Source organism: Pseudomonas sp. (genome assembly GCF_035554175.1).
Lineage (GTDB): Bacteria > Pseudomonadota > Gammaproteobacteria > Pseudomonadales > Pseudomonadaceae > Aquipseudomonas.
The window spans coordinates 57,672-114,079 of record NZ_DATMIV010000001.1 but is presented as its reverse complement, the minus strand read 5'-3'; the positions used below and the strand labels follow the sequence as shown (position 1 = coordinate 114,079).

General features: G+C 58.9%; 58 protein-coding genes, 1 tRNA gene and 1 pseudogene (2 of these 60 cut by a window edge). 26 read left to right on the top strand and 34 right to left on the bottom strand.

The window, feature by feature from the left end:
* Positions 1–200, bottom strand: the beginning of a protein-coding gene (gene prpB, locus VNV36_RS00545) for a methylisocitrate lyase (protein WP_325715225.1). The gene continues 694 nt to the left of window position 1, outside the view; 200 of the gene's 894 nt are visible here — the first part of the coding sequence; its start codon is at positions 198–200; the stop codon falls past the left edge of the window.
* On the bottom strand, positions 197–919 hold the full coding sequence (locus VNV36_RS00540; RefSeq protein ID WP_325715342.1) for a GntR family transcriptional regulator: 723 nt from the start codon (positions 917–919) through the stop codon (positions 197–199). Before VNV36_RS00540 ends, prpB begins: the two co-directional genes overlap by 4 nt.
* A gap of 357 nt (positions 920–1,276) precedes the next feature.
* On the opposite strand from VNV36_RS00540, the gene rloA reads away from it, so the two are divergent.
* The 4 genes from rloA (at position 1,277) to pabB (ending at position 5,832) form a co-directional block, all read left to right on the top strand.
* A complete protein-coding gene (rloA, locus tag VNV36_RS00535) occupies positions 1,277–1,813 on the top strand; it encodes a retropepsin-like aspartic peptidase RloA (protein ID WP_016773819.1) in 537 nt (178 codons plus the stop codon).
* A gap of 5 nt (positions 1,814–1,818) precedes the next feature.
* Entirely contained in the window at positions 1,819–3,354 is a 1,536-nt protein-coding gene (rloB, locus tag VNV36_RS00530; protein WP_325715223.1) for an osmotic stress tolerance membrane protein RloB, read from the top strand.
* Positions 3,354–4,340 carry an alpha-L-glutamate ligase-like protein gene (locus VNV36_RS00525; RefSeq protein WP_056784132.1) on the top strand — a complete coding sequence of 329 codons (987 nt, stop codon included), beginning with the start codon at positions 3,354–3,356 and terminating at the stop codon, positions 4,338–4,340. Before rloB ends, VNV36_RS00525 begins: the two co-directional genes overlap by 1 nt.
* Before the next feature lie 148 nt (positions 4,341–4,488).
* Positions 4,489–5,832 (top strand): aminodeoxychorismate synthase component I, encoded by a 1,344-nt coding sequence (gene pabB, locus VNV36_RS00520; protein WP_325715219.1) that lies wholly within the window; start codon positions 4,489–4,491, stop codon positions 5,830–5,832.
* A 93-nt stretch (positions 5,833–5,925) separates the two neighbouring features.
* Here pabB and thrH read toward each other — a convergent pair whose 3' ends face one another.
* The gene (gene thrH / locus VNV36_RS00515; protein WP_325715217.1) at positions 5,926–6,543 is read right to left on the bottom strand and encodes a bifunctional phosphoserine phosphatase/homoserine phosphotransferase ThrH; all 618 of its coding nucleotides are present in this window, start codon (positions 6,541–6,543) and stop codon (positions 5,926–5,928) included.
* A gap of 164 nt (positions 6,544–6,707) precedes the next feature.
* Here thrH and VNV36_RS00510 point away from each other — a divergent pair, with 164 nt between their 5' ends.
* From VNV36_RS00510 to VNV36_RS00500, 3 genes are all read left to right on the top strand, one after another.
* Positions 6,708–7,448 (top strand): phosphoadenylyl-sulfate reductase, encoded by a 741-nt coding sequence (locus VNV36_RS00510; RefSeq protein ID WP_325715215.1) that lies wholly within the window; start codon positions 6,708–6,710, stop codon positions 7,446–7,448.
* Positions 7,449–8,018: 570 nt separating this feature from the next.
* On the top strand, positions 8,019–9,557 hold the full coding sequence (locus VNV36_RS00505; RefSeq protein WP_325715213.1) for an NCS1 family nucleobase:cation symporter-1: 1,539 nt from the start codon (positions 8,019–8,021) through the stop codon (positions 9,555–9,557).
* A 54-nt stretch (positions 9,558–9,611) separates the two neighbouring features.
* Positions 9,612–10,340, top strand: coding sequence for an aspartate/glutamate racemase family protein (locus VNV36_RS00500; RefSeq protein WP_325715212.1), 729 nt, complete (start codon positions 9,612–9,614; stop codon positions 10,338–10,340).
* Between the two features lie 121 nt (positions 10,341–10,461).
* Here the strand turns inward: VNV36_RS00500 and VNV36_RS00495 are convergent, their stop codons facing one another.
* Positions 10,462–11,385: a LysR family transcriptional regulator gene (locus VNV36_RS00495; RefSeq protein ID WP_325715210.1), complete on the bottom strand. Its 924-nt coding sequence runs from the start codon at positions 11,383–11,385 to the stop codon at positions 10,462–10,464.
* A gap of 126 nt (positions 11,386–11,511) precedes the next feature.
* On the opposite strand from VNV36_RS00495, the gene VNV36_RS00490 reads away from it, so the two are divergent.
* A complete protein-coding gene (locus VNV36_RS00490; RefSeq protein WP_325715208.1) occupies positions 11,512–12,258 on the top strand; it encodes a 3-oxoacyl-ACP reductase family protein in 747 nt (248 codons plus the stop codon).
* Between the two features lie 63 nt (positions 12,259–12,321).
* Here VNV36_RS00490 and VNV36_RS00485 read toward each other — a convergent pair whose 3' ends face one another.
* Positions 12,322–13,017, bottom strand: coding sequence for an HAD-IA family hydrolase (locus VNV36_RS00485; RefSeq protein WP_325715206.1), 696 nt, complete (start codon positions 13,015–13,017; stop codon positions 12,322–12,324).
* Between the two features lie 247 nt (positions 13,018–13,264).
* Here VNV36_RS00485 and VNV36_RS00480 point away from each other — a divergent pair, with 247 nt between their 5' ends.
* A complete protein-coding gene (locus VNV36_RS00480) occupies positions 13,265–13,450 on the top strand; it encodes a UCP019853 family protein (protein ID WP_325715204.1) in 186 nt (61 codons plus the stop codon).
* Positions 13,451–13,519: 69 nt separating this feature from the next.
* On the opposite strand, the gene VNV36_RS00475 is transcribed toward VNV36_RS00480, so the two are convergent.
* From VNV36_RS00475 to VNV36_RS00440, 8 genes are all read right to left on the bottom strand, one after another.
* Positions 13,520–13,687: a hypothetical protein gene (locus VNV36_RS00475; RefSeq protein ID WP_325715202.1), complete on the bottom strand. Its 168-nt coding sequence runs from the start codon at positions 13,685–13,687 to the stop codon at positions 13,520–13,522.
* Positions 13,688–13,805: 118 nt separating this feature from the next.
* Complete coding sequence (locus VNV36_RS00470) at positions 13,806–14,225, bottom strand: glycine zipper domain-containing protein (protein ID WP_325715200.1); 420 nt, start codon at positions 14,223–14,225, stop codon at positions 13,806–13,808.
* A 135-nt stretch (positions 14,226–14,360) separates the two neighbouring features.
* A complete protein-coding gene (locus tag VNV36_RS00465) occupies positions 14,361–14,732 on the bottom strand; it encodes a hypothetical protein (RefSeq protein WP_016773803.1) in 372 nt (123 codons plus the stop codon).
* Between the two features lie 311 nt (positions 14,733–15,043).
* Entirely contained in the window at positions 15,044–15,232 is a 189-nt protein-coding gene (locus VNV36_RS00460; RefSeq protein ID WP_325715197.1) for a hypothetical protein, read from the bottom strand.
* A gap of 179 nt (positions 15,233–15,411) precedes the next feature.
* Positions 15,412–15,732, bottom strand: coding sequence for a YbjQ family protein (locus VNV36_RS00455; RefSeq protein ID WP_125918571.1), 321 nt, complete (start codon positions 15,730–15,732; stop codon positions 15,412–15,414).
* A gap of 71 nt (positions 15,733–15,803) precedes the next feature.
* On the bottom strand, positions 15,804–17,084 hold the full coding sequence (locus VNV36_RS00450; RefSeq protein WP_325715195.1) for a Y-family DNA polymerase: 1,281 nt from the start codon (positions 17,082–17,084) through the stop codon (positions 15,804–15,806).
* Positions 17,071–17,502, bottom strand: a complete 432-nt coding sequence (locus tag VNV36_RS00445) for a LexA family protein (RefSeq protein WP_325715194.1) — start codon at positions 17,500–17,502, stop codon at positions 17,071–17,073. Before VNV36_RS00445 ends, VNV36_RS00450 begins: the two co-directional genes overlap by 14 nt.
* A gap of 250 nt (positions 17,503–17,752) precedes the next feature.
* A tRNA-Ser gene (locus tag VNV36_RS00440) sits at positions 17,753–17,842 on the bottom strand.
* Between the two features lie 296 nt (positions 17,843–18,138).
* Between VNV36_RS00440 and VNV36_RS00435 the strand changes: the two genes are divergently transcribed.
* From VNV36_RS00435 to VNV36_RS00425, 3 genes are all read left to right on the top strand, one after another.
* The gene (locus tag VNV36_RS00435) at positions 18,139–18,828 is read left to right on the top strand and encodes a crotonase/enoyl-CoA hydratase family protein (RefSeq protein ID WP_325715192.1); all 690 of its coding nucleotides are present in this window, start codon (positions 18,139–18,141) and stop codon (positions 18,826–18,828) included.
* 218 nt (positions 18,829–19,046) lie between these two features.
* Entirely contained in the window at positions 19,047–19,769 is a 723-nt protein-coding gene (locus VNV36_RS00430; RefSeq protein WP_325715190.1) for a lysophospholipid acyltransferase family protein, read from the top strand.
* Positions 19,770–19,903: 134 nt separating this feature from the next.
* Positions 19,904–20,875, top strand: coding sequence for a magnesium and cobalt transport protein CorA (locus VNV36_RS00425; protein ID WP_325715188.1), 972 nt, complete (start codon positions 19,904–19,906; stop codon positions 20,873–20,875).
* Between the two features lie 87 nt (positions 20,876–20,962).
* Here VNV36_RS00425 and VNV36_RS00420 read toward each other — a convergent pair whose 3' ends face one another.
* The 4 genes from VNV36_RS00420 to VNV36_RS00405 all read right to left on the bottom strand — a co-directional run bounded on the left by VNV36_RS00420 (position 20,963) and on the right by VNV36_RS00405 (position 25,740).
* Positions 20,963–21,685, bottom strand: coding sequence for an amidotransferase (locus VNV36_RS00420; RefSeq protein WP_325715186.1), 723 nt, complete (start codon positions 21,683–21,685; stop codon positions 20,963–20,965).
* 92 nt (positions 21,686–21,777) lie between these two features.
* Positions 21,778–23,922 (bottom strand): 3-hydroxyacyl-CoA dehydrogenase NAD-binding domain-containing protein, encoded by a 2,145-nt coding sequence (locus VNV36_RS00415; RefSeq protein ID WP_325715184.1) that lies wholly within the window; start codon positions 23,920–23,922, stop codon positions 21,778–21,780.
* A 24-nt stretch (positions 23,923–23,946) separates the two neighbouring features.
* On the bottom strand, positions 23,947–25,152 hold the full coding sequence (locus tag VNV36_RS00410) for an acetyl-CoA C-acetyltransferase (RefSeq protein WP_325715182.1): 1,206 nt from the start codon (positions 25,150–25,152) through the stop codon (positions 23,947–23,949).
* Between the two features lie 405 nt (positions 25,153–25,557).
* Entirely contained in the window at positions 25,558–25,740 is a 183-nt protein-coding gene (locus VNV36_RS00405; RefSeq protein WP_325715346.1) for a hypothetical protein, read from the bottom strand.
* Here VNV36_RS00405 and VNV36_RS00400 point away from each other — a divergent pair, their 5' ends adjacent.
* Positions 25,741–26,547: a c-type cytochrome gene (locus VNV36_RS00400; protein ID WP_325715180.1), complete on the top strand. Its 807-nt coding sequence runs from the start codon at positions 25,741–25,743 to the stop codon at positions 26,545–26,547.
* A gap of 121 nt (positions 26,548–26,668) precedes the next feature.
* On the opposite strand, the gene VNV36_RS00395 is transcribed toward VNV36_RS00400, so the two are convergent.
* From VNV36_RS00395 to VNV36_RS00350, 10 genes are all read right to left on the bottom strand, one after another.
* Positions 26,669–27,472: a transglutaminase family protein gene (locus VNV36_RS00395; RefSeq protein WP_325715178.1), complete on the bottom strand. Its 804-nt coding sequence runs from the start codon at positions 27,470–27,472 to the stop codon at positions 26,669–26,671.
* Entirely contained in the window at positions 27,469–28,419 is a 951-nt protein-coding gene (locus VNV36_RS00390) for an alpha-E domain-containing protein (protein ID WP_325715176.1), read from the bottom strand. Before VNV36_RS00390 ends, VNV36_RS00395 begins: the two co-directional genes overlap by 4 nt.
* 12 nt (positions 28,420–28,431) lie before the next feature.
* On the bottom strand, positions 28,432–29,841 hold the full coding sequence (locus VNV36_RS00385; protein WP_325715174.1) for a circularly permuted type 2 ATP-grasp protein: 1,410 nt from the start codon (positions 29,839–29,841) through the stop codon (positions 28,432–28,434).
* 536 nt (positions 29,842–30,377) lie between these two features.
* Complete coding sequence (locus VNV36_RS00380; protein ID WP_003223226.1) at positions 30,378–30,725, bottom strand: ribonuclease E inhibitor RraB; 348 nt, start codon at positions 30,723–30,725, stop codon at positions 30,378–30,380.
* A 209-nt stretch (positions 30,726–30,934) separates the two neighbouring features.
* Positions 30,935–31,168: a hypothetical protein gene (locus VNV36_RS00375; RefSeq protein ID WP_325715172.1), complete on the bottom strand. Its 234-nt coding sequence runs from the start codon at positions 31,166–31,168 to the stop codon at positions 30,935–30,937.
* Between the two features lie 206 nt (positions 31,169–31,374).
* Complete coding sequence (speE, locus tag VNV36_RS00370) at positions 31,375–32,250, bottom strand: polyamine aminopropyltransferase (RefSeq protein WP_325715170.1); 876 nt, start codon at positions 32,248–32,250, stop codon at positions 31,375–31,377.
* A gap of 215 nt (positions 32,251–32,465) precedes the next feature.
* The gene (locus VNV36_RS00365) at positions 32,466–32,657 is read right to left on the bottom strand and encodes a PLDc N-terminal domain-containing protein (protein ID WP_028622263.1); all 192 of its coding nucleotides are present in this window, start codon (positions 32,655–32,657) and stop codon (positions 32,466–32,468) included.
* Positions 32,658–32,728: 71 nt separating this feature from the next.
* Positions 32,729–33,259: a hypothetical protein gene (locus VNV36_RS00360; RefSeq protein ID WP_325715167.1), complete on the bottom strand. Its 531-nt coding sequence runs from the start codon at positions 33,257–33,259 to the stop codon at positions 32,729–32,731.
* A gap of 158 nt (positions 33,260–33,417) precedes the next feature.
* The gene (locus tag VNV36_RS00355) at positions 33,418–33,936 is read right to left on the bottom strand and encodes an ankyrin repeat domain-containing protein (RefSeq protein ID WP_039763836.1); all 519 of its coding nucleotides are present in this window, start codon (positions 33,934–33,936) and stop codon (positions 33,418–33,420) included.
* 95 nt (positions 33,937–34,031) lie between these two features.
* Positions 34,032–35,870 carry a long-chain-acyl-CoA synthetase gene (locus tag VNV36_RS00350; RefSeq protein ID WP_325715163.1) on the bottom strand — a complete coding sequence of 613 codons (1,839 nt, stop codon included), beginning with the start codon at positions 35,868–35,870 and terminating at the stop codon, positions 34,032–34,034.
* Positions 35,871–36,255: 385 nt separating this feature from the next.
* Here VNV36_RS00350 and VNV36_RS00345 point away from each other — a divergent pair, with 385 nt between their 5' ends.
* Positions 36,256–36,534 carry a DUF3509 domain-containing protein gene (locus tag VNV36_RS00345; protein ID WP_016773780.1) on the top strand — a complete coding sequence of 93 codons (279 nt, stop codon included), beginning with the start codon at positions 36,256–36,258 and terminating at the stop codon, positions 36,532–36,534.
* Between the two features lie 177 nt (positions 36,535–36,711).
* Here VNV36_RS00345 and mtnC read toward each other — a convergent pair whose 3' ends face one another.
* The 5 genes from mtnC to aroC all read right to left on the bottom strand — a co-directional run bounded on the left by mtnC (position 36,712) and on the right by aroC (position 40,931).
* Positions 36,712–37,395: an acireductone synthase gene (mtnC, locus tag VNV36_RS00340; RefSeq protein ID WP_325715161.1), complete on the bottom strand. Its 684-nt coding sequence runs from the start codon at positions 37,393–37,395 to the stop codon at positions 36,712–36,714.
* 4 nt (positions 37,396–37,399) lie between these two features.
* Entirely contained in the window at positions 37,400–37,945 is a 546-nt protein-coding gene (locus VNV36_RS00335) for a 1,2-dihydroxy-3-keto-5-methylthiopentene dioxygenase (RefSeq protein ID WP_325715159.1), read from the bottom strand.
* A 91-nt stretch (positions 37,946–38,036) separates the two neighbouring features.
* A complete protein-coding gene (locus tag VNV36_RS00330; RefSeq protein WP_325715157.1) occupies positions 38,037–38,663 on the bottom strand; it encodes a methylthioribulose 1-phosphate dehydratase in 627 nt (208 codons plus the stop codon).
* Complete coding sequence (locus VNV36_RS00325) at positions 38,660–39,805, bottom strand: MFS transporter (RefSeq protein WP_325715155.1); 1,146 nt, start codon at positions 39,803–39,805, stop codon at positions 38,660–38,662. Before VNV36_RS00325 ends, VNV36_RS00330 begins: the two co-directional genes overlap by 4 nt.
* 34 nt (positions 39,806–39,839) lie before the next feature.
* Complete coding sequence (gene aroC / locus VNV36_RS00320; RefSeq protein ID WP_325715153.1) at positions 39,840–40,931, bottom strand: chorismate synthase; 1,092 nt, start codon at positions 40,929–40,931, stop codon at positions 39,840–39,842.
* A 130-nt stretch (positions 40,932–41,061) separates the two neighbouring features.
* Here aroC and VNV36_RS00315 point away from each other — a divergent pair, with 130 nt between their 5' ends.
* Positions 41,062–42,015, top strand: a complete 954-nt coding sequence (locus tag VNV36_RS00315) for an alpha/beta hydrolase (RefSeq protein WP_325715340.1) — start codon at positions 41,062–41,064, stop codon at positions 42,013–42,015.
* A gap of 99 nt (positions 42,016–42,114) precedes the next feature.
* The gene (locus VNV36_RS00310) at positions 42,115–42,906 is read left to right on the top strand and encodes a hypothetical protein (RefSeq protein ID WP_325715151.1); all 792 of its coding nucleotides are present in this window, start codon (positions 42,115–42,117) and stop codon (positions 42,904–42,906) included.
* A 92-nt stretch (positions 42,907–42,998) separates the two neighbouring features.
* Here the strand turns inward: VNV36_RS00310 and prmB are convergent, their stop codons facing one another.
* Positions 42,999–43,907, bottom strand: a complete 909-nt coding sequence (gene prmB / locus VNV36_RS00305; protein ID WP_325715149.1) for a 50S ribosomal protein L3 N(5)-glutamine methyltransferase — start codon at positions 43,905–43,907, stop codon at positions 42,999–43,001.
* Between the two features lie 239 nt (positions 43,908–44,146).
* On the opposite strand from prmB, the gene VNV36_RS00300 reads away from it, so the two are divergent.
* The 3 genes from VNV36_RS00300 to VNV36_RS00290 all read left to right on the top strand — a co-directional run bounded on the left by VNV36_RS00300 (position 44,147) and on the right by VNV36_RS00290 (position 45,820).
* Complete coding sequence (locus tag VNV36_RS00300; protein WP_016773772.1) at positions 44,147–44,737, top strand: cysteine hydrolase family protein; 591 nt, start codon at positions 44,147–44,149, stop codon at positions 44,735–44,737.
* A gap of 130 nt (positions 44,738–44,867) precedes the next feature.
* Positions 44,868–45,188 (top strand): hypothetical protein, encoded by a 321-nt coding sequence (locus VNV36_RS00295; RefSeq protein WP_016773771.1) that lies wholly within the window; start codon positions 44,868–44,870, stop codon positions 45,186–45,188.
* 74 nt (positions 45,189–45,262) lie between these two features.
* Positions 45,263–45,820 (top strand): Smr/MutS family protein, encoded by a 558-nt coding sequence (locus tag VNV36_RS00290; RefSeq protein WP_325715145.1) that lies wholly within the window; start codon positions 45,263–45,265, stop codon positions 45,818–45,820.
* 82 nt (positions 45,821–45,902) lie between these two features.
* Here VNV36_RS00290 and VNV36_RS00285 read toward each other — a convergent pair whose 3' ends face one another.
* Positions 45,903–49,259 carry a GAF domain-containing protein gene (locus tag VNV36_RS00285; RefSeq protein ID WP_414705488.1) on the bottom strand — a complete coding sequence of 1,119 codons (3,357 nt, stop codon included), beginning with the start codon at positions 49,257–49,259 and terminating at the stop codon, positions 45,903–45,905.
* Positions 49,260–49,611: 352 nt separating this feature from the next.
* On the opposite strand from VNV36_RS00285, the gene VNV36_RS00280 reads away from it, so the two are divergent.
* From VNV36_RS00280 to VNV36_RS00250, 7 genes and pseudogenes are all read left to right on the top strand, one after another.
* Positions 49,612–50,742, top strand: a complete 1,131-nt coding sequence (locus tag VNV36_RS00280; protein WP_325715141.1) for an ATP-binding protein — start codon at positions 49,612–49,614, stop codon at positions 50,740–50,742.
* 83 nt (positions 50,743–50,825) lie between these two features.
* Positions 50,826–51,251 carry a low affinity iron permease family protein gene (locus tag VNV36_RS00275; protein ID WP_325715338.1) on the top strand — a complete coding sequence of 142 codons (426 nt, stop codon included), beginning with the start codon at positions 50,826–50,828 and terminating at the stop codon, positions 51,249–51,251.
* A gap of 104 nt (positions 51,252–51,355) precedes the next feature.
* On the top strand, positions 51,356–52,108 hold the full coding sequence (locus tag VNV36_RS00270) for a class I SAM-dependent methyltransferase (protein ID WP_325715140.1): 753 nt from the start codon (positions 51,356–51,358) through the stop codon (positions 52,106–52,108).
* Positions 52,109–52,168: 60 nt separating this feature from the next.
* Positions 52,169–52,261 (top strand): annotated as a pseudogene (locus VNV36_RS00265) (site-specific integrase); the annotation flags it as partial.
* 58 nt (positions 52,262–52,319) lie between these two features.
* Positions 52,320–52,865, top strand: coding sequence for a GTP cyclohydrolase I FolE (folE, locus tag VNV36_RS00260; protein ID WP_076953056.1), 546 nt, complete (start codon positions 52,320–52,322; stop codon positions 52,863–52,865).
* Between the two features lie 105 nt (positions 52,866–52,970).
* Complete coding sequence (locus VNV36_RS00255; protein ID WP_325715138.1) at positions 52,971–53,342, top strand: glutaredoxin family protein; 372 nt, start codon at positions 52,971–52,973, stop codon at positions 53,340–53,342.
* Between the two features lie 516 nt (positions 53,343–53,858).
* Positions 53,859–56,408 carry the 5' portion of a calcium-binding protein gene (locus VNV36_RS00250; RefSeq protein WP_325715137.1) on the top strand. The gene runs 996 nt beyond the window's last position, so only the first 2,550 of its 3,546 coding nucleotides appear in the window; the start codon lies at positions 53,859–53,861; its stop codon lies off the right edge, out of view.

Sequence of the window (56,408 nt, the reverse complement as noted above, 5' to 3'; positions counted from 1 at the left end):
TCCAGCCCGGTGATGCCCAGGTCCGGCACGCCCAGAGAACCTGCGGCCACACCGCCACCGGACAGGTAGATCGCCTTGAAACCGGCGCGTTTGGCCAGCAGCGCGTGGTTGGCGTTGATCGCGCCGACCACTTGCAAAGGATGCTCGCTGGCGACCGCGTCGCGGAAGCGCTGGCCCGGCGTGTTCAGGTTGGAACTCATGAGTCACCTCGTTCAGTGGCTGTCTGGTGGTGGTCGCCGTCTTCGTAGTGACGGGCGATGTTGCGTTTGGAGGCGCCGATATGGCGGCGCATCAACAGTTCCGCGAGTTCGCCGTCACGGTCGGCGATGGCATCGAGAATACGGTGGTGTTCGGCGAAGGCCTGGTGCGGGCGATTCGGCGTGGTGGAAAACTGGATGCGGTACATGCGCACCAGTTGATACAGCTCGCCGCAGAGCATTTGCGTCAGCGTGCGATTGCCGCTGCCCTGGATAATCCGGTAATGGAAGTCGAAGTCGCCCTCCTGCTGGTAGTAACCGACACCGGCCTGAAACGCCGCATCGCGCTCGTGGGTTTCCAGAACCCGGCGCAATTCGTCGATTTCCTCGACGCTCATGCGCTCGGCCGCGAGGCGGCAGGCCATGCCTTCGAGGGATTCACGGATTTCGTAGAGCTCGATCAGCTCGGCATGGCTGAGCGAAACCACCCGCGCACCGACGTGCGGCACGCGCACCAACAGGCGCTGACCTTCCAGACGGTGAATCGCCTCACGCAATGGCCCCCGGCTAATGCCATAGGTGCGCGCCAGCTCCGGCTCGGAAATCTTGCTGCCGGGGGCGATTTCACCCTTGACGATCGCGGCCTGAATGCGCCGAAAGACGTTTTCCGACAGCGTCTCGGAGTCGTCGCCGCTGATGACCGGGGGATCGAGTTGATCCAGCATGATTGTCGACACCTTGAAATCCAATGCGGCAAAAACTAGCCAATTAGCGTGCACCAGTCAAAGGATAAATAGGTATTGTCGACAATCGTCTAATAACCTAAAAAGATCGCAGCCTTCGGCGGCTCCTACAGAATGTACGCCGATCGCGTGTGGGAGCTGCCGAAGGCTGCGATCTTTTGATCTTGCTACAGGCTGCCCCAAGCGCTGGCGCCATAAAACCACCGTGCTAGAATGCCGCCCGCATTTGCGGGTCTTTGTACGGCTTGCCATAAAAAGCTGCCAGGCACACGCAGGGGCTCGCGCACGGTCGTGCGGGCACCTGAACCGATAACGGAACGCTGCGCACCAGGATTTATGAGACTCAAGCCTTTCCCCACGTTTTTCGCCTTGTTTTGCCTGCCCGGCCTCGCCGCCGCGGGGGAAAAAACCGTGTACGGCCTCAACGAATACGCTTCGCTTGACGGTATCAATCTCGAAGTCGCAGCCAAGCTCGACACCGGGGCGAAAACCGCCTCGCTGAGTGCCCGCGACATCAAACGCTTCAAACGCAACGGTGAATCCTGGGTACGTTTCTACCTGGCGATCGATACCGCGCACTCACACCCGATCGAACGTCCGCTGGCCCGGGTCAGCAAGATCAAGCGCCGCGCCGGCGACTACGATCCGGAGGAAGGCAAGCAATACACCGCCCGTCCGGTAATCGAGCTGGATATCTGCATGGGTTCGGCCATGCGCAGCATCGAAGTGAACCTGACCGACCGAAGTGCGTTCCAATACCCGCTCTTGATCGGCTCCGAGGCGCTGAAACGCTTCGACGCGCTGGTCGACCCCAGTCTTAAATACGCTGCCGGCAAACCTGCCTGCACCATCGCCGCTCATACCGCCGAGTAATTTCCATGCGTTCTCTAACCTTCCACCTGAAAATCCTGATCGCCGTGCTGGTGCTGCTGGGCGTTTCGATTACGGCCTATCAGATTTTCGTACTCGGTATTCCGGTGACCGAAGACGCCACCGACGACCTGTGGAACATCGACGCCAAAGTCGAGTTCGTCGCCAGTACCAAGGATCCGGTGAAGATCCAGATGTTCGTGCCGCCGTTGAGCCGCGATTACGTCAGCCTCAACGAGAGCTTCATCTCCAATAACTACGGCGTGGCGGTAAACCGCGTCGACGGCAACCGCAAGGTGACCTGGTCGGCCCGTCGCGCCAAAGGCAACCAGACGCTGTATTACCGCCTGGTGCTGACCAAGCGCTACACCGCTGAGAAATCCAAGGTCAAAGGCCCGACCTTCCGTGACAGCATGGTCATCGAAGGCCCGGAAAAAATCGCTGCCGAAGCCCTGCTCGCGCCGATCCGCCAACACTCGGCCGACGTCGAAACCTTCATTGGCGAGGCGATCAAGCGGGTCAACAACGTCAACGACGACAACGTAAAGCTGCTGCTGGCCGGCGATCCGTCGACTTCGCACAAAGCCAAAATTGTTGAATTGCTGCTGTCCATCGCCCACGTCCCGGTAGAAAAAGTCCACACCATCCGCCTCGTCGCCGATCAGCCGCAAATGCCGGAACTGTGGCTGCGCAGCTTCAATGGCAACGACTGGCTGTACTTCAACCCGGAAACCGGCGAACAAGGCCTGCCGACCGACCGCCTGCTGTGGTGGACCGGCGATGAAAACCTGATCACCGTCGACGGCGGCAAGAAAGCCAACGTGACCTTCAGCCTGAACAACAGCGAAATGAACGCGATTCGTCTGGCCAAGCTGACCGACGAAAACACCGACGCCAATTTCCTCGAATACTCGCTGTACGGCTTGCCGCTGCAGACCCAGCAGACCTTCATGATCATGGTGATGATCCCGATCGGCGTACTGGTGATCCTGATCCTGCGCAACCTGATCGGCCTGCAGACCCTGGGCACGTTCACCCCGGTGCTGATCGCCCTTGCCTTCCGCGAAACGCAACTGGGCTTCGGCATTCTGCTGTTCACGGTGATCACTGCGCTGGGCCTGTCACTGCGTTCCTATCTGGAACACCTGAAACTGCAAATGCTGCCGCGCCTGTCAGTGGTGCTGACCTTTGTGGTGGTGTTGATCGCAGCGATCAGCCTGTTCAGCCACAAGCTCGGGCTCGAGCGCGGCTTGTCGGTGGCGCTGTTCCCGATGGTGATTCTGACCATGACCATCGAACGCCTGTCGATCACCTGGGAAGAACGCGGCGCCAACCATGCGCTGAAAGTCGCGATCGGTACGCTGTTCGCCGCCTCCCTGGCGCACCTGATCATGACCGTGCCGGAGCTTGTGTACTTCGTCTTTACCTTCCCGGCGATCCTGCTGATTCTGGTCGGCTTCATGCTCGCGATGGGTCGCTATCGCGGCTACCGCCTGACCGAACTGGTGCGCTTCAAGGCCTTCCTGAAGAAGGCTGACGCCTGATGTTCGGTTTCTGGAAGACCTGGAAGGCCCTCGAGGCGCGCGGCATCATGGGCATCAACCGCCGAAACGCGGACTACGTGCTCAAGTACAACAAGCGCAGCCTGTACCCGATCGTCGATGACAAGATCCTCACCAAGGAACGCGCCATCGCCGCCGGCATTCATGTGCCGGAGCTGTACGGGGTGATCTCCACCGAGAAGGAAATCGACAAGCTCGACGAGATCATCGGCGGGCGCAGTGACTTCGTGATCAAACCGGCCCAGGGCGCCGGCGGCGATGGCATCATCGTCATCGCCGACCGATTCGAAGGCCGTTATCGCACGGTGTCGGGCAAGATCCTCGCCCACGAAGAACTTGAGCATCACATCTCGAGCATCCTCACCGGCCTGTATTCGCTGGGCGGCCACCGTGACCGGGCATTGATCGAATACCGCGTAACCCCGGACCAGATCTTCAAAAGCATCAGCTACGAAGGTGTGCCGGATATCCGCATCATCGTGCTGATGGGCTACCCGGTGATGGCGATGCTGCGCTTGCCGACCCGCCAGTCCGGCGGCAAGGCCAACCTGCACCAGGGCGCCATCGGCGTCGGTGTGGATCTGGCGACCGGCTTGACTCTGCGCGGCACCTGGCTGAACAACATCATTACCAAACACCCCGACACCACCAACGCGGTGGACGGCGTGCAACTGCCCTACTGGGACGGTTTCATGAAGCTCGCCGCCGGCTGTTACGAGCTGTGCGGGCTGGGTTATATCGGCGTGGACATGGTGCTCGATCAGGAAAAAGGCCCGCTGATTCTCGAACTGAATGCCCGGCCGGGGCTGAACATCCAGATCGCGAATGACTGTGGACTGACCTTGCGTACCCACGCGGTTGAAGCGCGGCTGGAAGAGCTGAAGGCGCGTGGCGTGACGGAGTCGGTGGAAGAGCGGGTAGCGTTTACCCAGGAGATGTTTGGGCATATTCCTGCGGTCGAGGGCTGATCAGATTTGTGGCGAGGGAGCTTGCTCCCTCGCCACAGGTTGCTCGCCCGCCGCTGCTGATCTGCCAATCCCCGACATCCCCTCTAGGAGCAATTCCCGCAGAGGACTACAATCCCCACCCCGCCTCAACGGCCGATCTGCCCCGCCCATGCTGACCTGCTCCGTATACCCACTGCCCTACCGCGCCAATCCCGCCGCCTATTTCGCGGCCATTCACAACGCCCCTGGCGCCGTGCTGCTCGACAGCGGCCGACCAAGCGCGGAACGCGGCCGTTATGACTTGCTCAGCGCTTGGCCGCTGGAGCAGCTGGCGGTGTTGCCGGACGAAAGCGGTGCGCATTTCCTCCAGCGCCTGCGTGACAACCTCAGCCGCCTGGGCGAAGCGCAATTGCCTGCCGGGTACGAATTGCCGTTCGCCGGCGGACTGATTGGTTATTTGAGCTACGACTTTGGCCGGCATCTGGAAAATCTGCCAAGCCAGGCGCGGGATGATCTGCAATTGCCTGATGCGCGCTTTGGCCTGTACGACTGGGCGCTGATCAGCGATCACCAGGCGCAAACCAGCCAGTTGGTCTTTCACCCCTCGCTTGTCGACACTGAGCAGCAGCGCCTGATCGCATTGTTCACCCAGCCGACCGCTGAACCGCTCACCCCGTTCAAAATCAACCAGCCAATGGCCGCCGACCTCTCGGCTGACGATTACCGTCAGGCGTTCGAGCGCATTCAGCACTACATCCAGGCCGGCGACTGCTATCAGGTCAACTTCGCACAACGCTTTCGCGCTTCCTGTCAGGGCGACCCGTGGCTGGCCTATTGCGCCCTGCGCCAGGCCTGTCCGACGCCGTTCTCCGGTTTCCAGAGCCTGCCCGACGGCGGCGCAGTGCTGAGCCTGTCACCGGAACGCTTCGTCAAAGTCAGCCGGCGTCAGGTCGAAACCCGTCCGATCAAGGGCACCCGCCCTCGCGGCCTGACCCCGGCCGAAGACGCGGCCAACGCCGCCGAGCTGCTGGCCAGCCCCAAGGACCGCGCGGAAAACCTGATGATCGTCGACCTGTTGCGCAACGATCTCGGGCGCAGCTGCCGGATCGGCTCGGTACGGGTTCCGGAGTTGTTCAGTCTGGAAAGCTATCCCAACGTGCATCACCTGGTCAGCAGCGTGACCGGTGAACTGGGGCCTGACCGTGATGCGCTGGATCTGATCGCCGGCAGCTTCCCCGGTGGTTCGATCACCGGCGCACCAAAGATTCGCGCGATGCAGATCATCGATGAGCTGGAGCCGACCCGGCGTGGTCTGTATTGCGGGTCATTGCTGTACCTGGACGTGCGCGGCGAGATGGACAGCTCCATCGCCATTCGCAGTCTGTTGGTCAAGGACGGGCAAGTGTGCTGCTGGGGCGGCGGCGGCATCGTCGCCGATTCGGACTGGCAGGCGGAGTATCAGGAGTCAATGACCAAAGTGCGGATCCTGCTCGATACCCTGCAGAACCTCTGAATGACACACCCCCTGTAGGAGCTGCCGAAGGCTGCGATCTTTTGATTTTCAAAAGCAAAGATCGCAGCCTTCGGCAGCTCCTACAGGGACGGTTTACAGACTCAAGTCCCGGTTTGAGGCTTTGAGGAATTCCCGCTTCAGCTCTTCAAACGTATGCACCGCCGGAAACTGCGGAAACTCGCGAATCACATTATCCGGCGCATGGAACAGAATCCCCGCGTCCGCCTCGCCGAGCATGGTCGTGTCGTTGTACGAATCCCCCGCTGCAATCACCCGGTAATACAGGCTCTTGAACGCGAGCACCGACTGCCGCTTCGGATCCTTCTGACGCAGTTGATAGCCCGTCACCCGCCCGCTTTCGTTGGTGACCAACCGATGGCAGAGCAATGTCGGAAAGCCCAGTTGGCGCATCAACGGCTGCGAAAATTCGTAGAAAGTGTCCGAGAGAATCACCACCTGAAAGCGTTCGCGCAGCCAGTTGACGAATTCTGCCGCACCGTCCAGCGGCTTCAGAATGGCGATCACTTGCTGAATGTCCGCGAGCTTCAAGCCGTGCTCATCGAGGATGCGCAGGCGCTGCTGCATCAGCACGTCGTAATCGGGAATATCCCGGGTGGTGGCCTTGAGGGATTCGATTCCGGTTTTTTCGGCGAAGGCGATCCAGATTTCCGGTACCAGTACCCCTTCAAGATCCAGGCAAGCAATTTCCACAAGACACTCCCGTTTGTAGTGATTATCGAGTCGAGCGACGCCAGACTCTAGCGGCTGCACCTGAGGTGCGCAACGCAGAGGACGCCCCGGGCGCGGCAGCTTTTTGTTACCATCGGCCCCCTATAGAGCGCCCGAGCGCCACTGACCTGTAGGAAGCCGCCCTGATGAGCCCAACGTTCGACGTCGTGGAACTCGCCACGACCTATGCCAGCAAATCCGCCCAGGACATCCTCAAACTCGCCTTTGCCGAGTTCGGCGATGATTTGTGGATATCTTTCAGTGGCGCGGAAGACGTGGTGTTGGTGGACATGGCGTGGAAGCTGAACAAGAACGTCAAAGTGTTCAGCCTCGACACTGGCCGCCTGCACCCGGAGACCTACCGCTTCATCGAGCAGGTGCGCGACCATTACAAGATCGATATTGAAATCGTCTCGCCGGACTACACGAGACTTGAACCGTTCGTGAAGGAAAAAGGCCTGTTCAGTTTCTACAAGGATGGTCACGGTGAATGCTGCGGCATCCGCAAGATCGAACCGCTGCGGCGCAAACTGTCCGGCGTCAGAGCCTGGGCCACTGGCCAGCGCCGTGACCAGAGCCCGGGCACCCGCAGTGCCGTGGCGGTGCTGGAGATCGACACTGCTTTCTCGACACCGGAACGCACCCTGTACAAGTTCAACCCGCTGGCGCAGATGACCAGCGAAGAGATCTGGGGTTACATCCGCATGCTTGAGCTGCCGTACAACAGCCTGCACGAGCGCGGCTTCATCAGCATCGGTTGCGAACCCTGCACCCGGCCGGTCCTGCCGAACCAGCATGAGCGCGAAGGCCGCTGGTGGTGGGAGGAAGCCACGCAGAAAGAATGCGGGTTGCATGCGGGGAATATCATCAGCAAGAGCAAGGTTTGATCGCCTGCTGAATGAAATCCCTGTGGGAGCGAGCCTGCTCGCGAAGGCGTAGTTCCAGTCTGCGTTTTAGTTGCCTGATCCACCGCATTCGCGAGCAGGCTCGCTCCCACATTGAAATATGCCAGGCGCGCAAGGTGTACACAGGAATGTCACCATCGGTGCCATTTATGTGTGCACTTTCCATTTCCACGCCCTGAAAAGTTACATAACCCACCAAAATCCCCGCGTACTCGCACCTCCGCACAATCCCTGCGCTGAAAAAATACCTGTCCGACCGATCAATCTATATCGCCTTTTTTTCAGTCACTTATGACGTATCGATGGCTTTCCGAAATCAGCCCTGCCATCCCTGGATTCGCAACTGGCACAAATCTGGCTTTAGTGCATACATGTTTTGTATACAAAAATGCAAAACATGCACACTTTCGATCCGCAAGCCTGAAGCGCCCTATCCCGTACAGGCTGCAGATGCCCCGTAACCAGTGATGTTTCATTGCCGCGACGAAGATTTGTCGAGCCTGATCGCTCATGTACAGTCATCGCGGCCCTGAACATCAGGAGCCTGCCGGAATGCGTACAAGTCTTTCGAATAACATCGCGCTGAATCTGCCTTCCTCCACGCTTGATCAACCGTCGCCCCATGACGGACTGAGCGAGCCGCTGCAACTGAGCCCGCGTCTGCACAACAGCGATCTGGCGCCAACCAAAGCCGAAGGCCGGCGCTGGGGTCAGTACAGCATCTTTGCCCTGTGGACGAACGACGTACACAACATCGCCAACTACTCGTTCGCCATCGGCCTGTACGCCCTGGGCCTGGGCGGCTGGCAGATTCTGCTGTCGTTGGGGATCGGTGCGGCGCTGGTGTACTTCTTCATGAACCTGTCCGGCTACATGGGGCAGAAAACCGGGGTGCCGTTTCCAGTGATCAGCCGGATCAGTTTCGGCATCCACGGTGCGCAAATTCCTGCATTGATCAGGGCGGTTATCGCCATCGCCTGGTTCGGTATTCAGACGTACCTGGCCTCGGTGGTTTTCCGCGTGTTGCTGACCGCTGTGCATCCCGGCTTCGCGGCCTACGATCACAACTCGATTCTGGGCCTGTCGAGCCTGGGCTGGGTGTGCTTCGTGGTGATCTGGCTGGTGCAACTGGCGATCCTCGCCTACGGCATGGAAATGGTTCGCCGCTACGAAGCCTTTGCCGGACCGGTGATTCTGCTGACCGTTGCCGCCCTCGCCGGATGGATGTACTCCCAGGCCAACGCGACCATCGCCTGGTCGGTCCGCGATCCGCTCACCGGTGGCGAGATGTGGCGCAACATCTTTGCCGGTGGCGCGTTGTGGCTGGCGATCTACGGCACGCTGATTCTCAACTTCTGCGACTTCGCCCGTTCCTCGCCGTGCCGCAAGACCATCAAGGTAGGAAACTTCTGGGGTTTGCCGGTGAACATTCTGGTGTTCGCTGCGATTACCGTGCTGCTGTGCGGCGCACAGTTCCAAATCAACGGGCGCATCATTGAGAGCCCGACCGAAATCATCGCCTCGATCCCCAATACATTCTTCCTGGTGCTCGGCTGCCTGGCCTTCCTGATCGTGACGGTCGCCGTGAACATCATGGCCAACTTCGTCGCCCCGGCATTTGTCCTGAGTAACCTGGCGCCGAAGTACCTGACCTTCCGCCGCGCCGGGCTGATCAGCGCAACCATCGCGGTGTTGATCCTGCCGTGGAATCTCTACAACAGCCCGTTGGTGATCGTCTACTTCCTGTCGGGCCTCGGCGCCCTGCTCGGCCCGCTGTACGGCGTGATCATGGTCGACTACTGGCTGCTGCGCAAAGGCCGGATCAACGTGCCGCAGCTCTACAGCGAAGATCCCGCCGGCGCTTATTACTACAGCCGCGGCGTCAATTTCCGCGCGGTGGCGGCGTTTATTCCTGCAGCGCTGATCGCCATCGTCCTGGCGTTGGTGCCCGGGTTCCACAGCGTTTCGCCGTTCTCCTGGCTGATCGGTGCCGGAATCGCCGGCATGCTTTACCTGATCATTGCCAAACGCCAGCCGCACTACGCCGACGTCAGCGGCGAATGCATCGCTGTGGATAACGTCAGCCATTAATCCCTTCGCGGCCCGGTTTTCGGGCCGCACCACTGCCTGCAATAAGGATTTTCCATGCGTATTCTCGTGGTCAACGTCAACACCACCGAGTCCATCACCGACGCCATCGCCCGCTCGGCCCAGACCGTCGCTTCACCGGGTACCGAAATCGTCGGCCTGACCCCGTACTTCGGCGCCGAATCGATTGAGGGCAATTTTGAAAGCTATCTGGCCGCCATTGCCGTGATGGATCGGGTGATGGCCTATGAACAACCGTTCGATGCGGTGATCCAGGCCGGCTACGGCGAGCATGGACGCGAAGGTTTGCAGGAACTGCTCAACGTGCCGGTGGTGGACATCACCGATGCAGCAGCCAGTACCGCGATGTTCCTCGGCCATGCCTACTCGGTGGTGACCACGCTCGATCGCACCGTGCCGCTGATCGAGGATCGGCTGAAATTGTCCGGCCTGTGGGACCGCTGTGCCTCGGTGCGTGCCAGTGGTCTGGCGGTTCTGGAACTGGAACATGAACCGCAGCGCGCACTGGAAGCCATCGTGCATCAGGCCGAACTGGCGGTGACCCAGGACAAGGCCGAGGTGATTTGCCTGGGTTGCGGTGGCATGGCGGGGCTGGATGAGCAGATTCGTCGGCGCACCGGCGTGCCGGTGGTGGACGGGGTGACGGCGGCGGTGACGATTGCCGAGTCGCTGGTGCGCTTGCGCTTGTCGACGTCGAAGGTGCGGACTTATGCAGCGCCACGGCCGAAGAACATTATTGGTTGGGCGCAGCGGTTTGCTCGCTGAGTTACCGTTTCGAAACCGAGTTGCCCTTTTTCGCGAGCAGGCTCGCTCCCACATTTGGAACGCGCCTTTCCTGTGGGAGCGAGCCTGCTCGCGAACGGGGCGACCCGGTCTGAGATCTTGTTCAGACAGCACTGAACCGCCGCGCCAACCCCTGCTCAACAAACTGCTCAATCACAAAATCGACAAACGCCCGGGTCTTGCCCGGCAACAATTTGTGCTCGGCGTAATAGATCGAAATGTTGCCGTCATCGACAAACCAGTCCGGCAACACCCGCTGTAACGTCCCTGCCTGAAGATACGGAACCGCAAACGGCATGCTCACCAGCGCAATGCCCAAACCTTGCATCGCCGTTGCACAGGCAGCCTCGGAATCACTCATGGTCATTCGCGCGCGCAACGTAAGCGGATTGTGTTGCTGATCGCGATGGGTGAGTTGCCAGGAACGCACCCGCCCGGTTTGCGGAGAGCGAATCAGAATCCCGTCGTGTTGTTTGAGGTCATCGGGATGGGTGATCGGCGCGTGGCTCTGCAGATAATCCTGCGATGCCACCAGCACCCGATGCGCCGGCGTCAGTCTGCGCGCGACCACGCCCTGCGGCAGTTCAAAGCCACCGCCAATCGCCGCATCGAAGCCCTGCCCGATCAGGTCGACCTGACGGTTATCGAAGTGCCAGTCCGGGTTGATCGCCGGAAAGCGGCGCAAAAATTCGCCGAGCAGCGGCACGATGTACAGACGCCCGAACACCGTGCCCATGCTGACTTTCAGCGTGCCGGTCGGCTGTCCTTCGGCGCTGGCCAGATTGGCCACGGCGTTCTGGATGGTGGTTAGGCTGGCACTGACTTCACTCAAAAACAGCTGCCCTGCTTCGGTCAGGGTCAGGCTGCGTGTACTACGCTGGAACAGCCGCACACCGAGCCGCGCTTCGAGTTTCGCCACGCTTTTGCCTACCGCCGCCGGGGTCAGACTCAAGCGTCGCGCGGCCTCGGCGAAACTGCCGACTTCGGCGCTGCGTACAAAGCATTCGATACTGCTGAAGGTTTCCATGGCTGCCACTATAAACTTCTGGTTTACACAGACTATAGCAATCAAGGTCTACACGACCGTGCATCAGAGGTCGATACTCGGCTCCAACAACAGGGCATCCCGCCTTGAACATTCTGGAGATCGCACATGACCACTCAACACCTCAGCGGCAAAGTCGCTCTGATTCAAGGCGGATCGCGCGGTATCGGCGCAGCCATCGTCAAACGTCTCGCGGCTGAAGGCGCCGCTGTAGCCTTCACCTACGTCAGCTCCGCAGCAAAAGCCGAAGCGTTGCAGAACAGCATTACGGGCAACGGCGGCAAAGCCTTGGCAATCAAGGCCGACAGCGCCGACGCGGGCGCCATTCGCCAGGCAGTCAGCACTACAGTCGAAGCGTTTGGTCGGCTGGACATTCTGGTGAATAACGCCGGCGTGCTGGCCATCGCGCCGCTGGAAGATTTCAAACTCGAAGACTTCGATCAGACTCTCGCCATCAACGTGCGCAGCGTGTTCATCGCCTCGCAGGAAGCAGCCAAGCACATGAGCGAAGGTTCGCGGATCATCAACATCGGCAGCACCAACGCCGACCGCATGCCCTTCGGCGGTGGCGGTGTGTATGCGATGAGCAAATCGGCACTGGTCGGCCTGACCAAAGGTCTGGCCCGCGATCTCGGCCCACGTGGTATCACCATCAACAACGTGCAGCCCGGCCCGGTCGACACCGACATGAACCCGGCCCATGGCGACTTTGCCGACAGTCTGATCCCGCTGATGGCCGTGGGCCGTTACGGCACAGCCGATGAAATCGCCGGTTTTGTCGCCTACCTCGCCGGGCCGGAAGCCGGTTACATCACCGGTGCCAGCCTGACCATCGACGGTGGTTTCGGCGCCTGATAAACCGCAAAGAAAAAACGCCGCCCTGCATGTATTTACAGGGCGGCGTTTTGTGTTTGCCGGTCAGGCCCATTCCAGCGCCGGCAAGCCAAAGACGCCAGGCGTGAAGTCTTTCAACGAACGAAGAATGCCGTCAGCGTGGGCATACTTTTCATCGGCCATCGCTGCGTCGGGAATGGCAATCGCTGTCATCCCCGCCGCTTTTGCAGCGGTTACACCGAACGGCGAATCCTCGAACACCAGGCAGTCGCTGGGCGCGACACCCAGACGCCGGGCAGCGGTGAGGAAGATATCCGGCGCCGGTTTGGCCGCGCCGACTTCCGGATCGTCCGCCGTAACGATGAAGTCGAACAGCGCGAACCAGTCCCGATGCAATGTGGTTTTCTGGCCAAACGACTGACGCGACGAACTGGTGCCGACCGCGATCGGGATGTTATGCGCCTTGAGATGACGCACCAGCGCTTCAGCACCCGGCATCGCCTGGGCCTTGGGGAAACGCTCGCGCATCAGCGGCTCGCGAATGGTCAGAAATTCTTCCGCAGTGATCGGTAGCTCGAGCGCCTGCACCACGTAATTGGCCAGGTCGTTGGCCCCGCGACCAATGATGTTCTGCTTGACGCTCCAGTCGAAGGTGCGTCCGTAACGCTCGGCAATCATCGAGGTGACCTCGGTGTAAATGCCCTCCGTGTCCAGCAGCAAACCGTCCATATCGAAAATCACGGCCTTGATCGGGCCGAACGCTTTCAGCGATGCATTCATCATCGGATCCGTTATCAAAGATATCCCGGGCGACATGCAAGTGCCGCAGCGCGGATCTGATTAATGGGTTCAGCAGCATAGCGAGGCCGGTGGACATTGAGCAACGGGCAATCCCGTCGGTGCGCTTGTCAGCTCGCCGCCATTTAGCGAAACCCCCTACAGACACTGCCTACTTCCCGACTTATTTCCTGTTTGATCCCCCGCACAGTCCGCGCTCCTGTCTTTTCATGTGCGCGAGCGACTGCGAATGTTCCAACCCGATCGGCTCCAGACGCTTGACGATGGTTTCTCATGTGAGGTTCATGGGCGCTTGGAAGGCGATACCTTCAAGTCATTCGTCGAATTTGCAGATCAAGACATTCACTTCGATTTTCCGCAGCTCAATGAGCAATTTGTGAAAATTACAGCAGAAAGAATCGACGTCTCGTTCTGAGGAACTGATCTTCTGTAGGGGCCTGCTGAGTCAGGCCCTTAAACCAGAGTTCAAACCCTCAATATCCACTCACTGCTCATCCCCATCCTCCTCATCCTCCATATCTGCCTCATCCGCATCCTTCAACGGCACCTTCGCATCATCCGTCACCGATCCAGGATCTTCACTGCCCGGGTCATTGATAAACGGCACTCCACTCGGGCCCTTCTCTTCTTTGCCTTCAGTTTCAGGAGTCATGGCGAACCTCTTGATCGCGTGGGATGTATGACTTTCGAAAAGCCCTACAGTCAATCGTTCCTCTTCCTGACCGCCAGACACGAAAAACCCGGCGCCGGGCCGGGTTTTCGCTGATCAATCAGCGATGTTTATTTTTGTGTTTGTTCTTGTGCTTGTGGCCGCCGGAATGAGATCCACCGTCGTCGTCGCCGAGATTGTTACCGACCGCACCGCCGGCTGCGCCGCCCAGGCCCGCGCCAATGGCGGAACCGGTGGAACCGCCGAGGCTGTTGCCGACGACCGAGCCGCCAGCTGCGCCAAGCCCGCCACCTATCGCAGCCTCGGTACGGTTGCGTTTGTTCGCGCCAACGGCACTGCCGGCCGCGCCGCCAACACCTGCGCCGACCGCCGCCCCCGTGCTGCCGCCGAGTTGTCCGCCAACCACATTACCCAGCGCACCGCCGAGACCACCGCCTACGGCAGCGGTGCCGTCTCCGGCCGCCATCGCGCCTTGCGCCACGAACAAGCCGAAAAACAGTGCAGATAATGACAATCGCATATGAACCTCGCAGTTCCCGAATCGGGACAGTCCGCCCAAGCGGGGCGTATGCAGATTGGAGATGATTTCGGACGAAACGTTCAGCCATGAAAAAGCCCGACATCAAGTCGGGCTTTTTCTGACAGACAATCAGTCTCAGTGGCGCTTGTGACCTTTGCCCAGGTTGCTGCCAACTGCACCGCCGGCCGCGCCGCCCAGACCCGCGCCGATGGTGGCGCCGTTGCGGCCGCCGAGGCTGTTGCCGATCACCGAACCACCGGCCGCGCCGACACCGCCGCCGATGGCCGCTTTGGTGCGGCTGCCCTTGCGCGCTGCGACTGCGCTGCCCGCTGCGCCCGCGACGCCAGCGCCAATGGCGGCGCCGGTGCTGCCGCCCATTTTCTGACCGACCACGTTACCCAGCGCACCACCCAGGCCACCGCCCAGCGCCGCTGTGCCATCACCGGCAGCCATCGCACCTTGAGCAACCAGCAGGCCAAGAACCAGAGCAGGCAGTGTTAAACGCATGACGAAAACCTCAAATAAACAGGATAACGAGAAGGAGCCGGATTTAATGCGCTCGGCGCAGGAAAGTCCAGACACAGGCAACAGCGTCGATTGGACAGCGATCCAGGAAAAGGTTTTATGCCGGACAAAAAAAAGCCCGCTGGGGAGACGGGCTGGAGACTTGCTTTCTAACGGATGGCTTCACCCTACGTTGACCGACGTGAAAAGTTTGTGAAAAAAAACCTACATTAATGTCAACGTCGGCCAGGAATTTGAACCACATAGTTGCGCGCAGAAAAAACCCCGTTCAGTGACGGGGCTGCGGTGCGAGATCACTTTCTGTTCCTGGCCGTGACCTTGGGTAGAAATTTCGCTTTCGGCCCTTTCGGGGCTGTGGATTTGATTTTGCCGTTGCTCACCGGGTCTTCGCCAAAGCCCGATTGATACTCCGTCTGACCGCAGCGCACACAGTTGTTGAAAGAAAACTCAGCGCCATCGTCTTCGATATACGAACCTGTCATAGCTTCTCCCCTTCACAACCGGGTCGACACCGGCAAAACTGTTTTGCCTGAAAAATATCGACCCTCAGCGCTTTTGAGACTAGCCGGTCATTCCTGGACTTGTGATTCAGACCCCCTTGGCTCCGACGAATGGCGAATGTTGCCGCCGGCTGGACTGATCCTGAGCGGCAATTCCATCCTCAGCGCAACTTGACCGCAGTCCCCGTCACAAACACCACAACCATTCCGCCCTTCCCAGCCGGCATGCTGATTTCAAAATCCACGCCGACCACCGCGTCAGCCTGCAGCGCCCGCGCTCGATCTTTCAGTTCATCGGTTGCCTGGATGCGTGCCTCCTTCAGCGCCCTCTCCAAAGTCTGCGACCGCCCACCAAAGAAGTCGCGCATGCCCGCGAACATATCGCGGATAACGTTGACGCCCTGCACAGACTCGGCGCTGACAATATCCAGATACGTTGTGATCTGCCGCCCCTCGACGGAATGAGTGGTGGAAATGATCATGAAAGTCGTCCTTTTACCGCAAAAGTGAAGGCGGCGATTGTAACGCAGCACCAAACGTGGCACCCGTGGCTTCAATTACATTTAACGACCCACAACTGATCGATCCTCGTCGTAAAACTCGAACTCATCATCTCCCGCCGCATCCTCCAGGCAGGATCGGCCGGCACACTACCCGCTCGCAACGTCCCATGCCCCCAGCGCTGGTTGATCTGATCCAGCACCCCCATCACCCTCTCCGCCGCTTGAGGTTGGGACTGAGCAAACAGGTCTTCGGTAAATTCTCCGGGCTGCCGAAGATCCATCAATAACACCTCGGCCTTGCTGTATTTGAAGCCTGGCCTGAACAGTCGATCAATCGCGTCAGTCGCTACTTTGCTCAGCAGTCGCACATCATTGGTGGGGTAAGGCAATTCAATCAGCGCGCCATTGGCGTACTTGGCCTCCTCCGGATTAAACATGCCGGTACGGATGCTGACGCGGACCTTCTTGCATAACGAGTTCTGTGCACGCAGTTTTTCCGCTGCCCGATGCACATAAGTCGCCACCGCTTCCTTGATCGGCTCGATGGTGGTCAGGCGTTTACCGAACATGCGACTGCTGCAGATCTCTTGCTTCGGCGGCTCTTTTTCCGATAACTCCAGACACGACGTCCCGCCCAGCTCGCGCGCAGTCTTCTCGATCACCACGCTGAATTTACGTCGCAACGTCCACGGATCGGCCCTCGCCAGATCCATGGCGCTGTTGATCTGCATGCTTTGAAGATGGGCTTTCATCCGCCGGCCAATGCCCCACACTTCGCCGACGTCGGTGTTGCGCAGCACCCAGTCGCGCTTGACCGGGTCGCAGATATCGACAACCCCGCCGGTATGCGCCTGCAGGCGTTTCGCAGTGTGGTTGGCGAGCTTGGCCAGCGTTTTCGTCGGAGCGATGCCGACGCCGACCGGGATGCCGGTGCATTTATAAACGGCGGATCGAATGCTTCGACCCAATATCGTCAGGTCGCCAGAAATGCCGCTGAGATCGGCAAACGCCTCATCGATGCTGTAAACCTCGACGGCGGGCACCATGGATTCGATGATCGTCATCACCCGCTCGCTCATGTCGCCGTAAAGCGCATAGTTGCTGCTGAACACCTGGATGCCGTGGCGGCGCAGATCATCGCGAATCTGAAAATACGGTGCGCCCATTTTCACGAAGGGCTTGGCGTCGTAGCTCCGCGCAATGACGCAACCGTCGTTATTGCTCAGCACGACGATCGGCGTCTTCGCCAGATCGGGCCGGAAGACTCGCTCACAGCTGGCATAGAAGCTATTGCAATCGATCAGCGCGAAAACCTGGTCACGATTTGCCATGGTCGCGCACGCTATAAGTCACCACACCCCAGATAACCAGCTCGTCCCCTTCCATCACGTAGCGAGGTGGGTATTTACTGTTGGCCGACAACAGAATGATGGTGTTATCGCGCTTATGCAGGCGCTTGCAGACAGGCTCGGAGTTCAGACCAGCGATAACGATATCGCCATGTTCGGCATTCAGGCTGCGATTGACGATCACCAGATCGCCGCAAAAGATGCCGGCGTCCTGCATGCTCTCGCCTTCGATCTTCGCCAGATAAACGTGCGGCGCACGAATGTCGAAAACCTCATCGAGCGAGATGTGCTTTTCAATGTGATCAGCCGCCGGCGAAGGGAAACCGGCCGGAATCCGAAACGAATACAGCGCAAGCTTTTCGCCCGCGCCTGACAAAGGGCCGAGGATGGTGACGCTCATGATACGAACCTGATAGTGAATTTACTGTATGCACATACAGTAGACTCGGGACGGTTCGGGGGGTCAATGAGGCGTGTAGGAGATTTCGACGGGTGACAGGATTTTGTATAACTCTGGAGAGAAATTGATCGCCAAAACACATTTCATGGACGCCGATCATCAACGGTTCCACATCATTATTTTGCAGACGCCAAAAACCACAAACCCCCGACTTTCTCTAGGAAAATCAGGGGTTTGCGTTTACTGAATGTGGCGGTGAAGGAGAGATTCGAACTCTCGATACAGTTTCCTGTATACACACTTTCCAGGCGTGCTCCTTAAGCCACTCGGACACTTCACCGTATCTCTGCAGACATGTTCTGTCTGTCGAGGCGCGCTAATGTAGTCGAAAGCTTTTCCGATGGCAAACTTTTTTTCAGAATTTTCATGCGCTTAAGAGAGCACGCTGCCTTCTGCCATAGCGGGCGATGGCAAACCCGCCAATGTCGGGTAAGCCGTGCGCTTCATTTATAGCAGGCAACACGCGTGCAACGCTGGCCGGGGCGCAAAACGGTGACTGGCAGGTCAGTCACGGCGCTTTACCTTGCCCGCGACGGTGGGTAACGTCTGCCCATCTTTCTAATAAGGAATAGCGTCATGAGCGAGTTGATTGCCTACCACCTCGAAGACGGTATCGCGACCCTGATCCTGAATAACGGCAAGGTAAACGCCATTTCACCAGACGTGATCGCGGCGTTTAACGGGGCGCTGGATCGGGCGGTAACTGATCGGGCCGTGGTGATCATTACCGGGCAGCCGGGAATTCTGTCGGGAGGTTATGACCTTAAAGTGATGACTGCCGGTCCGAAAGAGGCCGTTGCGCTGGTGACTGCCGGCTCGACGCTGGCCCGTCGCCTGCTCTCTCACCCTTTCCCGGTGATCGTTGCCTGTCCGGGACATGCCGTAGCCAAGGGGGCATTCCTGCTATTGTCCGCTGATTACCGAATCGGTGTTGAAGGTCCATTCAGCATCGGTCTGAACGAAGTGCAGATCGGCATGACCATGCACCACGCCGGGATTGAACTGGCGCGCGATCGCTTGCGCCGTTCGGCTTTCCACCGTTCGGTGATCAATGGTGAGATGTTCGATCCGAACAGCGCTGTTGACGCAGGCTTCCTCGACAAGGTCGTGACTGCTGAAGAATTGCAGGGCGCTGCCCTGGCTGCCGCGCGTCAGTTGAAGAAGATCAATATGCTGGCGCACAAGAACACCAAGTTGAAAGTGCGCAAGCAACTGCTGGAAACCCTCGACGACGCCATCATTCAGGATCAACAACATCTGGGATGACGCATCCGAAAATGCACGCCAGAGCACAGCCCGACCATCGCGTCGGGCTTTTTCTTACGCCCGAGTTGAGATGCGCTACAAGCTCTAGGACGCGCCTGACAGCCATTGCTGAAACATGCGCTTAAACATCGGCCATCTCCGCACTCTATAGCGGCAATTGCCGAAAACAGTGCACATCCGTACACTGCGCCACCTTTTGTCCCGGTGGGCCTGCAAAAATGCTGTTTTTGTTGCGTATGTTGTTGATGGGCCTGCACTTTATGCTGGCTGGCGTACTGGGCGTGATTGTCGGTTTGTGCCGGCCGTTCAATCCGGACAATAGCCGCCTGTGTGCTCGTCTCTACGCCCTGCCGGCGATGTGTATCTTGCGTTTACGAGTAAAGTCGGACGTCAGCGGCCTGACGAACAAGCCCGACAGTTGCGTGATCATTGCCAATCACCAATCCAACTACGATCTGTTTGTGTTCGGCAACGTTGTCCCCCGCCGTACCGTGTGTATCGGCAAGAAAAGCCTGAAGTGGGTGCCGTTGTTCGGTCAGTTGTTCTGGCTGGCTGGCAATGTGCTCATCGACCGAGGCAATGCGCACAAGGCACGGCAGTCGATGCTTACCACCACCCGCACCTTGCAGAACGAAGACACCTCGATCTGGGTGTTCCCGGAAGGCACGCGCAACCTCGGCGAGGACTTGCTGCCTTTCAAGAAAGGCGCGTTCCAGATGGCGATTGCCGCCGGCGTGCCGATCGTTCCAGTGTGCGTAAGCAGCTACATCAAACACATGCGCCTGAATCGCTGGCGCAGTGGCAACGTTTTAATACGTTCTCTGCCGGCCATTCCTACAGCCGGATTGACGATGGATGACATGCCGATGCTCATCGAGCGATGCCGTGAACAGATGCGCGAGTGCATCGAATCCATGGATCGGCAACTGCAAGTTGCCTGACAAGCGAACCCGCCCAGTGCGGGTTTTCTTATGCCGGATGAACTGTAGAAGTTTCACTGACTCTCAAGCAGCGACACGGCTAAGCTGAAGCCATGTTTCCCCTGCCATCTGCCAAGAAGAAGTGAATCACCACCATGGGTCGAGTTGTTGCTGCTGCGGTGTACAGCGAGGGTAAGAAAGTCACCAATATTTCCTTGGATGAAGGCGCCGCCTGGGCAGCAAAGCCTGGTCACTTCGTCTGGATCGGTCTGGAAGAGCCAGACGCACAGGAGTTATCCAACCTGCAACGCCAGTTCAATCTGCACGAACTGGCTATCGAAGATGCCCTGGAAAAACACAGCCGGCCAAAGCTGGAAACCTTTGGTGACGCTCTGTTTATCGTCACTTACTCGCCTGTGCGCGAAAACGGCGTTTTGCAATTTATCGAGACGCATATTTTCGCCGGCCGGGGTTACATCATCACCGCACGCAATGGCCACTCCGCGTCCTACGCGTATGTGCGCCAACGCTGTGAGGCGCGCCCACTGCTGCTGGAGCACGGTGAAGATTTCGTTTTGTATGCGTTGCTCGATTTCGTCATCGAAAACTATCAGCCCGTTGGCGAAGCGATCCATGCGGAAATCGATGAGCTGGAGCGCAACGTACTATGCAGCGCCCTCAACGAGCGAGATATCCAGAAGCTCCACGGTTTGCGCCGCGATGTCGTACGCCTGCGTCGGTATGCAGCGCCGATGGTGGAGATTGGCGAAGAACTGCAAAAGCTCAGCTTTCCGTTCATCGACAAAAACATGCGCCCGTATTTTCGCGATGTGCAGATTCACGTGACGCGGCAGATGGAAGACCTGAGCACGCTGGCGGACATTGCCAGTCAGACCATCGAAATTGGCGTATTGCTCGAAGCGTCCCGGCAGAGCGTGGTGCAGCGCAAGTTTGCGGCGTGGGCGGCGATTCTGGCGTTTCCGACGGCAGTGGCGGGGATTTACGGGATGAACTTCCAGAACATGCCGGAACTGACCTGGCATTACGGTTATTTTGCGGTGCTGGGATTTATTGCAGTGGGCTGTGTCAGTTTGTGGGCGAGTTTCAAGAAGTCAGGCTGGTTATAGAAAGCAAAAGATCGCAGCCTTCGGCAGCTCCTACACTGAAATTCTGTAGGAGCTGCCGAAGGCTGCGATCTTTTGATCTTGCGACTGTCAGGCAGCTTCTGGTTTGTGCGCCACGAACCGCATCATCCACTCCGCAACCGTGGCGCCGTGGTGCTCCTGCTCAAGGCTCGCCACACCCTTGCTGTAGATCTGCGAACCTAACGCTTCCTGACGCAGATCGAGCAGCGCGCGGGAGTAATCGTGAATGAATTCCGGGTGGCCCTGGAAACATAACACTTGATCGTTGATGTGATACGCCGCGAACGGGCAGAAATCGCTGGAGGCGATCACGGTCGCATTTTCCGGTAGCGCGGTGACCTGGTCCTGATGACTGATCAGCAGTGTCAGCTCTTCGCGCACTGGGCTCATCCACGGCGCCTTGGCCGCCAGTTTGTAGCTGTGGGTACCGACGCCCCACCCCTGGGAGGCCCGCTCGCTCTTGCCGCCAAGCAGCAACGCCAGCAATTGATGGCCGAAGCACACGCCGAGCAGTTTGTCGCCACGCTCGTAGCGATTCAGCAGATAAGTCTTGAGGGTCTGGATCCACGGATCGCTGCCGAATGAATCAGCTTTGCTGCCGGTGACCAGATACGCATCGAAAGTCAGATCGTCGCTCGGATACTCGCCGTTCACCACGTTGAAAACAGTGAATTCAGCGGCAATCGGTTGTTGCGAGAACAGACGCTGAAACATCTGCCCATAGCCTTGATATTGATCAATCAATTCAGGACGCAGGATGTCGGTTTCGAGAATGCAGATGCGCAACGACATAAAAAATACCTGACACGTGATGGGAATAATGAACACTCCAGAGCCTGCCTTGAAACACCCGATCAAGGCAAGCCCCAAAGCATTCGTCGATCCTAGAACATCTGACCTTTCGCCGCTTTATCCAGCAGCAACGCTGGCGGCGCAAACCGCTCGCCGTATTGCTCGGCCAGATACTGCGCACGGGCGACGAAGTCCTTCACGCCGTACTGGTTGATGAACTGCAGCGCACCGCCGGTCCATGGGGCAAATCCGATGCCGAAGATCGAACCGACGTTGGCATCCGCCGTCGAGGTCAGCACGCCCTCCTCCACACAGCGCACGGTTTCAATAGCCTGCACAAACAACAGACGATCACGCACATCCTTCGCTGAAATCTGTCCGCCAGCCTGTTCGAAGCGTGTTTTCAGTTCCGGCCACAAATGCTTATGGCCACCGGCCGGATATTCATAGAACCCGGCACCTGCAGCTTTGCCCGGGCGCTTGTATTCATTGAGCATCAAGTCAATCACGGCGAAGGCCGGGTGCTCAATCAGTGGTTTCCCTTCCGCCTGTAGGTCCTTGGCTGTCTGCTGACGGATATGGTTCATCAGGCTGAGGGAAACTTCGTCGGAGATTGCCAGAGGCCCGACCGGCATCCCGGCCTTGCGTGCTTCGGTCTCGATCATCGGCGCACTGACGCCTTCGCCGAGCATGGCGATGCCTTCATTGGTGAAAGTGCCGAAGACGCGTGAAGTGAAGAAGCCGCGACTGTCGTTGACCACGATCGGGGTTTTCTTGATTTGCAGGACGAAATCGAAACCGCGCGCCAGGGTTTCGTCGCTGGTTCGCGCGCCCTTGATGATTTCCACCAGCGGCATTTTTTCTACAGGACTGAAGAAATGCAGGCCGATGAATTTGCCCTGATCCGGTACGGCCGTCGCCAGACCGGTGATCGGCAGTGTCGACGTATTGGAGGCGATCACAGCCTCGGCGCCCACAACCTGCTGCGCTGCGGCAGACACCTTGGCCTTGAGCTGGCGATCCTCGAATACCGCTTCGATGATCAGATCGCAACCGGCCAGATCGGCATCGCTTGCGGTCGCAACGATCCGCGCCAGCACCGCGTCGCGCTGTTCAACAGTCATCTGGCCACGGGCAACTTTCTTGTCCAGCAATGTCGTTGAATGCGCCTTGCCCTTCTCGGCAGCGGCGAGATTGATATCCTTGAGCACGACTTCGATACCGGCCGAGGCGCTGACGAACGCGATGCCGGCGCCCATCATCCCGGCACCGAGCACGCCCACCCTGCGCGTGACATAAGGCGCAAAACCCTGGGGTCGTGAGCCGCCGGCGTTGATCTCATTCAACTGGAACCAGAACGTGCCAATCAGGTTTTTCGAGATCTGCCCGGTCGTCAGTTCCGTGAAGTAGCGGGTTTCAATCAGGTGCGCCGTATCAAAATCAACCTGAGCGCCCTCCACCGCCGCGCACAGAATCTTCTCCGGTGCTGGCAGCGTGCCTTGGGTTCTGGAGCGCAGGATCGACGGCGCAATCGCCAGCATCTGCGCCACTTTCGGGTTCGATGGCGTGCCGCCAGGAATCTGGTAGCCCTTGACGTCCCAGCGCTGCACCGCCGACGGATTGGCGACGATCCAGGCGCGCGCCTTGGCCAGCAGCTCATCGCGATCCGCTGCCAGTTCATCAATCAATCCGACCTGCAGCGCCTGTTGCGGGCGAATTTTCTTGCCTTCGAGCAAGTACGGCAGGGCTTTTTCGATACCGAGCATGCGCACCATGCGCACCACTCCGCCGCCGCCCGGCAACAGGCCGAGAGTCACTTCCGGCAGACCGAGTTGCACCGAGGCGTCATCCACAGCGATGCGGTGGTGACAGGCCAGACAAATTTCCCAGCCACCGCCCAGCGCCGCGCCGTTGATGGCCGCAACCACCGGTTTGCCGAGGGTTTCCAGCGTACGCAATTGGCCCTTGAGGGTCAGCACCATGTCGTAGAAGGCTTTGGCTTCAGGCTTGCCGACCTTGATCAATTCATTGAGGTCGCCGCCAGCAAAGAAGGTTTTCTTCGCTGAGGTGATGATTACCCCGGCGATGCTGCCTTTTTCCGCTGACAAGCGAGCAACGCAGGCTGCCATGGCCTCGCGATACACAGCGTTCATGGTATTGGCGCTCTGGCCCGGCATATCAATGGTCAGTACGACGATGTCGTCCTGGCCTTTTTCGTAACGAATGGCTTCGCTCATAACAGGGTTCCTTGAAGTCGGGGCTCAGAGGCGTTCGATGATGGTGGCGATGCCCATGCCGCCGCCGACACACAGCGTCGCCAGGCCATAGCGCAAGTTGCGCGCCTCCAGTTCATCGAGCAGGGTGCCGAGGATCGCGCAGCCGGTGGCGCCCAGCGGGTGGCCCATGGCGATGGAACCGCCGTTGACGTTGACCTTGTGCGGATCGACCGCCATGTCCTTGATGAACTTCAACACCACCGAGGCAAACGCTTCGTTGACCTCGAACAGATCGATGTCCTCCACGCGCAGTCCAGCCTTGGCCAACGCTTTGCGGGTCGCCGGCGCCGGGCCGGTGAGCATGATGGTCGGGTCGGTACTGGTGACAGCCGTGGCGACGATGCGTGCCCGTGGTTGCAGACCCAGCGCCCGGCCCTTGGCTTGGGAGCCGATCAGCATCAACGCTGCACCGTCGACGATCCCGGAGCTGTTGCCCGGCGTATGTACATGATTGATCCGCTCGACATGGCTGTAGACCCGTAACGCCGTCGCATCGAAACCCATCTGGCCGATCATTTCGAAACTCGGCTTGAGCTTGCCCAGGCCTTCGAGGGTCGATTCGGCGCGGATGAACTCATCATGATCGAGCAGGACGATGCCGTTCTGATCCTGCACCGGCACCAGCGATTTGTTGAACGAACCATCAGCCCGCGCCCGTGCCGCTTTCTGTTGCGAGTACAGCGCGTAGGCATCGACGTCCTGACGGCTGAAGCCTTCAAGGGTAGCAATCAGATCCGCCCCCACGCCTTGCGGTGTGAAGTGGCTGTGCAGATTGGTCTGCGGATCCAGCGCCCAGGCGCCGCCATCGCTGCCCATCGGCACGCGCGACATCGATTCGACGCCGCCAACCACTACCAGATCCTCGAACCCCGAGCGCACTTTCATCGCGCCGAGGTTGACCGCTTCCAGCCCCGACGCGCAGAAGCGATTGATCTGCACGCCGGCGACGCTGATATCCCAATCGGCCACTTGCACCGCAGTCTTGGCGATGTCCGAACCTTGATCGCCGATGGGCGTGACGCAGCCCAGGACCACGTCATCGACCTGACTGGTATCCAGCGAGGTGCGCGTCTGCAACGCGCTCAGCAAACCAGCCACCAGATTCACCGGTTTAACGCTGTGCAGTGCACCGTCGGCCTTGCCTTTGCCACGCGGGGTGCGTAACGCGTCGAAAATCAAAGCTTCAGTCATGACGTCCTCGAACCTGATTTATGGTGACTTGACTCTCACGCTGTGCAGGCTTGCAATCAATGACCACATTGCTCAAAGCGCTTGACGCACACGCTCAGACGGACGGTCATCAGACCTCAGGTGAACCGGTTCAGGTCGCCGAGTTGTCTAGCCAGCGGGCGGCGAAGAAGCTGGCAATACGCCTCATGCCTTTTTAAGAGCTTTTCGCGAGTGCTCCATATGAAATGGGTCTAAGCCAACGGTGACGTGGGCCCTAAGGTGAACATGTACGCCATCGTCGTCGGGTTTTGCCGAGACGGGCGTCCTTCAACAGGAAGTGCAACGCGTGCCGTCATGGATATGCAGGCACGCATCAGGAAATAACAATAAAGGCGGTCAAGCCATGTTCAAACAACCGAAAGTTCGTCAAGCAGGACTCATCCTTTTCGCCACGACGCTGTTGTTGATCTTGCCGAATCTCACGAAGATCATCGGCTGATTCAAGCGCCGCGTGCTGTATATCGCCACTGAAAATGTGACTGGCCCGCTACCCGGGCCAGCGCGGTTGTGCCAACCTTTGCGCACTTCCACGACACGGATGGCGATCATTTGAAAACGCTCATTGCGCTCAGTGCCTTGCTGCTGAGCTTGCCCTTGTCTGCCGCGCAACTGGAACTGCAGTTGGGTGCAAATAGCCGCACCTGGCAGACAAAGGAGCTGCTCGAACATCCTCAAGTGCAAACCCTCACGATCAACAATGATGTTTCCTACAAGAAGGACATGACCTATCGCGCCGTGCCTGTGGCGGCGCTGTTGACGGGCGTTACATCCGAGGACCATCTGCAGGCGGTAGCGCTGGACGGCTTTGCCGCCGAGTTGGCCGCGGCGCCATTGCTGAACGAGAGCGGTGCGCGAGCGTGGCTGGCAATCGAAGACCCGGCCCAGCCGTGGCCGCCCTTGTCCGCAGGCAAACCCGGCGCAGGGCCGTTCTATCTGGTCTGGACCGATCCGCAGGCCGGCAATATCAGCCCCGAGCAGTGGCCGTTCGAAGTCGCCAGCATCAAGCTGATGGCGCCGGTGGCACAGCGCTTCCCTGCCCTGCTGCCCGATCCGGCCTTGAAGCGCGATGACCCGGTGAACCAGGGCTTCGCACTGTTCCAGAAAAACTGCCTGGCCTGCCACCGGCTGAATGGTGCCGGGGATGCGCAATTCGGCCCTGATCTCAACATTCCGTATAACCCGACCGAGTATTTCGGCGCGGACTTCCTGAAGCGTTACATTCGCGACCCGCAGAGCTTGCGCCAGTGGCCGCAGGCGAAGATGCCGGGGTTTTCCACTGAGGTGTTGCCGGATGGGGATCTGGAGATGCTGGTCGGGTATCTCAGGCACATGGCCGGGCGCAAAGCCAAGCCTTGATGCAGTCTCACTTGTGGGAGCGAGCCTGCTCGCGAAGGCAGTGTGTCAGCCACTGATTTGCTGGCTGATGAACCGCTTTCGCGAGCAGGCTCGCTCCCACAAGGATTTTGCCTGCGTCGAGCTATTGTTGTTGAACCGAGATCACCGGCGTCGGCGAAACCAATACCTTCGCATGCATCTGCTCGCAGCCACCGCCCCGGCGCATGCCGCGTACCGGGCAGGCATCCAGATAATCCAGGCCTACCGCCAGCTTCAGGTGACGCTCCGGGCGCGCCAGCTGGTTGGTCACGTCGAAGCTGTACCACGCGTCGTCCAGCCACGCTTCCGCCCAGGCATGACTGGCCAGATGTTCGCAATCCTCGCTGTACAGATAGCCCGAGACATAACGCGACGGCACGCCGAGACTGCGGGCGCAGGCGAGAAATGCGTGGGCATGATCCTGACAAACCCCGGCACGGCCGGCGAAAGCTTCGGAGGCGCTGGTGTCGACCTCGGTGGAGCCCGGCGTATAGGTCATGTGCTGATTCAAACCGTGCATCAAATCGATCAGCGCGGTGCGATCACGCCGTTGTTTGCAGTGCTTGCCGGCAAACTCGCGCAAGGCCTCATCCGCTTCGGTCAAGCGCGTGAAGCGCAGGAACGGCAGCGCTGACTGGCTTTCATGTTCGGCCTCGCGTAATTCATCGATATCGACCTGACCACGGGCGCCGATGATGATCGCATCGTGAGGCTCGTCCATGGTCAGCACATGCAGGATGTTGCCGAAGGGATCGAGCTGCGCGCGCACCGGGCGCGGCAGATCGAGTTGCCAACTGAGCACATGCTGGCGCTCGCTGTCGTGGGGCGTCAGGCGCAGGTACTGGATGCTTGCCCGCACCTGATCTTCGTAGTGATAGGTGGTCTCGTGGCTGATGGAAAGTCTCATGCGGCCTCCAGGTAGGAACTGTGAATGGCGTTGCCCAACTGGCGCACCAGCGGAATGAATTCGGTCAGCCAGGCGTGCAGGCCTTCCTCGAGGATTTCGTGGATGCCGGTGTAGCGCAGGCGCGCGTCCATTTCCGCCGCCAGACGTTGTGCCGGACGACCGTTGGCACCGGGCAGTTGCGCGAGAATCTGGTCAATCTCTTCGGTGCAGGCGCGCAACGAACGCGGCACGTCGGCGCGCAATAACAGCAACTCGGCGACATGCCGGGCGCCGGGCGCATCGCGGTAGATTTCGGTGTAGGCCTCGAACGACGACAAGGCCCGCAGCAACGCACTCCATTGGTAATAGGCGTGCGCAGTGCCGTCGCTGACCGCTTCGGCCTGATCGCCGGCCATTTCGTAGCGCGCATCGAGCAGGCGCAGCGTGTTGTCTGCGCGTTCGATAAACGTGCCCAAACGGATGAAGCGAAACGCATCGTTGCGCATGATCGTGCCGTAGGATGCGCCACGAAACAGGTGCGAGCGCTCCTTGATCCATTCGCAGAAACGGCTCATGCCGTAGCGGCTCAGACCCTGCTCGGCGATACCGCGAATTTCCAGCCAGGTCGCGTTGATGTTTTCCCACATGTCGGCGGTGATTCGGCCACGTACCGCATGGGCACTCGCTCGCGCCGCACCGAGGCAGCTGAAAATACTGGCCGGGTTGGCCGCGTCGAGTGCAAAGAAATGCAGCAGCCGTTCGGCATGCAGTTCGCCGTGACGCTCAAGGTAATCGTCGAGGGTGCCGGTGATCAGCAACGGCATGGCGAGTTCGTGCAGACCATCGCCGCGACCGTCCTGCGGCATCAGCGACAGCGAATAACTGATGTCGAGCATCCGCGCGAGATTCTCCGCACGCTCCAGGTAGCGCGACATCCAGTACAGATCCGAGGCAGTTCTACTTAACATGGCAAGCTTCCTTCAATCCTCGACTACCCAGGTGTCCTTGGTGCCGCCGCCCTGGGAGGAATTCACCACCAGGGAGCCCTCACGCAAGGCGACACGGGTCAAACCACCGGGTACGACCCGGGTTTCGCGACCGGACAGCACAAACGGACGCAAGTCGATATGCCGCGGGGCGATGCCGTTTTCGACAAAGGTGGGGCAGGTCGACAGCGACAGCGTCGGTTGCGCGATGTACGCATGGGGCTTGGCTTTGATGCGCTCGCGAAAGGCATCGATTTGCGCCGTCGTGGCGGCCGGTCCGACCAGCATTCCATAACCACCGGAGCCCTGGGTTTCCTTGACCACCAGTTCCGGCAGATTGGCCAGTACGTGGGACAGTTCAGACGGGTTGCGACATTGCCAGGTCGGCACATTCTTGAGGATCGGCTCTTCGTCGAGGTAGAAGCGGATCATGTCAGTGACAAACGGGTATACCGATTTATCGTCTGCCACACCGGTACCGATGGCATTGGCCAGCACCACGTTGCCGGAGCGGTAGGACGACAGCAGCCCGGGCACACCAAGCATCGAGTCGGGGTTGAACGCCAGCGGATCGAGGAACGCGTCGTCGAGGCGACGATAGATCACGTCGACCGCCTTCGGGCCGTCGGTGGTGCGCATGAACACCTTGTCGTCACGCACGAACAGATCCGCGCCCTCCACCAGCTCGACGCCCATTTCCCGAGCCAGAAACGCATGTTCGAAGAACGCACTGTTGAAGCGCCCCGGTGTCAGCACCACGACGCTGGGGTTGTCGATCGGACTGGAGCTTTTCAGAGTGTCGAGCAACAGATTCGGATAGTGATCGATCGGCGCAATGCGCTGGGCGGCGAACAGCTCGGGGAACAGGCGCATCATCATTTTGCGGTCTTCAAGCATGTAGCTCACGCCGCTGGGTGTGCGCAGATTGTCTTCGAGGACGTAATAGGTGCCATCGCCGTCGCGCACCAGATCGACACCGGAGATGTGCGAATAGATGTCGCGGTGCAGATCCAGACCTTGCATCGCCAACTGGTATTGCTCGTTGGCCAGCACCTGTTCGGCGGGAATGATCCCGGCCTTGAGGATGCGCTGCTCGTGGTAGAGGTCGGCGAGGAACATGTTCAACGCCTTGACCCGCTGGATACAGCCGCGTTCGACAATCCGCCATTCACTGGCAGGAATACTGCGCGGAATGGTGTCGAAGGGAATCAGGCGCTCGGTGCCCTGCTCATCCCCGTAGAGGGTGAAGGTGATCCCGGCACGATGGAACAGCAGATCGGCCTCGCGCCGACGTTGCGCGAGCAATTCGTCAGGCGTCTCGGCCAGCCAGCGGGCAAATTCACGGTAATGCGGGCGAACCAGGCCGCCAGCATCGTACATTTCGTCAAAACAGGTGCGGATCATGCCGTACTCCTTGTCACTCCGGACATACAGGCCTTCGCAAGGCCCGTGCCATCGGCATAAACGCTTTCAATTCAATCGGTTGTATATCCCCGCCGCAGACCGCGCACCATTCCTGTGCGGCAAATGCCCCGCCCCGATTGCCCCCGCTTCATTGCGACGCATTGCATCGCCTATCACCAGCATAGTCAGAGTTGATTTCACTGCCCGCCGGTGTCTGCGGATAATCCGCGCATCCGCTGCAAAACTTCGCCGGCCAGTGCGCCGCGAAATCGCCAGCTCAACTGACCTGATTTGCCCTCACAGCCCCGGCCGTCGTGACTTTCTTCGCGTTATCCGTATTCCCTTTTAGCCACCCTCTCCGGTGGCTTTTTTTTGCTTTTTTGAAATGTTTTGAATGCAAAAGCAAAAGACCGCAGCCTTCGGCAGCTCCTGCACGATCACATGTAGGAGCTGCCGAAGGCTGCGATCTTTTGATCTTTTAATACGACAACGGCCGACCCAAAGGTCAGCCGTTGCTTAATGGTTGAATCAGGAGATCAATTCAAGCGGTAGCGATTGCGCACCTCCTGCTTCACGCCCCAACCCTCGATAATGCCACCCAGCGGCTCGACCACGGCAGAAAAGCCCTGCTCGAAATCGCCAATGTCGTCATAGGTCGCGTACATCACTTTGCTCAATTCCAGCGACCAGGCGCCATCGTCGCGCGCGCTGACCTGAGCATTGATGGATTCACCACGAAACTTGCCTGCGGCCCTGCGCGCCCGCTCCTCGTCCGGGAAGATCGCGTAGAACTCGATGGGGTGAAAACGGGAAAAATCGAAACCGCCTTCTTTCATGCGGCGCAGAACGTTGCTGCTGATGTCTTCTTGATAGGCTGTGCTCATGAATCGTCCCCCTCGATTGATGGATAGACTTTCCGTATTCCCGCCCCGGGCCTTTTGGCCAAAGTACGACGGCAACGTGGTTGCGCGCGGGAAACAAGCATGTAGCTGACAAGACCAGACCTTAGCGATCCATTCGCTGATCTCGGTTGCAGAGTAGCCCCAAGAGAGCGCTGCTGCCAAGGCCTGGTTTTCGAGATGACAGGAACTGTTCAGACGGGGGTGATGCTGCGGATTTCGATGCCATTCTGGGTCTTGAGGTTTTTCACCCCGGCATCGGCGGTGCGCCCTTCCAGATCGTTCAGATCCAGCTGGGCGGCGACCGGAAGAAGCCGCTCCTTGATCAGCCGCGCGGCTTCGTCATCGGACGGGCATTCCTCACGTTCGAAGACTTCATCAACGACTTCACCATGATCATCCACGAAAGTGACTTTCCACTTTTGCATCGCTGCCTCCTCGATCAAACCCGTAAATGGGCTTACCTCTATCTCGACTTTTTACCGCCAGAGTTGGTTCAAAAGGATTACAGCCGATGATCGCGAATTGTAGGAGTGAGCCTGCTCGTGATTGCGGTCTGCCAGTCACAGATACATCGACTGGGAAAAAGCTATCGCGAGCAGGCTCACTCCTACAGGGGTTTTGCGGGGATGTGTCAGTCGTTGCTCGGCTTGTTGACCGCCTGCAGCACGTATTGTGGCAAGGCGAATGCGCCGATGTGGATTTCCGGGTTGTAGTAGCGGGTGACGATGCCACTGCCGATGAAGCGTTGTTGCAGGGTTTCACGGCTCAGCTTGCGGTAGGCCGGGTTGGTCGAGCCCCAGGCGAAGGTCATCGAACCGCCAATGTAGGTCGGCACGGCGGCCTGATAGAAGTGCCAGTCCGGAAACAGACTGCGCAGGCGCCCGGCGGTGGTTTTGACTTCGTCGATCTGCATGAACGGCGTGCCATTCTGGGTCACCAGGATGCCGCCCTCGTTCAGGCACCGATGGCAAGCCTGATAGAAGTTCTCCGAGAACAGCACTTCGCCGGGACCGATCGGGTCAGTGGAGTCGGAGATGATCACGTCGAATTTTTCGCTGGTGGTGGCGACGAAACGCATGCCGTCATCGATCACCAGATTCAAGCGCGGGTCGTCATAGGCGCCTGCGGAATGGTTCGGCAGGAACTCCTTGCACATGTCGACCACGGTGCCGTCGATTTCGACCATGGTGATGTGCTCGACACCGGCGTGCTTGGTCACTTCGCGCAGCATGCCGCCGTCACCGCCACCGATGATCAGCACGCGCTTGGCGGTGCCATGGGCGAGGATCGGCACGTGGGTGAGCATTTCGTGGTAGATGAATTCGTCGGCTTCGGTGGTCTGGATCACGCCGTCCAGGGCCATGACCCGGCCCATGCGCGGGTTCTGGAAAATCACCAGATGCTGGTGCTCGGTGCGCACCTCGTGCAGCAGTTTTTCCATGCGAAAGCGCTGGCCGTAGCCTTCGTAGAGGGTTTCCAGGTACTCGCTGGTCTTGGTGACGGTCATGGTCAAGTGCTCCGATAAATGCGCGGGCGCCATCGTGGGGACGATTGCCCGGGAAAGGCGCGCATTCTACGTTGCCGAAGATGACAGGTCGAACGTCACTTGATGGCGTGGACACAATCGTTGTAGGAGCTGCCGAAGGCTGCGATCTTTTGATCCTGGTTTCAAAATCAAAAGATCGCAGCCTTCGGCAGCTCCTACAAGGTCATGCGGTGTTGTCAGATCCGCACGTTGCCTCGCGGCCCGGCAATCGCCCAGATGATCAGGCCCAGCACCGGCAAGAGGAGGATCAACAACACCCAGACGATTTTCATCCCGGTGGAGGCGCCGCTTTTCAGCACGTTGATGATGGCCCAGATGTCGAGGGCAAGGATGATCAGGCCAATCAGACCGTTGAACGTGGAACCCATGGTGTCGCTCCAGAATAGTGGCATGCACTTTTAGGATAGACGGTCGCGGGCAGGGTTCCCTTTTATTGCGTTCAGACGTGGACAGCGATCTTCAGAGCTTCCAGCGCCGGAGCGGCTGCGATGCCGACCTCGGCACATAACTCCAGCACCCGTGGCACGTCGTTGCCGTAGACCAGCACCATTTGCAGTTCATCGTCGAGCAACTGGCTGAAGTTCATCAGTGTGTAACCGCCGTTTTCCTTGTTCAGGCTGCTCATCTGCACCTGGATGCGGTTGAGTGCGGTCAGCGCTTCGGTCCTGGCCAGTTGCTTGGGCTTGAGATTGAAATCCACACCCGGGCCAAACGAGGCAACGATCTGCGCGAACAGATCGACGTAGGTATCGGCCTGGAACAGCACGGTTTCCGGCAGGCTGCCGACCACCACCCACTCGCCCAACGGAATCGGGAAAGTATCGTCGTAGTTGATGTCCGGGTTGGCTGTCAGAAAAGCATCGGCATCGGCGTAGGCCTGCGCCGCTTCTTCGGCCACTTTCAGGATCTCGTCCTCGCCCATGCAGCCGGAGCTGATTTTGCTGATGAGTTCGACGAGTGCGGCTTTCATGAGGGCGGATCCTGTGGTGACAGTAGATTTTTCGGGCGCGCAGGATAGCGCAGAAAAGCAAAAGATCGCAGCCTTCGGCGGCTCCTACAGGTTCTGCGTTCACGTGGCGAACGCGTCAAGGCAGGAGCTGCCGCAGGCTGCGATCTTTTGATCGTTTATCAAGCCAATAACTTTTCCAGCTGAGCCGTGGTATCCACCGCGCCCATGGTGCGGGCCGCGTCGAGTGCCGTCACGCCGTTGGCGTCCTTGGCTTTCGGATCAGCGCCCTGGCCGATCAGGTAATCGACAATTTCAACGCGATTGAACATCGCCGCCATCATCAGCGCCGTGCGGCCGTCGAACGACGAGCCTTCAATCTCGGCGCCCGCCTCGACCAGCGCCTTGACCACCGCCAGATCGCCTTTGAAGGCGGCACCGGCAATCGGGCTCTGGCCGTTGCCATTGCGCATTTCCGGATCGGCTTTGTGTTTAAGCAGTACCTTCACAGCATCAACATGACCATAGTAACTGGCGAGCATCAGCAACGTGTCGCCCTTGCTGTTTTTCAGGTTCACCGGCAAGCCGGCGGTCACCAGGCGATCAAGCATCTCGGCATCACCGTCGCGCGCCTTGTTGAAAACCTGCTCGGTGAATTCGGCAGCTTCTTCAGGGGTCATCTGGCGGCTTTGATCGGACATTGGGCACTCCATTTCGGTCTATCGGAAAGCCGACAGTTTCCCGAGCGCGACGATGGCTGTCACCCGGTTTTTTCCGAGCACGCTGATAGCCATACTCAATATCTGTGTTTGCCCTGGTAAATCTCAGCGAGGATTTGCGCGTTGACGTGCACGTAAGTTTCGCTGCCCGGCAGCCAGGCAAAAATCGGGTCGTCGCCCGTCTGGCCGGGGTCGAAGCCTTCTTTTTTCAGGCGGGTCTTCTGGTATTTGAAGGTGCCGGTGGTTTCCATTTTCACCTTCACCCGCAAGAACAATGGCACTGCGTAGGCCGGCATGCGTTGTCGGGCGAAACTCAGCAGTTCGGCAAAATCCAGCGTGGCCAGCGATTCGGCGGGGGTGATCGCGGCCATTCCGGCGCGCCCGTTGGTGTTGGGGATTTCCACGCCGTAGGCCACGGCTTCGGAAATCAATGGATGTTGCAGCAACAGGTTCTCGACCTCGGTGGTCGAGACGTTTTCGCCCTTCCAGCGATAGGTATCGCCGAGTCGATCGACAAACTGCGCATGGCCGAAACCGATGTTGCGCAACAGGTCGCCCGTGTTGAAAAAACGGTCACCCTTGTTGAATACGTCGTGCAGCACGACCCTGGCGGTTTTCTGCGGATCGGTGTAACCGTCCAGCGGTGCCTTGTCGTCGATCCGCGCCAGCAGCAAGCCCTGCTCGCCCTTGCCGACCTTGCGCATGAATCCGTCGCCACCGCGCAAAGGCTCGCCAGTGTCGTGATCGTAGGCAACCAGCTCCCAGGCCATCAGCGAAAACCCGACGGTGTTGTCGAAGTTGAGGATGTTGGTGAAGCCAATGTTGCCGTCGCTGGCCGCGTACAGCTCACAGATATGCTCAACGGCAAAACGCGTCTTGAATTCGGCCCAGGCACCGGGCCGTAAGCCATTGCCAATCATCTTGCGCACGTCGTGACGGCTGTCATCGACACTGGGCGGTTGCTCGACCAGGTAGCGGCACAATTCGCCGACATAACCGATGGTGGTAGCGCGGTACCGGCGCACATCACTCCAGAACTGACTGGCGCTGAACTTGCGGCGAATGGCGAAGCCAGAAGCGCCATTGATCGCCGATCCCCAGCACACGCACAGGCCGGTGGCGTGATACAGCGGCAAGGTGCAATAGACCACGTCGTCCGGGCGCATATCGAGGGCGATCATGCCGAAGCTCGCCGAGCTGCGCATCCAGCGCCCGTGCTTGAACACCCCGGCCTTGGGCAATCCCGTGGTGCCGGAGGTATAGATGTAAAAACAGGGATCGTCGCAGAATATCTGCGCGCTGCTCGGCGGGTTATCGCTGCGAGCGTCGGCACTGGCGCTGATCAGATTGACGTAACCCGCAGGCGCGATGCCCGGGTGACTGTAAGTGTCCTGATCGGCTACGAACCAGGTGCGCTGCGGCTCTATCGATACCTGATCACGCACGCCGGCATAGGTCGCGGTCAGTTCTTCACCGACGACAATGGCCACGGGTGCGACCAGATTGATGCTGTGGATAAGGGTGTCGCGCATCAGCGAGGTATTGAGCAGCGCACTGACCGTGCCGAGCTTGGCCAGCGCCAGAATCGTCACCAGCAATTCCGGGCGGTTCTCGATGAACACTGCAACCACATCGCCCTTTCCGATGCCCTGCCTGCTCAGGTAGTGCGCGATGCGATTGGCCCACTGGTTGACCTGCGCGTAGGTCAACGCAACGTCGCCCTGCAATAACGCCACGCCGTCAGGATTGCGCAGGGTCGCCTGCTCGAACGTCCAGCCCAGGCCACAGGATTGGGTCGGATCCGTGACGTTGGCTGCCTTCATGCCTTTCACCACCCGGGGAATGGCTTTGGCGATCATCGGCAGCTTGCGGAGCATCATGCCCCAGGTAATCGTGTCGCTTGGTGCATGACGCATGGAAGCTCCCCGTTCGATCCTGAGGTGCGGATCGCTGTTCTTGTTATCGGGTATTGGGCTGCAACCGGCGCGGTTACGCCGAGGGTCAAGAGGAAAGTACGTCAGCGCTTGCGTGGCTGTACACGCGGTTTTTGCAATGATTTGTATCCCGTTGCGATGGCGAGGACAGCGAGGATTCTGGTACGCCCGTTTGGTTCCGTTCTGCGGAAAAAATCACGCAAAATGCAGGATGCACGATAGCCATTCATGCAGATTGCACGACCCCTGCAAAATGCGACGATTTTAAGCCATTGATTTGTATGAGATTTTTCCAATATCAATACTGGCACAATCGCTGCAACTACCTCCGCATGCTTGCCATTCAAGTACATACGGAGCTGATGACATGAGCCTGATTCAAGAAAAATTTACATCGCTGTTCTCCAACTACGAAGTCAGCACTGCCCCACGTCCTGACGGTGGCATCCTGCTCACTCTGCGTAGCAGCGACGGCAAAGTCTTCAAACGCGCACTCTCGTATCAGCAACTGCATGCCGGTGACCAACTGTCCTGGGCGATCAGCGCGATCCGCCGTGACCTGGCCGAACAAGCCAGCGAGTTGCCGCAAATTGCAATGCTGCAGAGCCAGCAGCGTTTCGCCCTGCCGACTTATCACTCGCTGTAATCTGCTTTAAACAAAAACAGGCCGTGGAGCATGGGCTTCACGGCCTGTTTTGTTGTCCGCAGAATTCTTGTAGAGCTGCGGCACGCTGCGATCTTTCCTGTGACTAAAGATCAAAAGATCGCAGCCTCGTTTCACTCGACAGCTCCTACACAGCTCCTGCAGGGATTTGTGTAGGGGTCAGAAGGCTTCCGGTTCGATTGCGGTGAAGCTGTCCACTGTTAAATGGCCGTCCAGCTCCCCGCCTTCGCGCGCCAGACCACAGGTTTTCAGGCCGGCTGACTGAGCGGCGTCGAGTTCTTCGACGATATCCGAGAGGAACAGGATGTCTTGCGCTTCAGCTCCTATCGCCTGCTGAATATTGCGGTAGGACTGAGCCTCGCGCTTCGGCCCCGAGGTGGTATCGAAATAGCCGCTGAACAACGGCGTCAGATCCCCTGCCTCCGAGCAACCGAAGATCAGCTTCTGCGCCTGGATCGAACCGGACGAGTAAACAAACAGTTGATAACCGGCAGCATCCCAACGTTGCAGCGCTTCGACGGCGTCCGGATAAACGTGCCCCTTCAATTGCCCCGCCTGATAGCCCTGCTCCCAGACCATGCCTTGCAATGCCTTGAGCGGGGTGGCCTTGCGGTCTTCGGCGAGCCAGCTCAAAAGGATTTCAACAACCCGTTCAACATCGGCCTGCGGTTCTTGGCTGTCGCGGCGTACGGCTTCGAGTTGTTCGGCGACGTCGGCGCGGGAAGCGTTCTGACGCACGAAATCCGGCAGGTGCCTGGCGGCGTACGGGAACAGCACGTCGAACACGAAACTCACCGCGCTGGTGGTACCTTCGATGTCGGTGAGAATAACTTTGATCGACACGGTTTCAGTCCTCCAGACGCGGGAAGCGACCGGCGATGTCTTCGCCGGTGAAATTGGCAACCCAGCCTTCCGGGTTGTTGAACAGGCGGATCGCCACGAAATGCGGGTGCTCGCCCATGTCGAACCAGTGTTTGGTGCCGGCGGGAACCGAAATCAAATCGTTCTTCTCGCAGAGCACGGCGTAGACGTAGTCGTCGATGTGCAAGGTAAACAGCCCACGGCCGGCGACGAAAAATCGCACTTCATCTTCGCCATGGCGGTGCTCTTCGAGAAACTTGGCGCGCAGCTCGGCTTTTTGCGGATGGTCACTGTTGAGACTGATCACATCTACGGTGATGTAACCGCGCTCGGTCATCAGCTTGTCGATCTGCTCTTTATAGGCGCTGATGACTTCTTCCTGGCTGGCGCCGGGCTGAATCTTCGCAGCGGCTTGCCAGCGGTCGAAACGCACGCCCTGCTCGGCCAGCGTCGAAGCGATGTCTTCGAAATGGGTCAGCACCTTGTTGGGAATGTCAGGGCTGGAAACGTGATAAACGGACAGGCTGCTCATGGGCAAATCCTCGGTATCGCGGCGCCGTCCGGCTCTTCAAGACCGTTCGGGCGCAGCATGTCATCAGGCAAACGGGCTGTTTCTGCTGGACTCAGCCCTGGCGGTTCGTGATGCTGCGGGTTTTCAACTCGCATTCGAACAGGAATTCAAAGGCCTCGATCTGCCGCAGCGCATCGCTCATCTGCGCGCCCCAGGTGTAGAGGCCATGGCCGCGAATCAGATAACCGACGCAGTCGGGATGGGCGTCGAGCCAAGGCTGCACTTTGGCGGCGAGGCGCGCAATGTCCTGATCGTTGTCGAAAATCGGTACGCGCACCCGGGACTCATGGGTCGAGATGCCGCTGAAGGCTTTCTGCAGTTCGTAATCTTCGAACTCGATGAAGTCTTCCGGAGTCAGGCGCGACAGCACCGTGGCATTCACCGAATGAGTGTGCAGCACCGCGCCGATTTCCGCGCGCCAGCTGTAGAGCTGAGTGTGGAGCAAGGTTTCGGCGGAAGGTTTCTTGCCCGGCTCCAGGCTGTTGCCGGACAAGTCAGTGGCGAGCACATCATCCAGGCCCAACTGGCCCTTGTGCTTGCCTGACACGGTCAGCAACGCTTCGCTCGGCGACAGGCGGGTTGAATAGTTGCTGCTGGTGGCGGGCGACCAGCCGCGACCATAAAGAAAGCGCCCGGCGTCGACGATTTGTCGGGCGAGCTGTTCACGGGTAAGGCTCATGGCCTGTCCTCTTGCATACGTGTGGCAATGATAACGGCAGCGGCAAGCGCTGCGAGACTGGCAATACTAAAGGTCAATGTCGCTCCGAGGGCATTCCAGCTGTAGCCGGAATACAGCGCGCCGAGCGCCCCGCCGGTGCCGGCCAGTGCCGCATACAGTGCCTGACCCTGCCCTTGCTGGCGGGCGCCGAAACTACGTTGCACGAAAGCGATGGCAGCCGCGTGAAAGCTGCCGAACGTCGCTGCGTGCAGCACTTGGGCGAACAGCAACAGCCAAAGAAATTCAGCGAACGAGCCGAGCAGCAACCAGCGCAACGCCGCCAACAGGAAACTCGTCATCAGCACCCGGCGCAGGGAAAACCGCGCCAGAATGCGGCTCATCGCCATGAACATCAGCACTTCGGCGACCACGCCCACCGCCCACAGCATGCCGATGACGCCACGGCTGTAACCGAGGCGTTCAAGATGCAAGGTCAGAAAGGTGTAGTACGGCCCGTGGCTCATCTGCATCAGCGCGACGCAACCATAAAAGGCCAGCACGCCCGGACTGCGCAATTGCTTGACAAAGCCCTCGCCGGCCGGCCGGTTCCCCTGTGCCGGCTGCGCATTCGGCACCCACAGGCTGCTGAGAACGATGCCGGCCATGATCAGCACCAGCGCCGCCGGGTAGATGTCCAGACTCAGCCATTCGAACAGCCGGCCCAGGGCAACCACGGTGATGATGAAACCGATCGAGCCCCACAGGCGGATCTGGCTGTAGCGCGACGTCTGCCCCTGCAGATGCGCGAGGGTGATGACTTCGAACTGCGGCAGCACTGCGTGCCAGAAAAACGCATGCAGGGCCATGACCATCGCCAGCCAGGCGTAGGTCTGGCTGACGAAGATCAGCGAAAAGGTCAGCAATGTGCACACCGCGCCAAAGCGCACAATCGCCAGACGCCTGCCGGTGTAATCGCCGAGCCAGCCCCAGATGTTCGGCGCCACGCAGCGCATCAGCATGGGAATGGCGACCAACTCGCCGATGCGCGCCGCGCTGAAGCCGAGGTGATCGAAGTACAGCGCCAGAAACGGCGCTGTCGAACCGAGCAAGGCGAAATAGAACAGGTAGAAACTGGACAGCCGCCAGTACGGGAGCGCCGCCACGCCGGTTATGCCGCGATGGCTGTGAGCGCAGCCATCAGAGCTGACCCAGCACCGGCGTGCTGACGCGCACATCGGCGTTCTGTCCACGGTGGCGCAGCAGGTGATCCATCAGCACGATGGCCATCATCGCTTCGGCGATCGGCGTCGCGCGGATACCGACGCAGGGGTCGTGACGGCCCTTGGTGATGACATCGACCGGGTTGCCATCGACGTCGATCGAACGGCCCGGAGTGGTGATGCTCGACGTCGGTTTCAGCGCCAGATGCGCAACGATCGGCTGCCCGGACGAAATACCGCCGAGGATGCCGCCGGCGTTGTTGCTGAGAAAACCTTGCGGGGTCAGTTCATCACGGTGTTCGGTGCCACGCTGAGCGACACAGGCGAAACCGGCGCCGATCTCCACGCCCTTGACCGCGTTGATGCTCATCAGTGCATGGGCCAGTTCGGCGTCGAGGCGATCGAAAACAGGTTCGCCCAGGCCGGGCATCACCCCTTCGGCAACCACGGTGATCTTCGCGCCGACCGAGTCTTGATCGCGGCGTAACTGGTCCATGTAGGCTTCCAGCTCCGGCACTTTGTCCGGATCGGCACTGAAGAACGCGTTTTCCTCCACCGAATCCCAGGTCTTGAACGGAATTTCGATCGGGCCGAGCTGGCTCATGTAACCGCGAATGACGATGCCCTGGCTGGCCAGATACTTCTTGGCAATCGCACCCGCTGCAACGCGCATTGCGGTTTCCCGCGCCGAGCTGCGGCCACCGCCGCGGTAATCGCGCTCGCCATACTTGTGGTGGTAAGTGTAGTCGGCGTGGGCCGGGCGGAACAGATCCTTGATCGCCGAATAATCCTTGGATTTCTGGTCGGTGTTGCGGATCAGCAGGCCGATCGAGCAGCCGGTGGTGCGGCCCTCGAACACGCCGGAAAGGATTTCGACTTCGTCGGCCTCCTGACGCTGGGTGGTGTGGCGGCTGGTGCCCGGCTTGCGGCGATCGAGGTCGCGCTGCAGATCTTCAAGGGAAATCTCCAGGCCCGGCGGGCAGCCGTCGACAATGGCGACCAACGCCGGACCATGGCTTTCGCCAGCGGTGGTGACAGTGAACAACTTGCCGTAGGTATTGCCGGACATGCAGGACGCTCCGTGAAATCAAACCCGAATTCTTGATGCGCGCCAGTATACGCAGGCTAACCGAGTAGTTCATCCTCGAACCTTACCGGTGCCGGCGAGTCCAACCGGCACCTTGACCAATGATGGCGTGATGATGCTGCGAGTTCTGATCTTGAGTCTTACCCTCTTCACCGGCTTTGCCCAGGCGACAGTCCTACAACGCCCGATAACCCTCGACACCGGCAGCGGCGAACTTTTCGGTTCGCTGTTGCTGCCCAAGTCCGACAGCCCGGTGCCGATTGTTCTGATCATTTCTGGCTCAGGTCCTACAGATCGCGACGGAAACAACCCCGACGGCGGACGCAATGACAGCCTCAAGCGGCTGGCCTGGGTGCTGGCCAAACACAACATCGCCAGCGTGCGCTACGACAAGCGCGGCGTCGCCGCGAGCCTGGCGGCCGCTCCCGATGAACGTGATTTGTCAGTAGAAGGTTATGCGGCGGACGCCGTAGCGTGGGGGCAGAAGCTCAAGGCCGATCCGCGCTTCGGCAAATTGATCCTGCTCGGCCACAGCGAAGGCTCACTGATTGCCAGCCTCGCCGCGCCGCAACTGGACGCTGCGGCGGTGATCTCGCTGTCCGGCAGCGCACGGCCAGTCGATCAGGTGATCCGCGAGCAACTGGCGCGCAGCCTGCCGCCGCCCCTGATGCTGCGCAGCAACGAACTGCTCGACAGCCTCAAGTCCGGGCACACCGATGACAATGTGCCTCAACCGTTGCAGGTGATCTTCCGCCCGAGCGTGCAGCCGTACCTGATTTCGCTGTTCCGCCAGGACCCGGCACAAGCGTTCGCACAGCTGAAAATGCCGGCGCTGATCGTCCAGGGCAGCAACGACATTCAGGTCGGCACCGAAGACGCAAAGCTGCTCAAGGCAGCGAAACCGGACGCCCGACTGACCATAATAGATGGCATGAACCACGTGCTGCGCATTGTGCACAACGACATGAAGCGGCAATTGGCCTCCTACAAAGATCCGAATTTGCCACTGGCTGCCGAACTGGGCGCCGCCGTCATCGAATTTATTGACGGACTTCGCGCAAGTTAACTGCTTTTAGCCCTCCAGTACCGGCAAAAACGGCCGATAAGCCTTTGTCGCAAGCGCTATCGCTGGCGACAAGCAGGGCTTGGACAGGATCTCGCCGTTATGACTGACACCCAGACTTCACCCGATACCACCGCAGAAAAAGACGCACCGCCAGTGGTCGAACTGCCGTGGGCCGACGTCCAGGTCGAGCACCACAGGATGCTCCGCCTGGCGCCGCTGCAGACCGACCGCAACACCGGCGGGCGGCCGTTGCGCTTCGTCGAGTTCGGTTACGCCGAGCGCAACAGCAAAGAGCGCAGCCTGATGCGCATGGCGATCAAACTGCCGAACCAGCGCGTGCGCAAAGAACAGAATCATCTTGATGTGTGGGTCGATCACGCCAGCAAACGGGTGAGTTTCGGTCCCGACAGCGGCTTGCAGATCGAACCGCTGAATCGTGGCATCGGCCGTTTCATGGCCGCGCAAGGCATCAATTGGGCGAAAAAGCGCTGGCCCGGCTACACCGTCGATGGCATGGACCTGAACAACAAGGACGCGCTCAACGAAGACACCCGCCTGCGTCGCGATCATTTCCTGCGGGTGCACGGTTTCGATGTGGCCTACGCCGATGCCCAGCATTTGAAGGGCAGCATCAAGGCTGTGCAGGTCGGTGACCTGCTCGGCGACTGGAATAGCGAGAAGCTGCAGATCGTCGAAATTCTTGAAGCGGCGCAGATGCTGCAGCAGGCCGAGCAGAATCTGGCCGAGCAGGAAGTGAAGCTGAAAAAGCAGGAAGAGAAAGTCAGCAAGTTCAAGCGTGAAGACGCCGGGCTGCGCTTCACCATTACTTGCCTGGTGGCGTTTGCGGTGTTTCAGGCGGGGCTGTTGATCTGGATTGCTACGCACCGTTGATGGCTTGAGATCGCGTCGCGGCCATTCGCGAGCAGGCTCGCTCCCACCCTGGAATGCATTTCCCTGTGGGAGCGAGCCTGCTCGCGAAGCCTTCAGACGCGGGAAGCGAACAAGGCCTGATGCGCGCGGCACTGCTCGGCCGTGAGCATGAACACGCCGTGCCCGCCGCGCTGGAACTCAAGCCAGGCAAAATCGACTTCCGGGTACAACGCCTCAACATGCACCTGGCTGTTGCCCACCTCGACAATCAACAAACCCTTCTCGGTCAGGTGATCCGCCGCTTCGGCGAGCATCCGTCGCACCAGGTTCAAACCGTCGTCACCGCAGGCCAGGCCGAGTTCCGGCTCATGTTGATATTCGTCCGGCATGTCGGCGAAATCCTCGGCATCGACGTAGGGCGGGTTCGACACGATCAAGTCGAAACGCTGCCCCGGCAACCCACCGAAACCATCGCCCTGTACCGTGTAAACACGTTCATCGACGCCATGGCGCTCGATGTTCTGGTTGGCCACTTCCAGCGCCTCGAACGATAGATCCGCGAGCACCACTTCGGCGTTCTGGAACTCGTAGGCGCAGGCGATGCCGATGCAACCGGAGCCGGTGCACAGATCGAGAATCCGCGCTGGCTCGTCGCCGATCCACGGCGCAAAGCGGTTTTCGATCAGCTCACCGATCGGCGAACGCGGGATCAGCACGCGCTCGTCGACAATGAACGACATGCCGCAGAACCAGGCTTCGCCGAGCAGATAGGCGGTAGGAATGCGTTCTTCGATGCGGCGCTTGAGCAGGCGCTGCAGGTTGACCAGTTCATCGTCTTCCAGCGCGCAATCAAGGTAGCTGTCGGCGATTTCCCAAGGCAGGTGCAAAGCGCCCAGCACCAGTTGCCGCGCCTCGTCCCAGGCATTGTCGGTGCCATGGCCGAAAAACAGATCCTCCCCATGGAAGCGGCTGACCGCCCACCGGATGTGGTCGCGCAGGGTACGAAGTCGGGAAGTGATCACGGCGTAGAACTCCAGAAAAAACGACTGGCGATTCTAGCAGCCAAACCCCGCGACGACGACGCAGGAAAAACAGCACGGCGACGGTAGGAGGTTTCTTTTTTTTGCATCAGGCATTGAACAGAACGTGTAACTTGACAAGGCTGCAGGCCAAGAACGACGGCGCCTACGATGGTAGCGATTCACAGAACCGCTCAGCCAGAGGACAATGTCGCAAAAGCCCCACCCCGAGGAGCCCCAGAATGTCCGTTCCAAAAACGATGTTTCAACTCAGCGGCCGCGGTTACGCAGCGGCTACACTGAGCCATGCCACCGTGGTCATCATCGATGCCCAGAAAGAGTATCTCAGTGGCCCGCTGGCCCTGAGCGGCATGGACGCGGCCGTCGCGAACATCAAACAAGTGGTTGCCGCAGCCCGTGCCGCCGGTCGGCCGATCGTGCACGTGCGTCATCTCGGCACCGTTGGTGGGCTGTTCGACCCGCAGGGCGAACGTGGCGAATTCATCCCCGGCCTGGAGCCGCAAGGCGATGAAACCATTATCGGCAAACTGCTGCCGAGTGCGTTCCATGGCACTGAGTTGCTCGAGCGTCTGCAGAACCTCGGCTCGCTGGACCTGATCGTCTGCGGGTTCATGAGCCACTCCAGCGTCAGCACTACCGTGCGTGCGGCGAAGAACCTCGGCTTCCGTTGCACCCTGGTCGAAGATGCCTGCGCTACCCGTGATCTGCCGTTCAAGGGTGGCGTGCTCAGTGCCGAACGTGTCCAGGAAGCCGAAATGGCGATCATGGCCGACAACTTCGCGACCCTGGCCAAGACCCAGGATCTGATCTGATTCTGCCCGTGTGAGCGGTCAATGGCGCCGCTCATCCGCTATATCCGCTCATTTGCCGCAAATGCCATAGCCTCAGGAACAACCCGGTCAACTCCCGGTCGAAGGGCCGATACCATTGAGGAAGGTCGGAATGAAGTTATCCGATGGATTTGACGCACGCCGTTTGCGGCCCAAAGGCCAAAGCAACTGGCGTTTTCGATTTGGCGCGGCGATCTCCGCCATTCTGGCGACGTTCGGCGTGCTGCTGGCGATGGCCGGCGCGGCCAGTCTGCTCGGTCGCCCACCGGCGCTTGGCGACCTGAACGCTTCGCCGCTGGGTTCGGCGATCATGCTGGCAGTCGGTTTGCTGTTTCTGTACTTCGGCGTGGCACTGTGGCGCCGCTGCCGTCGTCGCGCACGGCAATCGCGGGAACTGAACATGTCTCCGCACCTGATGAAAAAACACGACTGACTGACGGCCTGGCTTTTTTGCCGGGCCGTTTTGTATGGACTTGGGTAAACTGGCCGCCCTTCGCGGAGGCTGACATGCAAGACGACGATTTTTCTCTGTTCAAAAGTGCGATCCAGGGCGTCAAGCCGATCAAGCACGACCGCGCCGACACCGGCAAACCCAAGACTGACCGCGCGCAGATCGCCAAGCTGCGTCAGTCCGCCACCGTACGCAGCGACACCACCATCATCGACGGCCTGTCCGATCAGTTCGTGATCGACGTCGGCCCGGAAGACGAGCTGATGTGGTCCCGCGACGGCGTGCAGGAAAGCCAGATGCGCAAGCTCAAGGTCGGACAGATCCCGTTCGAAGGCAGCCTCGACCTGCACGGCATGAGCGTGGAAAAAGCCCGGGAGACGCTTTGGGCGTTTCTCGCCGAAGCGACCAAATTCGAAATCCGCTGCGTGCGCGTGACCCACGGCAAGGCAGTGCGCCTCGACGGCAAGCGGCCGATGATCAAAAGCCACGTCAACACCTGGTTGCGCCAGCACGCGCAAGTCCTCGGATTCTGCTCCTGCCAGGCACGCCACGGAGGCGCCGGCGCGGTTTATGTGATGCTCAAACGCACGATGATGGAAGGTCGCGACGAATAACACCGTCGCAGCAGTCTGGTAAAACATGGCCACTTGGCGCTGCCCTTCGAAAAATTCCCCCGCAGGAGTCGCGCCAGCCGTCTCAAACGTTGATGCCGAGCAGCGACAGACTGGCTGCAAGCTCTTTCTTGCGGAACGGCTTGGCGAGCCGGGGCAGATCCGGATCCAGGCCTTCCAGTTCGGCGTAACCGGATACCAGCAGAATCTCCGTACCCGGCCGTGATTTACGCACGGCACGGGCCAGTTCTGTGCCATTGATTCCCGGCATCAGATGATCTGTGACCAGCAATTCGAATGGCTGTCCGTTTTCCAGCAAAGCCAGTGCCTCCTCGCCTGATGCAGCCTCTATGACGCTGTAGCCCAGTTCGGTCAGCATGTAGGCCGTGCTGGCGCGGACAAATTCTTCATCGTCCACCAGCAGCGCCACGCCTCGCGCCGATTGCTGGTCCGCCGCGACATCAGCGACTACGGGGGACTGCGGCACGGTCAGGCTGCGTGGAAGCCACAACTCCACGTTCGTACCCAGACCGGGTGCACTCTGGATGGTGATCGCGCCGTTCAATTGAGCAGCGAGTCCATGCACCATCGACAGGCCCAGACCGGTGCCCTTCCCCACCCCCTTGGTCGAAAAGAACGGTTCCACCGCGCGCGCAAGAGTGGTCGAGTCCATGCCAATGCCGGTGTCCGCCACGGACAACCGCACATATTCGCCGACCGGCAGTTTTGAACGGTGCCCCGTACTGACGAACTCCGTGCCTACCGAGATGCGGATGGTCCCGCCCTCGAGCATGGCGTCGCGCGCGTTGACCGAAAGATTGATGATGGCCATCTCGAGCTGATTCGGATCTGCAAGCGCCGCAGGCAGGTCTTCCGGGCCATCGACCACCACCTTGATTTGCGGACCGGTGGTGCTGGCCACCAAATGGCCCATGTCTCTGACCAGCTTCACGACATCGACCGGAACAGCCTGGAGAGGTTGCCGGCGCGCAAAGGCGAGCAATCTCTGTACCAGCGTCTTTGCGCGATCAGCCGAATGCACGGCGCCGGCAATCAGGCGCTGTTCCCGCTCACCGCCAACGCCTCTGCGCTGGAGCATGTCGAGCGTGCCGACGATCGGGGTGAGCAGATTGTTGAAGTCGTGGGCCACGCCGCCGGTGAGCTGCCCCATCGCTTCCATTTTTTGACTCTGACGCAGCGCCTGTTGCACGTCTTCACGCTCCGCGATAGCTCGGGCGATTCGGGTTTCCAGGGTTGCGTTGAGCTCTCGCAGCTCTGCTTCGATCGCCTTGCGTGCGGAGACATCCATCGCGGTGCCGGTGAATCGCACACAGCGGCCAGCGGCGTCGAAGACTGCCCGGCCTTTCGCGGCCACCCAGCGCACAGCGCCGTCCTCTCTTCCTACAGTGCGGTAGTCCACGTCGTAGAGCGCACGGCGTTCGGGGTCAACGGCCGCGGCGAAGGCCTCTATCGTCGCCTCTCGATCCTCAGGATGCAGGCCGTCATAAAAGTCCTGGATAGTGACCGACTCGTCAGCGGGGATACCAAACATGGCTTTGGTCTGCTGCGGCCAGATCAACGTGTTGTGAACCATATCCACATCCCAGAACCCGACATCGGCATGTTCTACCGCAAGACGCAGCCGCTCTTCGCTGATACGCAGGCGCGTTTCCGCGCTTACGCGTTCGATGTGCGCCCAGCAACGTTCGACGACCTCCTTGACCAGCGAGATATCGGACGGTGACCAATTGCGCGGCTGATTCTGATGAACCGCCATCATCGCCGTGAGCTGGCCTTCCTTTACCAGGGGACAGCAGATGATCGCGTCGACGCCAATCGCCTTGAAGGTCTCACGCCCCTCCCCTTGGCCAAGCTCGGCATCGACATCGCGCACGATCAAGGCGCGGCCTGTGCGCATGTCAGTCGCCGCACGTGGGCCAAAAAGATCAAGCCGATAGGTGCCCACTGAGCTGTCAATGCCGGGCGCGTTGTAGTCACTGCGAATCCAGAATCGGTCGTGGTCGCTGTCGACATCTGCGTATGCACAACGCGAAGCATCAAGCTTGCGTCCGAGCAACTCGGTCGCAGCGTTCATCGCGTCTTCGGCGTGGCGGATGTTGAAGAGTCGGCTATCGAGCTCATCAAAAAAACGCAGGCGTTGCGCGCTTTCCTGCAATGCTGCGTCGGCCTGATGCTCGGCAGTGCGATCACGGAATATCTTGACGAAGCCGCCGTGATCCAAGGCGAGTGGCATCATCAGTCCCGAGCCCCAGAAGCGCGTGGCGTTCTTGCGAACGTGCCAGCGTTCATTGATGGCGCGGCCCTGTTCTTTCGCGATCCCGAGCTCGCTGTGGAAAACGCCGTCCACCCGGTCCGCATCGGTGTAAAACAGATCGCCCTCACGGCCCACCACTTCTTCGGCGCGATAGCCAACGATGCGTTCGGCGCCGATGTTCCAACTGGTGACGATACCTTGCGCATCGAAGGTGATGATGGCGAAGTCTTCCGCGCCTTCGACGATCTGGCGATAGCGCGCCTCGCTGATCCGGATGGCAGCCTTTTCCTGTGCGCGATGAACCATCAGGCCGATGGTCTGGACGACAAAGTCGACGACCTCGATATCCTCGGGCAGCGGCTCTCGTTTTTCAGGGTGATACAAAACCAGGCTGCCGAGGACGACACCTTGCGTCGAACGAATGGGCATTGACCAGCAGACGTGAAGACCGTACTCACCGGGCGGATCCTGGAGCAGGCGCAAAGGCGCCTCGCTCGGGTCGATGGCGAAGTCTTTGTGAGCGCCATTACGCAAGCGTGGGGAGTGCGGTCCTGCGATTTCTCGCAAACGACGCTTGTCCTCATCCAGAAGGAAGATGCTCGCCAGGAAGCGGGAGGTGGATAACGTTTCCACCTCGCGGACGATTTCCCCCAGCGCCGCGTCGAGCGAACCCTCCTCGACAGCCAGACGCAAAATGCGGTTCTGCGCAGCCCTGAGCGCCGCAGCCCGGTCGCGGGCCTGCGTCAGGCGCGCGTTCTCGATGGCAATCGTGGCCAGACGCCCCAGACTCTCCAGCCGGTTGATCGTATCCTGATCGTGGGTGCGAACCTGCGCCCAGTACGCACCAAGCGCCGCGACCGGCGCAGGTCTGCCGATGGGCACCATGACAAGGCTGCGAACGAACGTCGGCGCATAGGCGTCTTGCGGAATACGCGGATCGAGCTTCACATCACTGATAGCGACGGTTTCGCTGTGATGCATCACCCATCCTGAGATGCAGTGATCCGCGGGGAAAGATTGCCCCTGCCAAAGCGGGGAAATCGAATCTTCGGCGATATATGCACAGCGACCGCCGCTCTCGACGACAATCGCGACGCCTTGCGCTCCGACCGCCGCCCGCGCCGTTTCACGAAGCACGTCCACGACCTCATCCACCGATGTCGCCATGACCAGCCGTTCGCTGGCATTCAGGACGTGAGACAGGCGCTCATCGCCACATCCTTCTTCCGCTACAGTCGGCAAAAACGATCTCCTTCATATGGCCACAGAGCCCGGCTAGCGCAGCGCTCAATGAGTTTTAACGAGCTGTGAATCATATACGGCATTCAGCCAGGAATCGTTCAATTCAACTGAGGCGAACGCGACCATCGGCGCGCCTGCGGTTGCCCACCCGCCCAGCACAAATGTTGGATCCATGCGCTTTTGTTCACTGAGGAACACGTCCTTGCTGTAGTCTCGGCTTGTCCCTGTCTCGCTCAGCGCGCCTCGTTCACGTGTTTTCCAGATATGGAGCTATCCCATGCGCTTGGCCGATTTCATTTTGCACAATATCGAACCCATCCTTCAGCACTGGGAGGATTTTGCAAAAACGTTGACGCCTGCTTCCACGACAATGGATTCGGCAGGGCTGCGTGACCATGCGGAGCAGATGCTGCGGACAATTGCTGCGGATCTCCAGACAAGTCAGAGCAGTGAAGAGAGTACGCGAAAATCACACGGCGCAGCGCCCTCGGTGGATTACGTCACCTCAGCCGAGACCCATGCTGAAACTCGCCATCTGTCGGGCTTCACGATCGGTCAGATGATCGCTGAATACAGAGCGTTGCGAACTAGCGTTCTGGCGTTATGGATGCCACCGGATCATGTCAGCAAGGAACATGAGGTCCGCGACATCATTCGTTTCAATGAAGCAGTCGACCAGGCGCTTGCAGAATCCGTGGTGACTTACACGGAAGCGGTCAACGGGGCGCGTAATGTGTTTCTGGGCATTCTCGGACATGATTTGAGAAGCCCGTTAGGGGCGATCCTGCTAAGCGCGGATGTTTTGTTGAGAGAACCCGAGCTGGCACCAAAAGTGACAAAAAACGCCTCACGCATTTACACAAGCGTAAAACGCTCGATAAAGATCGTTGGCGATCTTCTGGATTTCACTCGCACGCAGCTTGGCTCAGGTATTCCGGTACGCGTCGCCGAAGACGACCTGGCGATGGCGTGTCTGGGAATGGTCGAAGAAGCAAGGGCCTATCACCCGGATCGTCAAATCAAGTTTCAGACGCAGCCCCTGCCGCTTTGCAAATTCGATAAATCACGGATCGAGCAGGTCATCGCAAATCTCATCGGTAATGCCATTCAGCATGGTGACGCTCATTCTCCGGTGAAGGTGATTCTGGCGAAAGGCGATGGCGATGTATTGGTTCAAGTTCATAACCTTGGCGAACCGATTACAGAGGCGGCGAAGCGCAGCATCTTCAACCCGATGGCACGCCATCTGGAAAATGGCAAACCCGAATACGGTGCCAGCGCAGGGTTAGGTCTCGGCTTGCATATTGCCTCGGCAATTGTCAGTGCTCATGGTGGGACCATCGATGTTGACTCCCACATCGACAGAGGCACAACGTTCACAGTGCGATTGCCTTTGCAAGTCGACTAACCTAAAACCTCAAGAAATTTGTAAAAAAGAATTTCAATGATCGTACGTGGTCAATGGCTTACACCCACCACGGATTTTCGATTATGACGTTCGCCAAATTCTGCCAAGGGCTTTCAGACTGGGCAGGCAGCTCCAAAACATTTCTGACCGCCATTTTGCTCATCGTTGTCTGGGCCTTGACCGGGCCGTACTTTCATTACAACGACACCTGGCAACTGATCATCAACACTTCGACCACGATCATTACTTTCCTGATGGTGTTTCTGATCCAGAACACTCAGAACCGGGATAACGACATCCTTCACCTCAAACTTGATGAACTGATCCGCGCGTCCAAGGATGCGCAGAATGCCACTTTATCGCTGGACAACCTGGGGGCCAGGGAGCTGCGAGAATTGCGCAAGCGTTACAGAGAAATGGGCGAAGGCGATGAAGTCTCGGTAGAGGTGGATGTCAGCGCTGTGGTGAAGGTCGACGACAAACCTTCCTCAGGCAACCAGCCAGGGTGACCGTTGGGGCGGTGCAGCGCTCAGCCGCTGATACGCGAAACAGTACGGCATGCTCCACTTGGAGCATGCCCTGGACTTTTCAGAAAACGCAGAGAGGCTGAGTAATGTCGATCAACCGGTTGGACTTCACTACACGTTTACTGATCGACGCAGGAATCGGAAAAGGCATGCGAATCCTCGACGTGGGCTGCGGTTCGGGTGATGTCGCTTTGCTGTTGGCTGATCTGGTGGGACAACGCGGCGAGGTCATCGGTGTGGATCACGATGGCCATTCCATCGCCGTTGCGCGGCAGCGAGCCGCAGCACATGACCACTCGTGCACAACGTTTCTGCAGTGCGAGCTCCTCGCGATTCAGGACTCGATCGGAACCTTCGACGCTATCGTCGGCAGGCGCGTACTGATGTACCAGAAGGATGCGGTGGCGACGATCCGTGCGCTGTCCAGGTACTTGCGCCCCAATGGGCTCATGGTCTTTCAAGAACACGATACGACTATGGTCCCTGCAAGCCTGGATGCTTTTGCGTTGCATAAAAGAGCGCAATGCTGGCTGCAGGAAATGCTTGCTCGTGAAGGGGCCGATTTACATATCGGTTTCAATCTGCACGGCATTTTTACCCAGGCCGGCTTGACCGTTGAGACCGTGCGCGCGGAATGCATCGTGCAGACTCCCGATTCACCCTACAGCCTCGGTGCCATTGTTCGAGCGTGTTTGCCGCGAATCATCGCATTAGGGGTGGCCAGTGCAGAGGAAGTCGAAATCGATACATTGCAAGAACGGCTGGATCAGGAGCGTACAGCCTCCTCAAGCGTCTACATCGGCGATGTGATGTTCGGAAGCTGGGCGCGAAAAGTTTGACGTTGCAAATCGAGATCGATCGACACACAGGTCCAGGCGGCAATGGCCGAATCAGGCTTTCACTCTCGTCGGCAATACAACTGCCGACACACATAGGCTACCATGTGCCTCATGGCGGGTATGAATCCTGCGTTTATTGCCACTCAGCCTGGTACAAAATGGGTACAGGCAGAAACAGTACCCCTCTGAAACCCTTATGGAATCAGCCCCTGTGACACTGGAACAGAACTACACCGCGATTCTTGGCCAATTGGGCGAGGACGTGTCCCGCGAGGGCCTGCTCGACACGCCAAAGCGTGCCGCCAAAGCCATGCAGTACCTCTGCCGAGGTTATGCGCAGACGCTCGAAGAGGTCACCAATGGTGCCCTGTTCAGCTCCGACAACAGCGAAATGGTGCTGGTCAAGGACATCGAGCTGTACTCGTTGTGCGAACACCACTTGCTGCCGTTTATCGGTAAGGCACACGTTGCCTATATCCCGAGCGGCAAAGTGCTGGGCCTGTCGAAAGTCGCGCGGATCGTCGACATGTACGCCCGCCGCCTGCAGATCCAGGAAAACCTCAGCCGCCAGATCGCCGATGCAGTACTGCAGGTGACCGGCGCGCTGGGCGTGGCCGTGGTCATCGAAGCCAAGCACATGTGCATGATGATGCGCGGTGTCGAGAAACAGAATTCGTCGATGATCACGTCGGTGATGCTGGGGGAGTTCCGCGAAAACGCGGCGACTCGTAGCGAGTTCCTCAGCCTCATCAAGTAATTCGCCACAGAAAAAAAAACCGGCGTCGATCGCCGGTTTTTTTTGCCCCGTGAAAAATCGCGTAAGCTGCGCGCCTTCCTTTATTTGCACCGTGAGGCTTTCAACGTGTTCGTCAAAGCGCTTCGTGTCGGCCTCGGCCAACTGGTTATCTTCGTCGATTTCATTACCCGGCCGGGCAAGAAAAAACGCCCCGCCGCTGCTCAGGCTCAAGTCGACGCTGCTGCGAAAGACCTGACGCTGTATCAATTTCACGCCTGCCCGTTCTGCGTGAAAACCCGCCGCGCCTTGCATCGCCTGAACGTGCCAGTGGCGCTGAAGGACGCAAAGAACAACGAGCAGGATCGCCAGACGCTGCTGGAACAGGGCGGTCGGATCAAAGTGCCGTGCCTGCGCATTGAAGAGAATGGGCAGACGACCTGGATGTATGAGTCCAAGGTGATAATCGAGTATCTGGATAAGCGATTTGCGGGAGTCTAATGTGTTTGCGATGAGGGCTCGTCCAATCGCTGCAAAATCCAGATAAAAAATAGACCGGCATCTTGCCGGTTTATTTTTTTCCCAAGCTGCTTCTCTACAACTGCCCGCCGCACCACCAAACGTTACAACTCGACATAATCACACCGGATCAATGACATTTGTCCGCGAAGTGCGCCAGCGCAAAGAATTGAATCACCATCAATGAATACCGATTGAAACTTCAACAATCACAATTGAACATTTTTCGTAATACGACTGCTATATAAATCCAAAGCCGTGTTCGATACAACCGTGCACAATCACTGGCATTGGATTTCGGTAACAATGTAATTATTTATTTCCCGATATCAGCCTGAAACGGCCAGTCTCACGTCGAGACTGATTCGTTGTGGTCACAGCTGCTGTTTCAGCCAGCAATGAGAAATTTTCACCGCACAAAACAGCACGTACCTTACGAGGTTATATCGCCATCATTAAAAGATGCACAACTGAAAAAAACTGAACAAGGAAGTTTCAATGTCTACACCCTTTCCAGCTAACGGCAACTACGCCATGGACGACACCCTCGAAGTCTTGGACATCGGTATGCATGCCAATGAACGCACCGCCACGACGATCGATTTCGAAGCGACAGGTAACGATGAAACGCCAACAACACAGGCGTTGACCGGCCAACGAAAGCCCGGTCAGCTAAAGCTGCTCGACGAACTGTACGGACCGTTGAAAATAGGTCCGTACACCGTGACACGCCGTGCCCTGGATGCCTTGGGGGCGACTATCGACGGCCTGCCACTGACCGGTCATAACACGCACTTTCGGACACCCAGTCGATCTTTCGTCAACGCCCTGCAACTCAATTACGCCGAAATCGAAAAGCGCATGAAAGTCTCCACATTCGGTGATGACTATCTACTGCCTTCCTTGTTGTTCGAACTCGCCAATCTGCGCCCGGCTACTGCCCCGCCGGTCATCAGGGAAGGCGTCGGGGCAAGTGCGGAGAATAACGGTTACGCAAACAAACTGGCTCGCTTGTTGAACGCGGCTCAAAACCTCGATTTGCGCTTGGCCTATTCAAGAAAACGCATCAGTCCGAGTTGGCTCATCATCAAGAACCATTCCATGATCGGCGCCAGCGTCGGCATTCAGGCTTTTGGCATATTCATGGGGATTCGCGGCATTTTCGATGCCGTGAAGAAAAATGACCGGAGCGAAATCATCTTCAACAGCATCGGGATCGGCACAGAGGTCGCCTCGATCATCACCGACGTAGCGGTCACTAAAGCCGGCCAGCACATGATCGAAGCGGGCAGTGGCGCATTGAAGGATTTCATCAAAACCCGCGCCGGGATCCGCCTGAGCCGTTCGGGCGGCCTGGTCGGCGGCGCGCTGACGTTGCCGTTCGATATCTATAGTGCCGTCAGGGAATTTAACGCCGCCAGCAATACCACCGGCAAAGCGGCCATGGATCATTACGTCGGCGCCGGTTTGAACATCGCCAGTGCCGCCATGACCGTCATTCTCGGTACTGCCGCCATGGCCGGTTTTTCTGCCGCCGGCCCGGTCGGGCTCGCAGCGGGTGCGTTGATGGCAATCGGATCGCAGGTCTACGGCGCCGTGCGCATGGTGGACGAGATCGATGACTACATCGAACTCACTGTTGAAGAGCGCTGGCGCACCGGATGGTTTTCCTTCGTACCGTTGATGGACATAGACCAGGACATCAAGAATCGTTACGAGCTGGCCAAAGCCAAAATCGAAACCACCAAACGACTGCAAACCACCGCGCGCAAGATACTCGACGAAACGCAGCGGGACACCGTCGAAGCCGTCGTGCACGGCAGCTATGAAGATCGCCTGAAGAAAAAACGCGAACGCGTAAGGCACTGGTGGGGGGTCGAAACCATGCCGATCGTTTACGTCCCTGAGGTGGTCGGCCTTGACGATACGATTGATGCTCGCAACGGCGTGACGGCTCAAACCCCTGGTGCGGTATTGGGAGTGCCGGGGGAAAATAAAGGTATTGTATGGATGATCGGTAGTGGCAGGGACACCATCACTGGTGTCGCGAAAAAGCCCAATTTCTTTTATTACGCTGAAGGTATAAAGAATCTCACCGGGGGTGATAAGGATGACCGGTTCATTGTTCAACACGCTGCGGATGATCTGATAGGGCATGCCGAGAGCGCTGAATTTTCCCGGCTTAAGGGCGGTGCTGGCAGCGATACCTTGATAATGGATGGCAAACAGAGCCTTCCGTGTGCCGGTCGGGGTTATGACATCGACCTGGCGGCGGGCACCTTGCAAGTTTACACGCCGAACCCGGACGCAACTGTAGTGGATGGCCAGACGTACTCCCTCAATACATTGCTCGAGAGCATTGAGAACGTTCAGACGCTGCAAGACGGAAGAAGCGTTGTCACAGGGACCGAAACAGCCAACGTGATCACCGCAAAAGGCGCAGACACCATCAATGCCGGCGGCGGTGATGACAAGATTTATTTGCTCAAGGGCAACGCAAGGGCATTCGGTGAATCGGGACTGGATTTTTACCACGTGGCGTTGGCGGAGGGCTCAGTGCTCATCTCTGAAGACGGGGTAGACGAAAGTTATATTTCTCTGGGCTGGCGAATGGATCAGATCGAAAAATGGGAAGTAAGCAACTGTCGTCTTTTCATAGTAGTGAACTTCGACTTCCATTACGGTCGCAGAAGCAACATAGCCATTGACAACGTATACAAAAGAACAGACGGCCGTCGGTTTCTGCAGAATGACAAACTGACTATCATTACCCGAGACGGGTATCACCTGAAACCGGAGTTGCCTGGAACTATCGACCACGACAATCCCGTGAAGATCAACGCGGAAATTCTCAGGGAGGGAAACCCTGAAAAAACGACCATTGTTCACGCAACAGTCTGCGAAGTGCCCACCAACCAAAACAGCAACTATTACGTTCAGCGCTATCACAAGCACACTCAATTCATCACCGGCCGCGACCCAGACTCTTATTACGGCACCCGCATCTTTCTTGATTATGACTACGCCGAGATGACCAGTGCCCATGCT

Bases quoted from the DNA above. Each gene is read 5' to 3' on its own strand.
- VNV36_RS00335 (WP_325715159.1), bottom strand. From the start codon at position 37,945: ATGAGCAGCCTGTCCGTTTATCACGTTTCCAGCCCTGACATTCCCAAC.
- VNV36_RS00375 (WP_325715172.1), bottom strand. From the start codon at position 31,168: ATGCAAAAGTGGAAAGTCACTTTCGTGGATGATCATGGTGAAGTCGTT.
- VNV36_RS00270 (WP_325715140.1), top strand. From the start codon at position 51,356: ATGTCGATCAACCGGTTGGACTTCACTACACGTTTACTGATCGACGCA.
- VNV36_RS00345 (WP_016773780.1), top strand. From the start codon at position 36,256: ATGAGCCTGATTCAAGAAAAATTTACATCGCTGTTCTCCAACTACGAA.
- VNV36_RS00420 (WP_325715186.1), bottom strand. From the start codon at position 21,685: ATGTCGTTGCGCATCTGCATTCTCGAAACCGACATCCTGCGTCCTGAA.
- VNV36_RS00525 (WP_056784132.1), top strand. From the start codon at position 3,354: ATGTTCGGTTTCTGGAAGACCTGGAAGGCCCTCGAGGCGCGCGGCATC.
- rloA (WP_016773819.1), top strand. From the start codon at position 1,277: ATGAGACTCAAGCCTTTCCCCACGTTTTTCGCCTTGTTTTGCCTGCCC.
- pabB (WP_325715219.1), top strand. From the start codon at position 4,489: ATGCTGACCTGCTCCGTATACCCACTGCCCTACCGCGCCAATCCCGCC.
- VNV36_RS00470 (WP_325715200.1), bottom strand. From the start codon at position 14,225: ATGCGATTGTCATTATCTGCACTGTTTTTCGGCTTGTTCGTGGCGCAA.
- VNV36_RS00430 (WP_325715190.1), top strand. From the start codon at position 19,047: ATGCTGTTTTTGTTGCGTATGTTGTTGATGGGCCTGCACTTTATGCTG.
- VNV36_RS00510 (WP_325715215.1), top strand. From the start codon at position 6,708: ATGAGCCCAACGTTCGACGTCGTGGAACTCGCCACGACCTATGCCAGC.
- VNV36_RS00475 (WP_325715202.1), bottom strand. From the start codon at position 13,687: ATGACTCCTGAAACTGAAGGCAAAGAAGAGAAGGGCCCGAGTGGAGTG.
- VNV36_RS00500 (WP_325715212.1), top strand. From the start codon at position 9,612: ATGCGTATTCTCGTGGTCAACGTCAACACCACCGAGTCCATCACCGAC.
- VNV36_RS00465 (WP_016773803.1), bottom strand. From the start codon at position 14,732: ATGCGTTTAACACTGCCTGCTCTGGTTCTTGGCCTGCTGGTTGCTCAA.
- VNV36_RS00415 (WP_325715184.1), bottom strand. From the start codon at position 23,922: ATGAGCGAAGCCATTCGTTACGAAAAAGGCCAGGACGACATCGTCGTA.
- speE (WP_325715170.1), bottom strand. From the start codon at position 32,250: ATGACCGTCACCAAGACCAGCGAGTACCTGGAAACCCTCTACGAAGGC.
- VNV36_RS00330 (WP_325715157.1), bottom strand. From the start codon at position 38,663: ATGAGCCTTACCCGTGAACAGCTCGCCCGACAAATCGTCGACGCCGGG.
- VNV36_RS00290 (WP_325715145.1), top strand. From the start codon at position 45,263: ATGCAAGACGACGATTTTTCTCTGTTCAAAAGTGCGATCCAGGGCGTC.
- VNV36_RS00295 (WP_016773771.1), top strand. From the start codon at position 44,868: ATGAAGTTATCCGATGGATTTGACGCACGCCGTTTGCGGCCCAAAGGC.
- VNV36_RS00455 (WP_125918571.1), bottom strand. From the start codon at position 15,732: ATGATCATTTCCACCACTCATTCCGTCGAGGGGCGGCAGATCACAACG.
- VNV36_RS00390 (WP_325715176.1), bottom strand. From the start codon at position 28,419: ATGTTAAGTAGAACTGCCTCGGATCTGTACTGGATGTCGCGCTACCTG.
- VNV36_RS00360 (WP_325715167.1), bottom strand. From the start codon at position 33,259: ATGAAAGCCGCACTCGTCGAACTCATCAGCAAAATCAGCTCCGGCTGC.
- VNV36_RS00395 (WP_325715178.1), bottom strand. From the start codon at position 27,472: ATGAGACTTTCCATCAGCCACGAGACCACCTATCACTACGAAGATCAG.
- VNV36_RS00505 (WP_325715213.1), top strand. From the start codon at position 8,019: ATGCGTACAAGTCTTTCGAATAACATCGCGCTGAATCTGCCTTCCTCC.
- VNV36_RS00315 (WP_325715340.1), top strand. From the start codon at position 41,062: ATGATGCTGCGAGTTCTGATCTTGAGTCTTACCCTCTTCACCGGCTTT.
- VNV36_RS00280 (WP_325715141.1), top strand. From the start codon at position 49,612: ATGCGCTTGGCCGATTTCATTTTGCACAATATCGAACCCATCCTTCAG.
- VNV36_RS00425 (WP_325715188.1), top strand. From the start codon at position 19,904: ATGGGTCGAGTTGTTGCTGCTGCGGTGTACAGCGAGGGTAAGAAAGTC.
- VNV36_RS00350 (WP_325715163.1), bottom strand. From the start codon at position 35,870: ATGCGTCATGCACCAAGCGACACGATTACCTGGGGCATGATGCTCCGC.
- VNV36_RS00385 (WP_325715174.1), bottom strand. From the start codon at position 29,841: ATGATCCGCACCTGTTTTGACGAAATGTACGATGCTGGCGGCCTGGTT.
- rloB (WP_325715223.1), top strand. From the start codon at position 1,819: ATGCGTTCTCTAACCTTCCACCTGAAAATCCTGATCGCCGTGCTGGTG.
- VNV36_RS00275 (WP_325715338.1), top strand. From the start codon at position 50,826: ATGACGTTCGCCAAATTCTGCCAAGGGCTTTCAGACTGGGCAGGCAGC.
- VNV36_RS00300 (WP_016773772.1), top strand. From the start codon at position 44,147: ATGTCCGTTCCAAAAACGATGTTTCAACTCAGCGGCCGCGGTTACGCA.
- VNV36_RS00445 (WP_325715194.1), bottom strand. From the start codon at position 17,502: ATGAGCGTCACCATCCTCGGCCCTTTGTCAGGCGCGGGCGAAAAGCTT.
- VNV36_RS00460 (WP_325715197.1), bottom strand. From the start codon at position 15,232: ATGACAGGTTCGTATATCGAAGACGATGGCGCTGAGTTTTCTTTCAAC.
- VNV36_RS00365 (WP_028622263.1), bottom strand. From the start codon at position 32,657: ATGGGTTCCACGTTCAACGGTCTGATTGGCCTGATCATCCTTGCCCTC.
- VNV36_RS00405 (WP_325715346.1), bottom strand. From the start codon at position 25,740: ATGATCGCCATCCGTGTCGTGGAAGTGCGCAAAGGTTGGCACAACCGC.
- VNV36_RS00480 (WP_325715204.1), top strand. From the start codon at position 13,265: ATGTTCCAACCCGATCGGCTCCAGACGCTTGACGATGGTTTCTCATGT.
- VNV36_RS00285 (WP_414705488.1), bottom strand. From the start codon at position 49,259: ATGGCGACATCGGTGGATGAGGTCGTGGACGTGCTTCGTGAAACGGCG.
- VNV36_RS00485 (WP_325715206.1), bottom strand. From the start codon at position 13,017: ATGAATGCATCGCTGAAAGCGTTCGGCCCGATCAAGGCCGTGATTTTC.
- VNV36_RS00355 (WP_039763836.1), bottom strand. From the start codon at position 33,936: ATGTCCGATCAAAGCCGCCAGATGACCCCTGAAGAAGCTGCCGAATTC.
- VNV36_RS00490 (WP_325715208.1), top strand. From the start codon at position 11,512: ATGACCACTCAACACCTCAGCGGCAAAGTCGCTCTGATTCAAGGCGGA.
- VNV36_RS00380 (WP_003223226.1), bottom strand. From the start codon at position 30,725: ATGAGCACAGCCTATCAAGAAGACATCAGCAGCAACGTTCTGCGCCGC.
- VNV36_RS00495 (WP_325715210.1), bottom strand. From the start codon at position 11,385: ATGGAAACCTTCAGCAGTATCGAATGCTTTGTACGCAGCGCCGAAGTC.
- VNV36_RS00310 (WP_325715151.1), top strand. From the start codon at position 42,115: ATGACTGACACCCAGACTTCACCCGATACCACCGCAGAAAAAGACGCA.
- VNV36_RS00435 (WP_325715192.1), top strand. From the start codon at position 18,139: ATGAGCGAGTTGATTGCCTACCACCTCGAAGACGGTATCGCGACCCTG.
- VNV36_RS00410 (WP_325715182.1), bottom strand. From the start codon at position 25,152: ATGACTGAAGCTTTGATTTTCGACGCGTTACGCACCCCGCGTGGCAAA.
- aroC (WP_325715153.1), bottom strand. From the start codon at position 40,931: ATGTCCGGCAATACCTACGGCAAGTTGTTCACTGTCACCACCGCTGGC.
- VNV36_RS00450 (WP_325715195.1), bottom strand. From the start codon at position 17,084: ATGGCAAATCGTGACCAGGTTTTCGCGCTGATCGATTGCAATAGCTTC.